The sequence below is a fragment of the Brachybacterium vulturis genome, from assembly GCF_002407185.1.
GTDB lineage: Bacteria > Actinomycetota > Actinomycetes > Actinomycetales > Dermabacteraceae > Brachybacterium > Brachybacterium vulturis.
Genome location: NZ_CP023563.1, coordinates 3,071,185 through 3,128,855, shown reverse-complemented (window position 1 = coordinate 3,128,855; position 57,671 = coordinate 3,071,185). Strand labels below are relative to the sequence as shown.

The following is a 57,671-nucleotide window of genomic DNA, read 5'->3' as shown; positions in this document are numbered from 1 at the left end:
TGATCACCGAGGCCAACGACGAGCACAAGCGGATCGTGGGCGAGGCCGAGGAGAAGTCCCGCCTCACCCTCACCGAGCTCCAGGAGAAGAAGGCCGAGCTCGACAAGACCATCGAGGGCCTGCGCAACTTCGAGCGCGACTACCGCAACCGTCTGCGCAACTACCTGGAGAACCAGCTCCGCGATCTCGACACCAGCGAGACGCAGGACAAGCAGGCGAACTTCGGTCTGTGAACAACGCTGCCACCGAGTCGGCGAGCGCCGGGCCCGAGAGGTCCGGCGCTCGCCGCCGTCTGAGCCGGGGCACGGTCCTGGGGATCATGGCGGCGATCGCCGCGGTGCTCGCGGTGATCGACCAGATCACCAAGAACTGGGCCGTGGCGAACCTGGAGGAGCTGGTGCCCCAGCCCTTCCTGGGTGAGTTCCTGCAGCTGACCCTGCTGTACAACACCGGTGCGGCCTGGGGGCTGGGGTCGGAGATCACACCGGTGGTCACCGGTCTGCAGATCGCCATCGTCATCGGCGTGATCGTCTTCGCGCTGAAGGCCGTCCGCTCCCCGGGATACACCCTCGCGCTCGGCCTCATCCTGGGCGGCGCGCTCGGCAACATCCACGACCGGCTGCTGCGTGATCCCGCGCCCTTCCACGGCGCCGTCGTGGACTTCCTCGAGCTGCCCCACTGGCCGGTCTTCAACATCGCCGACATGGCCGTGGTGGGCGGAGCGATCCTGATCATCGCCCTGGGGCTGTTCGGCGTCGCCGCCGATCCCGCCGCCGATGCTCCGGCACCGGAGTCCCAGGAGAGCCGGGACACGACCCCCGAGGAGCCGCGGTGAGCGCCTCCCGCACCCTGCTGGTCCCCGACGGCCTCGCCGGTGAGCGGGTCGATGTGGGCGTCTCGCGGATGCTGGGCCTGTCCCGCACCCGCGCCGCCGATCTGGTGATGGCCGGGCACGTGCTCGTCGACGGCGAGATGCCGGCCCGCTCCACCCGGCTCGAGCCCGGAGCGGTGGTCCGCGTCGAGCTGCCCGACGAGAAGCCCGCCGCCGAGGTGCGCCCGCAGATCGCCGAGGGCATGAGCCTGATCCATCAGGACGAGGACATCGTGGTGATCGACAAGCCCGTGGGTGTCGCCGCGCATCCCAGCGCCGGCTGGCGGGGCCCCACCGTGCTGGGGCACCTGGCCGCCGCCGGGGTCGAGATCCGCACCACCGGCGACCCGGAGCGGCAGGGCATCGTCAGCCGCCTGGACGTGGGCACCAGCGGGCTGATGGTCGTCGCCCGCACCGAGCGCGCCTACACCACCCTCAAGGACGCCTTCCGCGCCCGGGAGGTCGGGAAGGTCTACCACGCGGTCTGTCAGGGCACCCCGGACCAGCCGCGCGGCACCATCGAGGCGCCCATCGGCCGCTCCCCGCAGCATGACTTCAAGTTCGCGGTGCGCCACGACGGCAAGCACTCGGTCACCCACTACGAGACCCTCGAGGGCCTCCAGGGCGCGACCCTGCTGAAGATCGGCCTGGAGACCGGCCGCACCCACCAGATCCGGGTGCACCTGTCCGCACTGCACCATCCGCTGGTGGGTGATCCGTTCTACGGGGCGGACCCGACGCTCTCCGAGAAGGTGGGGCTGACCCGCCAGTGGTTGCACGCCATGGAGCTGACCTTCCTCCATCCGGTGTCCGGGCAGGAGGTCACCTACCGCTCGCAGTACCCCGCGGACCTGCAGCAGGCGCTGGAGGCGCTGCGCGGCTGAGCCGGGACTGCGCCTCGCGGGAGGCGGCTCGCGAGCGGTAGCGTCCAGGCATGAGCGATGAACAGACGACCGGCGCACTGGTTCCGACCCGCGACGCGGCCCTGGCCCGCCCGGACTTCCCCTTCGCGCGCGTCGCGCGCCGACTGGGCGTGGACCCCGCCGAGGCCGAGGTCGTCCTGCGCGACGACGCCAGGGCACGGGCAGCGATCGCGCGCTCGATCCAGGAGTTCCTCGCGGCCGATGACGATCGGCGCGCCGGGCGCGGCCCGTCCACCGCGCTGGCCCTGGATCCGGACTTCCCGACCGGGGTGGGCATGGCGCTCGTGGGCGCCGCAGTGCTCTTCGACGCCCGGGACCTCGTGCCGCAGGTCGCGCTGCGGGTCGCGAAGGACCATCACCAGGACGGTGCGGACGAGCTCGCCGCGAGCTACCTCGCACTGGTCCAGGAGTCGATCGATCCCGGTCAGGACGGCGCGGACGACGCGATCGCCTGGGCCGCGCAGTCGCTGCTGGTCTCCGTGCTGCAGCGCTCCGGCAGCCCCGCGCAGGCGGACGAGGTCGCCCGCGACCTGGCCGCCCACGCGGTCCCCATCGACCTGTGGCAGGACGATGACCCGACGCTTCCGGACGACTCGATGGCCTGGCACGGCGGGGCCTTCGTGGGCGGTATACCGCCCCGTCGCGACGAGCGTTCGCTGAGCTTCGAGGATGTGCACGACTTCATGAACACCCTGCTGGCAGACATGCGGCGCGAGCAGGACGCGGAAGGGGGCGCGGGCTGAGCAGCCCGGGCCGAGCAGCCCCGGCAGAGACGGGGCGAGCAGCAGCCGGCACCGTGGCGGTGCTACGCTTCCTCAACCGCTTTATGCCCGGTCAGCGGCCGCCTCCGGCGCTCTCCCAACGCTCTTCGAGGAGCTCTCATGCACGACAACCGTCCCACCAGCGAGGATCGGGTCCGCCGGTTCCTCCGCGAAATGCTGCCGGCGCGCCGCCACCTGGCCACCGCGCCGCTGACCATCGAGGCCTGGGAGGTGCCGGACGAGCCGGTCCCCTTCGAGGAGGCCCGGCGCCAGAGGTACACCCCCGTGTCCGTCGGCGACCGCTGGGGTCGCCCCTGGTCGACCCTGTGGCTGCACGTCACGGGCCAGGTGCCGAGCTCCTGGACCGCCGGCGAGGACCGCGACATCGAGCTCCAGCTCGACCTGTCCTTCACGAACATGCCCGGCTTCCAGGCCGAGGCGCTGATCTGGACCCCCGAGGGGGAGACCGTCAAGGCGATCAACCCCTTCAACCAGTACCTCACCCTCGAGGCCGGCCAGGAGGTCGATCTCTACCTCGAGTGCGCCGCGAACCCCAACGTGCCCGGCGACTGGACCTTCGCCACCACCGCGCTGGGGGACAAGACGACCGCCGGCGAGGACCCCATCTACGACCTCACCATGCTGCGCCTGGCCTGGCGCTCGACGGCGGTCTGGGAGCTCGAGCAGGACGTGACCGCGCTGAACGGACTCATGCACACCCTGCCCGAGCAGTCCGCCCGCCGCTTCGACATCCTGCACGCCCTGGGGACGGCCCTGGATGCTGCGGATCCCGATGACCTGCACGGGACGGCACCGGAGGCGCGCGCCCGGCTGCGCGGCGTGCTCGAGGCCCCGGCCAACGCCTCAGCGCTGACCGTCATCGCGACCGGCCACGCCCACATCGACTCCGCCTGGCTGTGGCCGCTGCGGGAGACCAAGCGCAAGTGCGCCCGGACCTTCTCCAACGTCTGCTGGCTGCTCGAGCACTACCCGCAGCTGGTCTTCTCGTGCTCCTCGGCGCAGCAGTTCCAATGGATCCGCGACGAGTACCCCGGTCTGTTCCGCCGCATCGCGCAGCACGTGGCCGCGGGCCGCTTCGTGCCGGTGGGCGGCATGTGGGTCGAGTCCGACACGAACATGCCCGGGTCCGAGGCCATGGCCCGCCAGTTCCTCCACGGCAAGAAGTTCTTCCTCGAGGAGTTCGGGTTCGAGACCAAGGAGACCTGGCTGCCGGACTCCTTCGGCTACTCCGCCGCGCTGCCGCAGATCTGCGCGCTCGCGGGCAACGACTCCTTCCTCACCCAGAAGGTGTCCTGGAACCAGTACTCGACCTTCCCCCACCACAGCTTCCAGTGGGAGGGCATCGACGGGACCACGCAGTTCACCCACTTCCCACCCATCGACGCCTACAACGGCCAGCTCACCGCCGCCGAGCTCGCCTACTTCGAGAAGAACTTCAAGGACAAGGGCGCCAGCCACCTCGGTCTGACCCCGACCGGCTGGGGGGACGGGGGCGGTGGCCCCACCCGCGAGATGCTCGCCTCCCAGGAGCGCTTCGCGGATCTCGAGGGCGCGCCGAAGGTCGAGTGGTCCACGTCGCAGGACTTCTTCACCCGTGCCCGCGAGGAGTATGCGGATGCTCCCGTCTGGAACGGGGAGCTCTACCTCGAGCTGCACCGCGGCACGTACTCCTCGCAGATCCTCGGCAAGCAGGGCAACCGCCGCACCGAGGTGCTGATGCACGACGTCGAGCTCTGGAGCGCCACCGCGGCTCGCCTGGTCGAGGGCTTCGCCTACCCCTACGAGGAGATCGATTCTCTGTGGGACAAGCTGCTGCTGCTGCAGTTCCACGACATCCTGCCGGGCTCGTCGATCGCCTGGGTGCATCGCGAGGCCGAGCAGTCCTACGACTACATCACCGAGCGGGGCGAGGCACTGGTCGCGGCCGCGCTCGACGCGCTCGATGACGGCTCCGACACCCTCGCGACCGCGAACGCGGCGTCCCGACCGCGCCAGGGCGTCGCGCCGCTGGCGATCGCCGCCGCGAGCGGTCCGAGCGCCGCGCCGACGGTGCGCGAGGCGGGCGGCATGCTCACCGTGACCACGCCCGAGCTCCACGTCGAGATCGACGAGCGCGGGCTGCTCACCTCGCTGCGCGCCGGCGCCGACGGCCGGGAGGCGATCGCCCCGGGTGCCTCCGGGGCCCTGCTCCAGCTGCACCGGGACGCACCCAACGCCTGGGACTCCTGGGACATCGACGAGTTCTACCGTCACGTCCACCGCGACCTGGTGGCCGAGGACGCCCCCGAGGTCAGGCACGAGCAGGACGGCACCGTGCGCATCTCCGTCACCCACCGCACCCGCGAGGACGGCGCCGTCGAGCGGCCCCACGAGGGGATGCCGTCGATCGGGACCGGATCACGCATCACGCTGACGTACTCGGTCGCTCCCGGCGCCGACGCCCTCGGCATCGATCTCGACGTCGACTGGCACGAACGCAAGAAGGTGCTCAAGCTGGCCTTCCCGCTGGATGTCCGTGCCGCCGTCATGAGCAGCGAGATCCAGTTCGGCCACATCGACCGGCCCATCCCCGTGAACACCAACGAGGACTTCGGCCGGTTCGAGACCTGCGCTCATCGCTGGGTGCGTGTGGCCGAGTCGGATTACGGCATCGCGCTGGCCAATGACTCCTCCTACGGGCACGACGTGCGGCGTGTGCTGCGGGAGGACGACGGCGGGACCACCACGGTGGTCCGCGCGACGGTGCTGCGGGCGGCGGAGTTCCCGGATCCCCTGGCCGAGGAGGGGCAGTACTCCCTGCGCTACGCGATCCGTCCGGACGCCGACCTCGGGGACGCGGTGGATCTCGGCGAGGAGCTCAACCAGCCCCTGCGCCGGCTCCACCGGGCGGAGGAGCTCGCGCCGGTGGCGCGCCTCGCGGCGTCCGAGGGCGGCCAGGGCAGCGCCCGGATCCAGACCGTCAAGCTCGCCGAGGACCGCTCGGGGGACCTCGTGGTCCGGCTGTACGAGTCCGCGGGGCGCCGCACCGCGGAGACGCTCGAGGTGCCCGGAGCGACGTCGTTGACGGTGGTGGACCTGCTCGAGCGGCCGCTGACCGAGGAGTCCCCGCTGGGGCATCGGGCCGCCGCTGCGGAGGGCTCGTCGATGGCTCTCGCGCTGAAGCCCTTCGAGATCACGAGCGTGCGCGTCCGCTTCTGAGGTGACATGCACGACGGCGCCGGGGATCCTGCGGGAGCCCCGGCGCCGCTCTCTGCGTCCGAAGCCCCGGTGGCCTGGGGCGGAAGGCCGCCCCAGGCTGTCGGTCCGACGCGCCCGGACGGCGCGGGTGTTGACAGGCGGCAGGCGGGGTGCCACGATCACTTTAGCGCTTTAGTTCCAGGCTCTCGGGAGTCTCCTCCCCATCGCGCGGTCCACGCACGCTGTTGAAGAGCTGTGCACCACAGAAGAGGTCCAGTCATGTCAGCTACCCGACGCACATTCCTCGCAGCCGGCTCCGGAGCCGCCGCTGCCACTCTGGCAGGATGCGGGCTCTCCGGCGGCGGCGGGAACAGCGACGACGTCGCCGAGCAGGCCGCGTCGGGGGAGATCACCGGGGAGATCACCTTCCAGTCGTGGTCGCTGAAGAACGAGAAGTTCACGCCCTTCTTCGAGCAGGTCATCCAGGACTTCCAGGACAAGTACCCGGGCACCACCGTGAACTGGATGGACCAGCCCGGGGAGGGCTACCAGGACAAGGTCCTGGCCCAGGCGAACTCCGAGGCGCTCCCCGATGTCATCAACCTCCCGCCGAACCTGGCCTACCCCCTGGCCTCGACCGACTTCCTGCTCGACCTGGCCAAGGCGGTCCCCGAGCTCTCCTCGACCTATGTGCCCGGTGCCGTCGAGGGCTACCAGTTCCCGGAGGTGGAAGGCTCCTTCGGGTTCCCCTGGTACCTGGGGACGGACATGAACTGGTGGAACCTCGGTGAGCTCTCCGGCTTCGGCATCGACGAGGCCTCCCTGCCCACCTCCCTCGACGAGATGTTCGAGCTCGCCCGCCGCGTGCACGACGAGGGCAGCGAGAACCCGGTCATCTCGAACATGCCGGAGTTCGTGATCACCTCCGAGGAGGGTGAGTTCACCTTCAACACCGCGGAGAATGCCGCGCTGCTGCAGAAGTACGTCGACCTCTACGCCGACGGGGCGATGCCCGCGGAGGTCCTGAACAACGACTACACCGGCAACGCCGCGCTGTACAAGCAGGGCAAGGTCCTGTGGACCACCGCCACCTCCTCCTTCGCCGGCGACCTCAAGAAGGAGGCGCCCTCCCTCCTCGAGGCCACCACCGTGAGCCCGCGGTTCGGCAAGCCTCCGCTGTTCGTCCAGGGCATCTGCGTCTCGAAGAAGTCGGCGATCCCGGCGACGGCCCTGGCCTTCGCCGAGTTCCTCACCAACAACGAGAACCAGATCGCGTTCTGCACCCTCGCCCAGGGATTCCTTCCCGGCACCCAGGAGGCCGCCGCCGATCCCTCGACGTTCGCGGAGGCCAGCGATATCGAGCTGCAGAACGAGGCGGTCCAGGTCGCCTCGGAGTCGATGGACACCGCCGTGGACACCACGAACGTGCTGTGGACGGAGGACATGAATACCAACCTCGTCCAGCAGATGGCCAAGGCGATGCTGGGCGAGATCACGGCGCAGGCCGCCCTCGACGCCGCTGTCGAGTACGGCAACCAGAACCTCGCCTGATACCGGAGACCCGGTCCCGCGCCCCGTCGTGGGACCGGTACTCGCTTTCCCCGATGCGACCGAGGGGTCGCATCCCCACCGTGCGGCTCGAACAGGTCGACGCGAAGGAGTGTTCTCGCATGCGCGCGTTCCGCTGGTACATCCCGTGGGTCCTCGTGGCACCGGCCCTGATCTGGGTCATCGTGTTCGCCCTGTGGCCGTTCCTCAACACCATCGTGCTGTCGTTCACCGATGCCCGGCCGCTGACCGGAGGCAGTTTCGTGGGCCTGGAGAACTACCTGGACCTGCTCGGTGACCAGCGCTTCTGGAACGCCATCGTGACGAGCCTCGCCTATGTGGTGCTCAGCGTCCCCTTCCTCACCTTCCTGCCGCTGCTGCTGGCGCTGCTGGTGGAGAAGCAGATCCCGGGCATCTCCGCCTTCCGCACCTCCTTCTACTTCCCGGTCATCGCCTCCGTGGTGGTGGTCGGCCTGATCTGGACCTGGCTGTTCGACTCCCGCGGCATCATCAACGAGACGCTCGAGTTCATCGGCCTGATCCAGGAACCCATCCCGTTCCTCGCGAGCCGCTGGGGGCTGATCCTCACCGCCGTGCTCCTGACCGTGTGGAAGGGCCTGGGCTACTACATGGTGGTCTACCTCGCGGCGCTCGGGAACGTCGGCCGTGAGCTGCACGAGGCCGCCGCGATGGACGGCGCGAACGGTCTGCGCCGACTGTTCTCGGTCACGATCCCCGGCGTGCGCGGGGCCATGTTCCTGGTCAGTGTGCTGATCACGGTCAGTGCTATGCGCGTGTTCACCGAGCTGTACGTGCTGTCCAACGGGTCCGGTGGTCCGGGCGGCGCGGCGGCGAGCGTCGTCATGCTGGTCCAGCAGACCGGTTCGGGCCTGCAGGGTCGGCTCGGATACGCCTCCGCGGTGAGCGTCGCCCTGTTCCTGCTCACCATCGGCCCGCTGCTGCTGGTCGCATACCTGAACCGCGGCGAGAAGCCCGCGAAGGAGGCCTGAGATGAGCGTGACCCCCCAAGACTCCGTGCCCGCACAGAAGCCCCCCATCGCACCCCCTGCCCGCGAACGGCGCCCCGTGCGCACCGACCGCCCCTGGAAGGTCAAGGGCGCCGGCGGCTTCGGCAAGCCGACCCTGGCGGGGCTGATCACCCGGTACGTGCTGCTCCTGATCATGCTGATGGTCGCGATCGGGCCGTTCATCTGGCAGCTGTCCACCTCGCTGAAGGGGCCGCGCGATGACATCTACTCCTTCCCGCCGGAGCTGATCCCCGGGGACCTCACCCTGGACAACTATGCGCGCGTGGCGGGCACGATCCCGATCATCGACTACGCCTGGCACTCCCTGATCGTCGCGGTGACCCTCGCGGTCGCCAACGTGGTCTTCGGCACCCTCGCCGGTTACGCCCTGGGCTGCCTGCGCTTCCGCGGGAAGCGGCTCGCCATGGTGATCCTGCTGTCCACGCTGCTGCTGCCCGGCGAGGTCACGCTGATGAGCCAGTTCCTCACGATCAAGACCCTCGGTCTGGCCAACACCCTCGGCGGCGTGATCCTGCCCGGCCTGGTGGGAGCGATCAACGTGCTGCTGATGACCGCTGCGTGCCGGTCGATACCCAAGGAGCTGATCGAGGCTGCCGTCATCGACGGCGCCAGCACCTGGCAGATCCTGCGGAACATCGTCTGGCCGAGTGTGCGCGGCATGGCCAGCGTGGTCGCGATCTTCGCGTTCATCGGGGGATGGGACGACTTCCTGTGGCCGCTGATCGTGCTCACCGATCCGGCGAAGTACACCCTCACCGTCGGCATGGAGTACCTGAACTCGAACTTCGGATCGGATCCGCGCGTGGTCGCCGCCGGCACCATGATCGCGCTGATCCCGATCATCGTCTTCTTCGCGTTCTTCCAGAAGTTCTTCTTCCGCGGCGTCGAGGACGGCGCGATCAAGGGCTGATCCCGCCGCGTACGCTGACACCATGACCGAGACCAAGGGCGCCCAGCTGGTGGGCAGTGTGAACTTCGACGATGCCGAGACCACGATGCGCACCGTCGCCGAGATCCTCGGCGCGCACGTGCGCCGCCTCCCCGACGGCGAGGTGGGGAAGCGATTCCACTGGATCATGTTCCAACCCGACGTGCTCGGCGAGGCCGAGGGCGTCGAGCGGGTGGGGGAGGAGCCGATCCCCTTCGGCGCCGGACTCGACATCCGCCCGCTGCGCCTGGCGAGCGGTGCGGAGCCCGCGCGCATCGACCTGCCTCCGCTGGGGTATGCGAGCGCCGCAGCGGAGTCCTACGCCCTGTTCACCCGACTGCGCGCCGAGGGGACGATCCCTGCCGGGCTCAGGTTCCAGGTCTCCCTGCCCACCCCCGTCGCGGTGATCTCCAGCTTCTTCCGCGGTGAGGACCGTGCCGCCTTCGAGCCCGTCTACGCCGACGCGATCCTCGGCGAGCTCGCGCAGATCCTCGAGGACATCCCGCCCTCCGATCTCGCGATCCAGTGGGACGTGGCCAGCGAGATGGGCATCCTCGAGGGGGCCTCCGGCTACGGTGCGGTGATGGAGCACTGGTGGGCCGGGGACGTGCTCGACGGGATCGTCGTGCGCCTGGCCGCGCTGGTGGACTCCGTCCCGCCCGAGGTCGAGGTGGGGATGCACCTGTGCTACGGCGACGCCGGGGAGAAGCACTTCGTGGAACCGACCGACACCGCGAACCTGGTGCGGGTCGCGAACGCCGTCATCGACGCGGCCGGCCGCGAGCTGTCCTGGCTGCACCTGCCGGTGCCGATCGACCGTGACGACGAGGCGTACTTCGTCCCGCTCGCCGAGCTCACGGAGGTCGCGGAGCTCTATCTCGGACTCATCCACCGCGAGGACGGGGCCGAGGGCGCGCGCCGCCGCCTCGCCGCGGCGAGCTCCTGCGTCCGTCAGGACGTCGGCGTGGCCACCGAATGCGGCATCGGCCGCGCCCCCGCCGGCACCACGGAGGGGATCCTGCGCACCCATGCGGAGGTCGCCGCGACGCGGTGAGACCCGGGCCGGCGACGGCCCCCGACGGCGACACGCCGGGCGCGCTGAGGTGACCTCTCCGACCCCTCCCTGAGCATCTCGGATCTCGCGGGCAGGGCTACCCTGGAGCGCATGGCTCCCGCGGATTCCGATGACTTCGTACACCTCCACGTCCACACCGATTACTCCCTGCTGGACGGGGCCGCGAAGATCGACAAGCTGGTCGAGGAGACGGTGCGACAGGGCCAGCAGGCCGTCGCGATCACCGACCACGGCTACCTCTTCGGCGCCTATGAGTTCTACAAGGCGGCCACGGGCGCGGGCATCAAGCCGATCATCGGCATCGAGGCCTACGTGACCCCGGGGACCAGCCGCCACGACCGCACCCGCCAGCAGTGGGGCACCCGGGAGCAGCAGCTCGCCGGGGACGACGTCTCGGCCCGCGGCGCCTACACGCACCTGACGCTGCTCTCCCGCACCACCGCCGGCATGCACAACCTGTTCCGCCTGGGCTCCTACGCCTCGCTCGAGGGGCAGATGGGCAAATGGCCGCGCATGGACCGGGAGATCCTCTCCCAGTACTCCGACGGGCTGATCGCCACCTCCGGCTGCCCCTCCGGCGAGGTCCAGACCCGCCTGCGCCTGGGCCAGTTCGATGAGGCGGTCAAGGCCGCCGGCGAGTACCAGGACATGTTCGGCCGCGAGCACTACTTCATCGAGCTGATGGACCACGGGCTCGACATCGAGAAGCGGGTGACCAAGGACCTGCTCGAGGTCGCCAAGGCCGTGGGCGCCCCGCTGGTGGCCACCAACGACCTCCACTACGTCACCGAGCAGGACGCCCAGATCCAGGACGTCCTGCTGTGCATCAACTCCGGCTCCCGCCTGAACGACCCCGACCGCTTCAAGTTCGGCGGCTCCGGCTACTTCCTGAAGTCCGCGCGCCAGATGCGTGAGCTGTTCCGCGAGTTCCCCGAGGCCTGCGACAACACCCTGCGCATCGCCGAGATGAGCGAGGTCGAGTTCCGCACCACCGACGAGGGCGCGAACTACATGCCGAACTTCCCCACCCCGGCGGGGGAGGACGAGGAGTCCTGGTTCGTCAAGGAGGTCCAGCGCGGGCTCGAGTACCGCTATCCGAGCGGCATCCCCGAGGACGTGCAGAAGCGCGCCGACTACGAGGTCTCCGTCATCCTGCAGATGGGCTTCCCCGGCTACTTCCTGGTGGTCTCGGACTACATCAAGTGGGCCAAGGAGCAGGACATCCGGGTCGGCCCCGGCCGCGGCTCCGGTGCGGGGTCGATGGTCGCCTACGCCATGCGGATCACCGACCTCGACCCGCTCGAGCACGGCCTGCTGTTCGAGCGGTTCCTGAACCCCGATCGTGTCTCCATGCCGGACTTCGACGTCGACTTCGATGATCGTCGCCGCGGCGAGGTCATCGAGTACGTCGAGCGCAAGTACGGCGATGACCGCATCGCCCAGGTGATCACCTACGGCGTGATGAAGACGAAGAACTCCCTGAAGGACGCCGCGCGCGTGCTGGACTACCCCTATGCGATGGGCGACCGGCTGTCCAAGGCGCTCCCGCCCACGGTGATGGGCAAGGACATCTCGGTCAAGGGCATCTTCGATCCCGAGGACAAGCGCTACGCCGAGGCGGGGGAGTTCCGGCGGATCCACGACGAGGACCCCGACGTCCAGAAGGTCGTCGAGATCGCCCAGGGCGTCGAGGGCCTGACCCGCGGCTGGGGCGTGCACGCCTGCGCCGTGATCATGTCCAGCCATCCGCTGATCGACATCGTCCCGATGATGCGCCGCCCCTCCGACGGCCAGATCATCACCCAGTTCGAGTACCCCACCCTGGAGGCTCTCGGGCTGCTGAAGATGGACTTCCTGGGGCTGCGGAACCTCACCGTGCTCTCCGACGCGATCGCGAACATGGAGCGCAACGGCAAGACCCCGCCGGACCTGGAGCTGCTCCCCTTCGACGATGCGAAGACCTACGAGCTGCTGCAGAAGGGGGACACGCTGGGCGTGTTCCAGCTGGACGGCTCCGGCATGCGCACCCTGCTGCGGCAGATGAAACCGGACCAGTTCGGGGACATCACCGCCGTCTCGGCGCTGTACCGGCCGGGCCCGATGGGCATGAACTCCCACACCAACTACGCGCTGCGCAAGAACGGCCTGCAGGAGATCACGCCGATCCATCCCGAGCTCGAGGAGCCGCTCGCGGAGATCCTCGGCGAGACCTACGGCGTGCTCGTCTACCAGGAGCAGGTCATGCAGACCGCGCAGAAGGTCGCCGGGTACAGCCTGGGACAGGCGGACATCCTGCGCCGCGCCATGGGCAAGAAGAAGAAGGCGGAGCTGGACAAGCAGTTCGCCTCCTTCGAGGCCGGGATGCAGGAGAACGGGTACTCCGCCGCCGCGGTGACGGCGCTGTGGGAGACCCTGATGCCCTTCGCCGACTACGCCTTCAACAAGTCGCACTCGGCCGCCTACGGCGTGGTCTCCTACTGGACCGGCTACCTCAAGGCGAACCACCCCACCGAGTACATGGCCGCGCTGCTGACCTCCACCCAGGAGAACCGCGACCGCCTGGGCCTGTACCTCGGCGACTGCCGGCACCGCGGGATCACGGTGCTGCCGCCGGACGTCAACCAGTCCGATCTGTACTTCTCCGCCGTCGGGGACGACATCCGCTTCGGCCTCTCGGCGATCCGCAACGTCGGCGCGAACGTGGTCGAGGAGATCATCAGGACCCGCCAGGAGAAGGGGGCCTTCACCTCCTTCACCGATTTCCTGGACAAGGTGCCGCTGAGCGTGTGCAACAAGCGCACGATCGAGTCCCTCATCAAGGGCGGTGCCTTCGACGAGCTCGGTGCGAACCGCCGTTCCCTGGTGCTGATCCACGAGGACGCCGTCGATTCCGTGGTCGATGTGAAGCGCAAGGAGGCCCAGGGCCAGTACGACCTGTTCGCCGACGTCTTCGGCGGCGCCGGTGGCGGGGGCGAGGGGGAGATGGCCTCCGGCTCCGCCGCGACGATCACGGTCCCTGATCTGCCCGAATGGGACCGCAAGGAGAAGCTCGCCTTCGAGCGGAACATGCTGGGCCTGTACGTCTCGGACCACCCCCTGTACGGGCTCGAGCACGTCATCGCCCAGAACTCCTCCACCGCCATCAGCGCGCTCGCCGATGACGGCGCGGTGGAGGACGGGGCGATGGTCACGATCGCGGGGCTGATCACCTCCCTGCAGCGCAAGACCACCAAGAAGGGCGACATGTGGGCGATCGCCACCGTCGAGGACCTCGAGGGCTCGATCGACTGCCTGATGTTCCCCTCCACCTACCAGACCGTCGCCACCGAGCTCGCCGAGGACCTGATCGTCTCGATGAAGGGACGGGTGGACACCTCCAAGGGCATGCCCGAGCTGAAGGTCATGGAGATGTCCATCCCGGAGACCGGGGGAGGGGCCGACGGCCCCGTGGTCATCGCCCTGCCCGCGATGCGCGCCAGCGAGCGCGTGGTCTCGGACCTGCGTGGCGTGCTTGAGGACAACCCCGGTGGCAGCGAGGTGCGCCTGCGCCTGCAGGAGCCCGGCCGCACCACGTTGATGCAGCTGGACAAGCGGCTCTCGGTGACGCCGTCGGCCGCCCTGTACGCCTCGCTGAAGACACTGCTGGGACCGAGCTGCCTGCAATGAGGTGCTGAGCCGGCGGGGCGTCTCCTCATGATCGGAGGGCGATTCCGGGGCGGCGCGTCGCTGACATCGGGCGGGAGGGTCCCCACGCGGGAAGGAGCGTGAACATCATGAGGCATCTGGTGCACGGGATCGTCGCCGCGGTGGGTGCCGTGCTCGCGGTCCTTCTCAGCTCGGCGCTGACATCCGCTTTCTGGGGCGGCATGAGTCGCGTCGGACCGGAGGAGATCCTCACCATCGTGGTTTGTACAGTCGTCTTCTGGAGTGTGCTGGAGGTCGAGGACCTCCTGACGCGCCGCGGCTTGCGGGCATCGCGCCGGGAGGCCCCGCGCCGCGCCGGCCGCTCGCCCGGATGAGATGCCGCACCCCGCTGACGACGTGGCGGGTCGCGACCTTCAACATCCGCCACGGTCAGGGACCCGATTCTCGGGTGGATCTCGCGCGCACGGCCCGCGAGATCCGGCAGCTCGACGCCGACGTGATCGGCTTGCAGGAGGTCGACCAGGGGTTCGGGCCCCGCTCCGCTCACGAGGACCAGCCCGCACGGCTCGCTGCGATGCTGGGTATGCGGGTCTGCTTCGGCGCCGCGCTCGACCTCCCGCCGCCGCTGGCCGGTGCCCCGCGGCGGCGTTACGGGCTCGCCCTGCTGACCCGGCACACGATCCTCGCGCACACCCTGCATCTGCTGCCGGTCCCTCCGGACGATGCGCCGCCGCCGGAGCCGCGCGGGATGCTGCACGCGCGGGTCCGCTGCGCCGGGGGCCAGGAGCTCGACGTGCTGGTGACGCACCTCGACAATGCCAGCACTATGCATCGCACCGCCCAGGTGCAGGGCATCCTCCGCCGCACCCGGGACCTCGAGGGCCCGGCGGTGCTGATGGGGGACATGAATGCCGGTCCCACCGCGCCGGAGCTGGCAGCGCTGGCCACCGCCGGGTGGCGGGACACCGCATGCAACGCCTCGCGTGACGGCGGCGACCCATTGCGCCCGAGTCTTTCTCAACGGATCGGTGCCGCCATGGCGTGGCTGCGCACCCGCGGAGGAGCCACCCATCCGGCCCGGTTCCCGCTGCGACGGATCGACTCGCTCTGGATAAGCGGCGACATCGAGAACGGTCCCCCGGTGGTGGCTCCCCGAGGTGCCTCGGACCACCGCCCGGTGAGCGTGACCCTGTGCACCCCCCCCACTGACACGCCGGGAGACCGCAGCGGGAACCGCGCAGACCGCCGCCCCCAGCGGGACGGCCTGGACTAGCGTTGCCTCATGAGCCCCACCGCCGAGGACCTGCTGCCCGACTCCCTGCTGGAGACCTTCCGCGAGCGCGCGGCGGTCCACGACCGGGAGAACACCTTCCCCCGGGACGATCTCGCCGATCTCCGCGAGCGCGGCTACCTGCGTCTGCTGGTGCCCACCGAGCTCGGCGGGCTCGGCGCCTCGCTGCTGGAGGCCACGCGGATCCAGCGCCGCCTCGCCCAGGCCGCTCCCGCCACAGCGCTGTCGATGAACATGCACCTGGTGGTGACCGGGGCGGCGCTGCACGCCCACCGGCTCGGCGTCGGCGAGGTGCGCACGATCCTCGAGGACGCCGCCGCGGAGCAGCTGTTCGCCTTCGGGATCTCCGAGCCCGGCAACGACGCGATGCTCTTCGACTCCTCCACCCGGGCCGAGGAGCAGGATGACGGCGGATTCGCGCTCACCGGGACCAAGATCTTCACCTCGCTCGCCCCGGTCTGGGACCGGCTGGTGGTGCACGGTCGCGTCGCCGAGGCCTCCGAGGCGGAGCCGCGGCTCGTCTTCGGGGTCATCGAGCGCACCGACGAGGTCGAGACCCTCGATGACTGGGACACCCACGGGATGCGTCCCTCCCAGTCATGCACCACCCGCCTGCACGGCGCCCCGATCCTCGGCGATCAGGTGCTCACCCGCACCCCCGTCGGCCCGAACCCCGACCCGTTCGTGATGGGCATCTTCGGCGCCTTCGAGCTGCTGATCGCGTCCGTCTACACCGGCATCGCCGAGCGCGCGATCACGGTCGGCACCCGGATCGCGACCACTCGTCGCAACGCCACCAAGGACATCGTCCACGCCGACGACCCCGACATCCGCTGGCGTCTGGCCGATGCGGCGATCGCGGTGGACGGCTCGATCCTGCAGATCGAGAAGATCATGGCAGATCTCGATGCCCTCGGCGCGGGGGAGCAGGGCAGGGGCCTGAGCGATCACGGCCCGCGCTGGTTCCTGCACTTCTCCGGCGTGAAGTCCCGGGCGACCGAGACGGCGATCGCTGCGCTGGACCAGGTGCTGCGCGCCAGCGGCGGCGCCCAGTACTTCCGGCGCAGCGAGCTGGAGCGGCTCTCCCGGGATGTGCGCGCCGGCATGTACCACCCCTCCGACCAGGAGTCCGTGCACGCCTCCTACGCCAAGGCCCTGCTCGGCGAGATCGGTGCGTCCCGTCCGGCGCTGCCGCAGTGAGCGACGCGCTGCGGATCGTCATCGCGGGAGGCTCCGGCACCCTCGGCCGCGCGCTGAGCACCCAGCTGGTGAGGCGCGGGCACGAGGTCGTGGTCCTCACCCGGGCGCCGCGGTCTCCGTCCCGGTACCCGGGCGTGCGCGAGGTGCACTGGGACGGCCGCACCCTCGGGCCCTGGACGCAGGAGCTCGCAGCACCGGGGACCGCCCTGGTCAACCTCGCCGGCCGGCTCGTCGACGCCCGGCCCACGCCGGAGAACATCGCCGACCTCGCCCGCTCCCGCGTCGAGGCGACCGCCGCGCTGGTCGAGGCCTCCCGCCGCCGGGAGGAGCCGCTGACGCACTGGGTGCAGGCCTCGACCACCGCGATCTGGTCCGACGCCGGGGACCGGCTGCTGGAGGAGACGAGCCCCGTGCCCGTGGGGCTGCCGCAGATGACCGGGGTCGCCGAGCGCTGGGAGCGCGCGGCCGAGGGAGCGCACTGCGACCATCAGGTGGTGCTGCGCACCGGCATCGTGCTGGAGGCCGGGACCCCGGCGCTCGAGAGGCTCGCGCTGCTGGCTCGCTGGGGTCTGGGCGGACCGGTGGGCACCGGCCGGCAATGGGTGAGCTGGATCCACGTCGAGGACTGGGTGCGGATCGTGCTCTCGGCGCTCGGCCTCGAGGAGCCGCAGCTGCCCGAGGGGATCGTGGTCGCCTCCGCCCCGCACCCGGTGCGGAATGCCGAGATGATGCGCCTCCTGCGACGGGGCGTCGGCCGGAGCCGCGGCCTCCCCACCCCCGCGCCGCTGCTCCGACTCGGGGCCGTGCTGCTGCGCACGGACCCGGCGCTGGGGCTCACGGGCCGCCATGCCACCTCGCGCGTGCTGGACGAGGCGGGATTCCGATTCCGGTATCCGCAGCTCGACGGCGCCCTCGCGGACCTGCTGCCCGGCTGATCCCGCTCGCACGCCCGCGGAACGCCGATCAGCCGAACAGCACCGCGGCCTCGCGCCAGCGGGACTCCGGCACCCGCTTGACGCTGTCGATCGCCTCGGTGAGCGGGACGTCCACGATCTCGGTGCCGCGCAGCGCGACCATCCGGCCGAAACGGTTCTGGTGGACCAGATCCACCGCCGCGGTTCCGAGCCGGGTGGCGAGCACCCGGTCGTAGCCGGTCGGCTCCCCGCCGCGCTGGATGTGTCCCAGCACCGTGGCCCGGGACTCGATGCCCAGCCGCTCCTCGATCAGCGGGGCCAGCACCTCGGCCACCCCGCCGAAGCGGGGCCGTCCGAACTCGTCCGGCTCGTAGTCGATGAAGCCCTCCGGGGCGTCCCGGGGCACGAACCCCTCGGCGACCACGACCAGCGGTGCCCGGCCCCGGGCGAAGGCCGACTCCACCTGGGTGCAGATCTCGTCGATGCTCAGCGGGAACTCCGGCAGTCAGATCACATGTGCGCCCGCGGCCATCCCCGAGTGCAGCGCGATCCAGCCGACGCTGCGGCCCATCACCTCGGCGACCATGCAGCGGTGATGTGAATCTCCGGTGATCCGCAGCCGGTCCAGGGATTCGGTGGCGATCTCCACCGCGGTGTTGAACCCGAAGGTGTAATCGGTGGCATCGAGATCGTTGTCGACCGTCTTGGGCACCCCGACCACCGGGATGCCCGCCTCGGAGAGCCGGTTGGCGGTGAACAGGGTGCCGTCGCCGCCGATCGCGATGAGCGCGTCCATGTCGTTCTCGTCGAGGTGACGGCGCACGACGTCCGCCCCGTCCTCGCCCTCGGCGAAAGGATCGGACCGGGAGGTGCCCAGGATCGTCCCGCCGAGGCGACCGATGCCGCGCACGCGCCGACGCGGCAGCGTCATCCAGTCGTTCTCGATCACGCCGCGCCAGCCGTCCCGGAACCCGATGAACTCGTCCTCGAAGTGCTGGTCTCCCTTGATCACCGCCCCCCGGATCACGGCGTTCAGGCCGGGGCAGTCGCCGCCGGAGGTCAGGATTCCGATCTTCATGAGGCAGGATTCCTTCTCTCGTCGAGCGCCGGCGGGGCAGGGGTGCGTCCGCTGCCCACACTACGGCCGCGCGCCGGATTCCCCCGGGACCACCGGTCAGCGCTGCGCGCGCTGCTCGCGGTAGTAGCGGATCAGCCCCGCCGTCGAGGGGTCCTCGGCCGCGATGGCCGTCTCGTCGCCGGCGACCGCGCCGGCGAGATCCTTGGCGAGCTGCTTGCCCAGCTCCACGCCCCACTGGTCGAAGGAATTGATGCCCCACACCACGCCCTGCACGAAGGTGATGTGCTCGTACAGCGCGATCAGCTGTCCCAGCACCGCCGGGGTGAGCTGCGGGGCCATGATCGAGGTGGTGGGCCGGTCGCCGGAGAACTCCCGGGCCGCGACCAGCGCGCCCTCGGTGCCCTCCGCCCGGACCTCCTCGGCGGTCTTGCCGAAGGCCAGCGCCTTGGTCTGGGCGAAGAAGTTCGCCAGGAACAGCTCGTGGACGTCCTGGTCCCCGTCCTTCAGCGGATGGTTCGGGGTCGCGAAGGCGATGAAGTCCGCGGGGATCACCCGGGTGCCCTGGTGGATCAGCTGGTAGAAGGCGTGCTGACCGTTCGTGCCGGGCTCGCCCCAGAACACCTCGCCGGTCTCGGTGGTGGCGAGCGAGCCGTCCCAGCGCACCGCCTTGCCGTTGGACTCCATCGTGAGCTGCTGGAGATAGGCGGGGAAGCGGTGGAGGTACTGCGAGTAGGGGAGCACCGCGTGGGTCTCCGCTTCCAGGAAGTTCACGTTCCACACGTTCAGCAGCCCCATCAGCAGCGGCACGTTCTGCTCCGCCGGGGCGGTGGCGAAGTGCTCGTCCATCGCGTGGAAGCCGGCCAGCAGCTCCTCGAAGGCGTCCGGTCCGAGCACGGTGGCGAGCACGGTGCCGATCGCGGAGTCCACCGAGTAGCGGCCGCCCACCCAGTCCCAGAAGCCGAAGGCGTTGTCGGGATCGATGCCGAAGTCCGCGACCTTGTCCAGCGCGGTGGAGACGGCCACGAAGTGCTGGGCGATGGCCTCCGGCTCCTGCTCGGCGGTCAGGGCCGCGTTCTCCCGCAGGCCGGTCAGCAGCCACTGCCGCACCAGGCGCGCATTGGTGAGGGTCTCCTGGGTGGTGAAGGTCTTCGACGCCACGATCACCAGGGTGGTCTCGGGGTCGAGGCCCTGCGTGGTGGCGAAGGCGTCGGTGGGGTCGATGTTCGAGATGAACCGGGCCTCGAGACCGTCCTGCGCGAGCGGCTGCAGCGCCTCGTAGACCATCACCGGGCCGAGGTCGCTGCCGCCGATGCCGATGTTCACGACCGTCTCGATGCGCTTGCCGGTCACGCCCGTCCACTCTCCCGAGCGCACCGCATCCGCGAAGTCGTAGACGCGCTGCAGGGTCCGCTGGACGTCCTCGTCGATGTTCTGGCCGTCCACCTCGAGCGCGGGGGAGGAGCCGGCCGGTCGGCGCAGCGCGGTATGCAGCACCGCGCGGTCCTCGGTGGTGTTGATGTGGGCGCCGGCGAACATGGCGTCGCGACGCTCGGTGACCCCGACCTCGCGGGCCAGCTGCAGCAGCAGCTCCACGGTCCTCGGGGTGACGAGGTTCTTGGAGAGGTCGACGTGCAGGTCGGCGGCGTCGTGCGTGAAGCGTTCGGCGCGCTGGGGGTCGGCGGCGAACCACTCGCGCAGCGAGCCGTCGATCTCGAGGTGGTGCGCCTCGAGCTCGGCCCAGGCGTCGGTGGTGGTGGGGTCGATCGGGGCGGCGGGTGAGGTGGGAGCAGTCATACGGCCATTGAACACCGCGGGCGTCGAACGTGCAGGGTCGGCCCGGGTGTTCCCGGCGCGGGTGTCAGGGGACGGACAGCGTCCTGAGACCGAAGTGTTACCACCAGATGGGATGCTGTTGACAGGGAAGGGTGCACACTTGTCGGTGATGCTGCACACGGTCGTGCGGTTCACGACCCCAAGACACCACAGGAGTTTTCATGACCATCTCGCGCCGTTCGATGATGATGGGCACCGCCGCCGGCGGCGCCGCGGCCCTGACGCTCGCCGCCTGCGGCGGCGACGAGGGCGGGTCCGGGGACGCCGGTGGCGGCGAGGGCGGCGGCGGCGGTGGCGGGGGCATGATCCTGGCCAACGGCACCGAACCGCAGAACCCGCTGATCCCGACCAACACCAATGAGGTCGGCGGCGGCCGCATCGTCCAGAACATCTTCGCGGGCCTGGTCTCCTACGACGCCGAGGGCACCCCGCAGAACGAGGTGGCCGAGTCCATCGAGACCGAGGACAGCCAGCACTACACGATCACCCTCGCCGAGGGGTGGACCTTCACCAACGGCGATCCGGTCACGGCCCAGAGCTTCGTGGACGCCTGGAACTTCGGCGCCAATGCCTCCAACGCCCAGCTCTCGGGCTACTTCTTCGAGCCGATCGAGGGCTTCGCGGACCTCCAGGGCGAGGACGTGGCCGCCGATGCCACCCTCACCGGTCTCGCCGTCGAGGACGAGCAGACGTTCACCGTCACCCTCGTCTCCCCGCAGTCCGACTTCCCGATCCGCCTGGGCTACACCGCGTTCGCGCCCCTGCCCCAGGCGTTCTTCGATGACCCGGAGGGCTTCGGGGAGAAGCCGATCGGCAACGGCCCCTACACGCTCAAGTCCTGGGAGCACGAGGTCTCCGCCGAGCTCGAGGTGAACCCGGACTACAAGGGCCCCCGCGCCCCGAAGAACGACGGCGTGCGCTTCACCTTCTACCAGGACATCGAGACCGGCTACAACGACCTGCTCTCGGGCGGCCTCGACGTCATCGACAACATCCCCGCCAGCCGCCTGACCTCCTTCGAGCAGGATCTCGGGGAGCGTGCGGTCAATCAGCCGGCCGCGATCTTCCAGTCCTTCACCATCCACATGGAGGATCCGAACTTCAGCGGCGAGGCCGGGTCCCTGCGTCGCCAGGCCCTGTCCAAGTCGATCAACCGTCAGGAGATCTGCGACACGATCTTCCAGGGCACCTCGTCCCCGGCCACGGACTACTCCTCTCCCGTGGTCAACGGCTACTCGGACTCGATCCCCGGCAGCGAGGTCCTGGACTTCGACGCCGAGGGCGCCAAGAAGCTGTGGGAGGAGGCCGAGGGCATGCAGCCCTTCGAGGGCCCCTTCACCCTCGCCTACAACGCCGACGGCGACCACGCCACCTGGGTCGAGGCGGTCACCAACCAGATGCTGAACAACCTCGGCATCGAGGCCACCGGCAAGTCGTACCCGACCTTCGCCGCACTGCGCGACGAGGTCGGCAACCGCACGATCACCGGCGGCTTCCGCAGCGGCTGGCAGGCGGACTACCCCTCCGTGTTCAACTTCCTCGGCCCGCTGTACAGCTCGGCCGCGGCGGAGGGTCGCGGGTCCAATGACGCCGACTACATGAACGAGGAGTTCGACCAGCTGCTGGCCGACGGCCTCTCGGCCACCGATGACGAGACCGCGTTCGCCAAGGCCCAGGCCGCGGAGGAGCTGCTCTTCCGCGACCTCCCGGCCATTCCGCTGTGGAACGACAACGTCACCGGCGGCTCCGCGGAGACCGTGGAGAACGTCGTCTTCGGCTGGGACAGCCAGCCGCAGTACCACGAGATCACCAAGACGGCCTGATCCTCAGGCCCTGACCCGACGGGGCGGGGACGCGGCTCGGCAGCCGCCCCCGCCCCGCATCGGGTCCGCACGACGCCGCCCGGCGCCGATGCGTGCCGCAGCCCCGCAAGTGGCTATGGTGTTCCAGATTCCCCCGCGCCCCGCCCGGCCTGATCGGTCCGGGGCGCCCTCCCTCCCCTAAGGTGCAACGCATGGCCTGGTACGTCCTCCGGCGCGTGCTGCAGATGATCCCGGTCTTCTTCGGCGCGACGTTCCTGGTGTACTTCCTGGTGTTCTCGATGCCCGGTGACCCGATCGCGGCCCTCGGCGGCAACAAGCCGCTCTCGCCCGCCGTCCAGGATCGTCTGCGCGCGGAGTACAACCTCGACGAACCCTTCATCGTCCAATATCTGCTCTACCTGCAGGGCCTGGCCCAGGGTGACTTCGGCACGACCTTCGCCGGGCGTCCGGTGATCGAGGACATCCGCAGCGCCTTCCCCGTCACCGCGCGCCTGGCGCTGGTCGCGATCGCCTTCGAGGCCATCCTCGGCATCGTCGGCGGCGTCATCTCCGGTCTGCGCAAGGGCACCTGGATCGACTCCACGCTGCTGGTCACCTCCATCCTGGTGATCGCGGTGCCGACCTTCGTGATCGGCTTCGTGGCCCAGTTCATCTTCGGCGTGAAGCTGGGGTGGGTGACGATCAACGTCGGTGCGAACGTGACCTGGCAGAACCTGCTGCTGCCGGGCATGGTGCTGGGTGCGGTGAGCTTCGCCTACGTGCTGCGCCTGACCCGCACCCAGATCACCGAGACGATGACCGCCGATCACGTCCGCACCGCGACCGCCAAGGGGCTCTCCCGCCCGCGCGTGATCACCGTGCACATCCTGCGCAACTCGCTGATCCCGGTGGTCACCTTCCTCGGCGTGGACCTCGGTCAGCTGATGGGCGGGGCGATCGTCACCGAGGGGATCTTCAACATCCCGGGACTCGGCTTCCATCTCTTCGACGCCATCCAGCGCGGTGAGAGCACGAAGATGGTCTCGATGGTGACGCTGCTGGTCATCATCTTCATCATCTCGAACCTCCTCATCGATCTGCTGTACGCACTTCTCGACCCCAGGATCAGGTATGACGCACGCAAGTGAGACCGGCGGCGCCACGACGCGCCGCGGCCAGGAGCACTTCGTCGCTCCGGTCGACGAGACCCCGCTGCAGGCGGTCGATGCCCTGAACACCGACGTCAAGCCGCGATCGCTGTGGTCGCAGGCCTGGCGCGATCTGCGACGCAATCCGATGTTCATCGTCTCCGCGGTGCTCATCGCGGTGGTGGTCACCGTCGCCGCGTTCCCGCAGCTGTTCAGCAGCCTCGACCCGTACGCGCAGGGCGCCTGCCGCCTGACCAACAGCTACGGGGACCCGATCCCCGGGCACCCCTTCGGCTTCGACCAGCAGGGCTGCGACGTGTACTCCCGGGTCATCTACGGGGCCCGCCCCTCGGTGATCGTCGGTGTGGTGACCACGCTGGGCGTCTTCCTGCTGGGCGGCGTGATCGGTGCGCTGGCGGGCTGGTTCGGCGGCTGGATCGACGCGATCCTGTCCCGTCTGACGGACGTCTTCTTCGCGATCCCGCTGATCCTCGCCGCGATCGTGGTCGGCCAGCTCTTCGAGCTCAACGCGCTCACCCTGGCGATGATCCTGATCCTGTTCGGCTGGACCGCCATCGCGCGCATCGCCCGCGGCAGCGTCATGAGCGTGATGAACTCGGAGTTCATCACCGCCTCCAAGGCGCTCGGCGCCTCCTCCTCCCAGAACCTGTTCCGGCACGTGGTGCCCAACGCGGTCGCCCCGGTGATCGTCACGGCGATGGTCAACCTGGGCATGTACATCGTCCTGGAGGCCACCCTGTCCTTCCTGGGAGTGGGACTTCCCGAGTCCACGATCTCCTGGGGCGCGGACATCTCCAATGCGCAGACAGGGCTGTACACGCGCCCCGAGCTGCTGTTCTATCCCTCCGGCGCCCTCGCCATCACGATCCTCAGCTTCATCATGCTGGGCGATGCCGTGCGCGACGCACTCGATCCGAAGACGAAGAAGCGATGAGCTACGACCCGAACTTCCCGCACACCTCCAGCGAGCGCGCCGAGGAGCCCACCACCGAGCCCGTCGGTCCTCGGGACGACGGGGCCGCGGACGCGGCGGAGGCCGATCTCACGCAGGTCCATGCGACTGCGGGCGGCACCTCCGGCGCCGTCCACGAATGGGATCCGGACCGCCCGCTGCTCGAGGTGAAGGACCTCGACATCACCTTCACCACCTCCAGCGGCGAGGTGCCGGCCGTGCGCGGGGCGAACCTCACCGTCTATCCCGGCCAGACCGTCGCGATCGTGGGCGAGTCCGGCTCGGGCAAGACCACCACCGCCATGTCGGTCGCCGGCCTCCTCGCCTCCAACGGTCGGGTCTCCGGCGGCAGCATCCTCTTCCAGGACGAGGACGTCTCCAAGGCCTCCGGCAAGCGCGTCCGCCAGCTGCGGGGCGATGAGATCGGCATGGTCCCGCAGGACCCGATGTCGAACCTCAACCCCCTGTGGAAGATCGGCTTCCAGATCAAGGAGTCGCTGACCGCGAACAAGGTCGCCACGGGCAGGGCGGCGGACAAGCGCGTCGTCGAGCTGCTCGAGGAGGCGGGGCTGCCGGATGCGGCCCGTCGCGCGAAGCAGTACCCCCACGAGTTCTCCGGGGGCATGCGCCAGCGCGCGCTGATCGCCATGGGCCTCGCGGCCCGGCCGTCCCTGCTCATCGCCGACGAGCCCACCAGTGCGCTGGACGTCACCGTCCAGCGGCAGATCCTCGACCACCTCGACGTCCTCACCGGGCAGCTCGGGATCGCGGTCCTGCTGATCACCCATGACCTCGGTCTGGCCGCGGAGCGCGCTCAGCACCTGGTGGTGATGTACCGCGGGCAGGTGGTGGAGTCCGGTCCGGCGCTGGAGATCCTCCAGAACCCGCAGCACCCCTACACGCAGCGGCTGATCGCGGCCGCCCCGTCGCTGTCCAGCCAGCGGATGGTCTCCTCCTACAGCAGCCGCGGCGAGGAGCCCGCCGGCGCAGAGCAGTCCGCTGCGACCCAGGCGCGGACCGACGACGTCATCGTCGCCGAGAACCTCACGCGGGTCTTCGACATCCGCGGTGGTGCGCCGTGGGTGAAGGCCGCACCGTTCACGGCGGTCGACGATGTCTCCTTCACCCTCAAGCGCGGCACCACCCTCGGGATCGTGGGGGAGTCCGGCTCCGGGAAGTCGACGGTCGCGCAGATGGTGCTGGGCCTGCTCCCCCCGACCTCCGGGACGATCCTCTTCGAGGGCCAGGACATCGGGGCGAAGTCCACCAAGGAGATGTTCGCGCTCCGCCGACGCATGCAGCCGGTGTTCCAGAACCCGTACGGGTCGATCGACCCCACCTACTCGATCTTCCGCACCATCGAGGAGCCGCTGCGCCTGCACGGCACGGCCACGCGCGGTGAGCGTGAAGCGCGGGTCCGCGAGCTCCTGGACCAGGTGTCGCTCCCGGCCGCGACCATGCAGCGCTACCCCAATGAGCTCTCCGGCGGGCAGCGTCAGCGCATCGCGGTGGCCCGGGCGCTCGCGCTGCGACCCGAGGTGCTGGTGCTCGACGAGGCCGTCTCTGCCCTCGACGTGCTGGTCCAGGACCAGGTGCTCGCCCTGCTCAACGACCTCCAGGCCGAGCTGCACCTCTCCTACGTGTTCATCACCCACGACCTCGCCGTCGTCCGGCAGATCGCCGACCGGACCATGGTCATGGAGACGGGTCGAGTGGTCGAGCAGGGTGCCACCGAGGACGTCTTCCGCGACCCGCAGCAGGAGTACACCCGCCGTCTGCTGGACGCCATCCCCGGTGGTTCCATCCCGCTGGCGGGCTCCGGCCGCTGAGCCCGGAGCCACCGAGCCCGTCCGCCTCCGGACCGTTCTGGTCCGATCCGTTCCCCGAGCAGCGCGTCGAAGGTCTCACCGCGCCCCCTGTGGCGGGGGGCGGTGGGCGGATAGACTCGCCGGGGCCCTGGAGCGGGCCGCACGTCTCGTGCGGCCGGGCGCTGCTCGGTCCATGACCCGCCGCGCAACCTGAAACGAGCATCTGCGTATGACCACCCAGCACCGCACCGATCTGCGTAACGTCGCCATCGTCGCCCACGTGGACCACGGCAAGACCACCCTGGTCGACGCCATGCTCACCCAGGGCGGAGCCTTCGGCGATCGCGACAAGCACGACGATCGGGCGATGGACTCGGGCGAGCTGGAGCGCGAGAAGGGCATCACGATCCTCGCCAAGAACACGGCGATCCGATACACCGGACCGTCGGCCGCGGCGATCGGTGAGCCCGACGGCATCACCATCAACGTCATCGACACCCCCGGTCACGCCGACTTCGGCGGCGAGGTCGAACGAGGCCTGTCGATGGTCGACGGCGTGGTGCTGCTGGTGGACTCCTCCGAGGGACCGCTCCCGCAGACCCGCTTCGTGCTGCGCAAGGCGCTGGCGGCGAAGCTGCCGGTGATCCTCGTGGTCAACAAGGTCGACCGTCCCGACGCCCGTATCGAAGCGGTCGTCGGCGAGGCCACCGACCTGCTGCTGGGCCTGGCCTCGGACCTCTCCGAGGAGATGGACGACATCGATCTGGACGCCGTGCTCGATGTGCCCGTCGTCTACGCCTCCGGCAAGGCCGGCCGCGCCACCACCACCCAGCCCGCCGACGGCACCCTCCCCGAGGAGGAGAACGTCGAGGCGCTGTTCAAGACCATCCTCGAGCAGATCCCCGCGCCGGAGTACGACGACGAGGTGCCGCTGCAGGCGCACGTCACCAACCTCGACGCCTCCCCGTTCCTGGGCCGCCTCGCGCTGCTGCGGATCAAGAACGGCGAGCTCAGCAAGGGTCAGCAGGTCGCCTGGTGCACCCAGGACGGCACCACCAAGCAGGTCAAGATCACCGAGCTGCTGGAGACCAAGGGGCTCTCCCGCGTGCCGATGACCCGGGTCGCCCTGCCCGGTGACATCGTCGCCGTCGCCGGCATCCCCGAGATCATGATCGGCGAGACCCTCGCTGACCTCTCCGATCCGCGCCCGCTGCCGCTGATCGCGATCGACGACCCCGCGATCTCGATGACGATCGGCATCAACACCTCCCCGCTGGCCGGCAAGAACGGCAAGGGCCACAAGCTCACCGCCCGCCAGGTCAAGGATCGCCTCGATGCCGAGCTGGTCGGCAACGTGTCGTTGAAGGTGCTGCCCACCGAGCGCCCCGACGCCTGGGAGGTCCAGGGCCGCGGCGAGCTCGCGCTGTCGATCCTGGTCGAGCAGATGCGCCGCGAGGGCTTCGAGCTGACCGTCGGCAAGCCGAAGGTCCTCACCCGGGAGGTCGACGGGAAGGTCCACGAGCCCGTCGAGCGGATGACGATCGACGTGCCCGAGGAGTACCTGGGCACCGTCACCCAGCTGATGGCCTCCCGCAAGGGCCGCATGGAGACCATGAGCAACCACGGCTCCGGCTGGGTGCGCATGGAGTTCGTCGTCCCCGCCCGCGGCCTGATCGGCTTCCGCACCCGGTTCATGACCGAGACCCGCGGCAACGGCATCGCCTCCTCCTACGCCGACGGCTTCGAGCCGTGGCTGGGCGAGATCGAGTTCCGTTCCACCGGCTCCCTGGTCGCCGACCGCGCGGGCACGGTCACCCCCTTCGCGATGATCAACCTCCAGGAGCGCGGCTCCTTCTTCGTCGAGCCCACCTCCGAGGTGTACGCCGGTCAGATCGTGGGGGAGAACTCCCGCAACGAGGACATGGACGTCAACATCACCAAGGAGAAGAAGCTGACGAACATGCGCGCCGCGTCCTCGGACTCCTTCGAGAACCTGGTGCCGCCGCGCCGACTGACCCTCGAGGAGTCCCTCGAGTTCTCCGCCGAGGACGAGTGCGTCGAGGTCACCCCCGAGATCGTCCGCATCCGCAAGGTCATCCTCGATGCGAACGAGCGTCGTCGTGCGCACTCCAAGGCCAAGTCGGGGAAGTGACGCAGTGACCCCCGCGCCGTCGCCGTCGGGGTCGACCCGCAGGGTCGACACCGACTCCCTCGCGGCCCGCGGCGCGCAGGCCGCGATGGCGATCGTGCTCGCGATCATCTCGGTGCTCCTGATGCTCACCACGCATCGGCTGGAGCTCGGGCTGTTCGGCTTCGATGTCCCGGTGGGGATGCTCTTCGGGGCGGCGTTCCAGGTGGTCACCTGCGTGTTCCTGTGGTCGGCGACCGGCTCGCGGTTCCCGCTGCTGGTGCTGGGCTGCCTGTGGGGGATGCTGGCCACCCCGTTCCTGGGCAGGAGCGTCGGCGGCGGGGTGCTGCTGCCGGCGATGATCGGCGACGTCCCGCAGCTGTCGGGATGGATCGTCCAGGGTCTCGGCATCGCGATCCCCTTCCTCGCGGCGGCCGTGATCACGGTTCTCGGGAAGCTCGTCCCTCGGGCACGCTGAGCACATGAGCGCCTCCCCCCGTCCCGACTGGGCGACCGTCCCGAACCTCATCACCCTGCTGCGGTTCGTGCTGCTGTCGCCGGTGTGCCTGCTGCTGCTGGACGGTCCCGACACCCTCGCGGTGGTGCTGCTGCTGGTGTGGGCGTGCACCGACTGGGTGGACGGGATGCTCGCCAGGGCGCTGGACCAGAGCAGCCGCGTCGGGGCGATCATCGATCCGATCGCGGACCGCATCGGGCTGGCGGCGATCGTGCTGTCCCTGGCCGTGGCGGGCCTGCTGCCCTGGGCGGCGCTCGTGCTCATCGTGGTCCTGGACGTGGCGATGGTGGTGCTCGCGACCGGGGCGGCGCTCGGCGGGCGGATCGCGGTGTCCTGGCTCGGCAAGGTCCGCACCTTCGTCCTGATGACCTCGGTGTTCCTGCTGGTCGCCGCCGCCGCCTGGTGGCCGGACCTGATCCCGGCCGCGCAGGCGCTGATCTGGCTCGGCGTGGTGCTCCACACGGTCTCGGGGATCGACTACATCCTCAGGGCGCGGCGGGCCCCCGCCGCCGGACCGGCGGTGGAGGCACCTCCTTCGCCGCGATGACCAGTGCCCGCGGCACCCGGATCTGCCCGCGGCGGGTCATCACCTGCACGGCGGCCTGGTCGCTGCTCACGATGGTGCCCAGCGCGTCCGTCATCGACTCCCCGTGCGGCGAGCGCTCCGCGTCGATCGCATAGCGCAGCACCACCCGGCGCCCCTCCCGCAGGAAGGGCGCCCAGCCGGCGCGGGGCCGGGGCTCATCGGGCGACGTCATCCTCCGAGGCTATCCCCGATCCCCGGCCCCGGGCCCGGCTGTGCAACCTGTCACCTCCGCGGGCCGCCTCCTCGTCGCGCCCTCCGGTCAGCGGCCGGGATGAGATGATGGGTGCCGTCTCCGACCGAAGGAAGCCGCCCATGACCTACGTCATCGCCCTGCCCTGCGTCGACGTGAAGGACCGCGCCTGCGTCGACGAGTGCCCGGTGGACTGCATCTACGAGGGCAATCGGATGCTGTACATCCAGCCCGACGAATGCGTGGACTGCGGTGCCTGCGAACCCGTCTGCCCGGTCGAGGCGATCTTCTACGAGGACGACACCCCGGATCAGTGGGCCGAGTACTACAAGGCCAACGTCGAGTTCTTCGACGATCTCGGGGCCCCCGGCGGCGCGGCGAAGATGGGCGTGATCGACAAGGACCACCCGATCATCGAGGCCCTTCCGCTGCAGCCGAACCCTCTGGCCTGAGCCATGGCGGTGACCTCCGGCCCCCGCTCGGCCGCGCCGCGCCGGGCGACCGCCCGCACGGGGCTCGCCCAGCGACTGCCCGCCTTCCCCTGGGATTCCCTGCTCCCGGCCAAGCAGCGCGCCGCGGCGCATCCGGACGGCATCGTGGACCTCTCCGTCGGCACCCCGGTGGATCCGACGCCCGCCCTGGTGCAGGCGGCCCTCGCCGGCGCGGCCGACAGCCCCGGCTACCCGACCACGCTCGGCACCCCGGCCCTGCGCGAGGCGCTCGCGCGCTTCGTCCGTCGCCACCGCGGCGCGCCGGAGTCGCTCGGCGTCGAGGGCGTGCTGCCCACCATCGGCTCCAAGGAGCTCGTCGCGCACCTCCCGTTCCAGCTCGGCCTCGGCCCCGGGGACGTCGTCGCGTTCCCCCACATCGCCTATCCCACCTACGACATCGGTGCGCGCCTCATCGGCGCCGAGCCGCTGCCGGTGGACATGGCTCAGCTAGCGGCCCATGGCGATGCGGCCCTGCCCGACCCGGCGGTCGCACCGCGGATCCGGCTGCTGTGGCTGAACTCCCCGTCGAACCCCACCGGCGAGGTGCTCGACGTCACGCAGCTGGCCGCCGTGGTGCGCTGGGCCCGTGAGCGGGGGATCGTCGTCGCCTCCGACGAGTGCTACGCACTGCTGCCATGGACCGTGGACGAGGTCCCCTCGGTGCTGGACCCGCGCGTGAGCGGTGGTGCGCTCGAGGGGCTGCTGTGCGTGTACTCGCTGTCCAAGCAGTCCAACCTCGCCGGCTACCGGGCGGCCTTCGTCGCCGGGGATCCCGCTCTGGTGGGCGAGCTGGTGGCGGTGCGCAAGCAGGCCGGGATGATGCTGCCCGGACCGCTCCAGACCGCGATGACCGCAGCTCTCGACGATGACGAGGCCCCGGCCGCCCAGCGTGAGATCTATCGCGCCCGGCGCACGCTGCTCGGGTCCGCGCTGCGGGCCGCCGGTGGATCGATCCAGGGCTCCCAGGCGGGGCTGTACCTGTGGACCACCTTCGGCGAGGACGCGATGACCAGTGTCGAACGCCTCGCAGCCAGCGGCATCCTGGTGGCACCCGGGATGTTCTATGGTGGCGGTGGTGGAGATTTCGTCCGGGTTGCCCTCACCGCGACCGATGAGCGGATCGCTGCCGCCGCCCGGCGCCTCGAGCGCCAGTAGAATCTTCGGCGCCCGCGGGCGCCGCACCGAGCCGACCACGCACAACGGAGAGCCCATGGATCACGCGACGACGTCTGCTCAGCTCAGCCTGGGGGAGACGACACTCGACCTCCCCACCGTTCCCGCCGTGGAGGGCAACGCCGGCATCTCGATCGGTCCGCTGCGCAAGCAGACCGGTCACGTCACCTACGACCCCGGCTTCATGAACACCGCGAACGCGAAGTCGTCGATCACGTACATCGACGGCGACGAGGGCATCCTGCGCTACCGCGGCTACCCCATCGAGCAGCTCGCCGAGAAGTCGAGCTACCTCGAGGTGGCGTACCTGCTGATCAACGGCGAGCTGCCCACCAAGGGCCAGCTCGACAACTTCGAGGCCAAGGTCGAGCACCGCACCCTGCTCGACGAGCGCTTCAAGCGCATGTTCGACAACTTCCCGCGGGATGCGCACCCGATGGCCGTGCTCCAGGCCGGGACCTCGGCGCTGTCGACCTTCTACCAGGACACCCTGGACCCCTTCGACGAGGAGCAGGTGCGGATCTCCGCCGTGCGGCTGCTCGCGAAGCTGCCCACGATGGCGGCCTACGCGCACCGCATCGCCCAGGGCCACGCCCTGCTCTACCCGGACAACCGGCTCTCGCTGATCGAGAACTTCCTGCGCCTGACCTTCGGCTTCCCGGTCGAGGACTACATCGCCGACCCGGTCGTGGTGCGCGCGATGGAGCAGCTGCTGATCCTGCACGCCGACCATGAGCAGAACTGCTCCACCTCCGCTGTGCGCCTGGTCGGCTCCGCCCAGGCGAACCTGTTCACCTCGATCTCCGCCGGCATCGGCGCGCTCTCGGGCCCCGCCCACGGCGGCGCCAACGCCGCGGTGATGGACATGCTCGACCAGATCCAGGCCGAGGGCATCGATCCGCGCGACTTCATGGAGAAGGTCAAGAACAAGGAGGACGGGATCCGCCTGATGGGCTTCGGCCACCGGGTGTACAAGAACTACGATCCGCGCGCCCGCCTCGTCAAGAAGATCGCCGACGATGTGCTCGAACGCCTCGGCGTCCACGACGAGCGGCTCGAGCTGGCCATGAAGCTCGAGGAGATCGCGCTGGAGGACGACTACTTCGTCGAGCGCAAGCTCTACCCGAACGTCGACTTCTACACGGGCCTGATCTACAAGGCCATCGGCTTCCCCACCGAGATGTTCACGGTGCTGTTCTCCATCGGCCGCCTGCCGGGCTGGATCGCCCAGTGGGAGGAGATGGTCCACGACCCGGAGACCAAGATCGGCCGGCCCCGCCAGATCTACACCGGGCACGCGGAGCGCACCTACCAGGAGATGGGCGAGCGCACCGGCACCAGCGAGCTGCGCCTGGCGGCCCTGCAGTCCGACATCGCGAACCGGGGCTGAGCCCGCGCGGGCTCAGCGCCCGCTGACCAGCACCACCACACGCTCCGCGCTGCCGCCCTCGGCGGTGCCCCAGCTCCCGGCCTCCTCGCCGCGCACGGAGCGGTCCCAGACCCGTCCCTGGTAGGACACCTGGACCACCCCGTCGTCCGCGGCGCGGGCAACCGCCCAGTTCGCGACCGCCCAGCCCAGCGCGTCGTCCCCGCCCGGATCGATCACGAGCGCCATCGCGCCCGCATGCTCGGGCAGTTGCGGGGCCGTGCTCGAGGCGGCGTCGAGGCCCGCGCTCAACCGGCCGGACTCGACAGAACGCGGGAACTGGCGCTCCAGCTCGGCCCGGACCTGCTCCGGGGAGACGGTCGCGCCGACCGCACCGAGGGTGCACACCAGGTTCGGCCCGCTCTGCCCGGTCAGGGCCGAGGCATAGAGCCGGCCCTCGGTCTCGTGGTCCCGGTAGGCCTCCGGATGGCCGGAGCGCTGGACCTGCTGGGCCACGTCGTTGATGTCCGCGTTCCGGTAGCCGGGGATCGTCACCAGCGCGTCGTAGAAGGCGTTGGTGGAGAAGACCGGGTCCTGGATCTGCTCCTCGGTGCCCCAGCCCTGGGAGGGCCGCTGCTGGAACAGGCCCAGGGAGTCGCGGTCCCCGTAGTCGATGTTCTGCAGCTGGGACTCCTGGTAGGCGGTCGCCAGCGCGATGGAGGCCGCCCGCGGCGGCAGCTCCCGGTCCACGGCGACCGCGCTGATCAGCGCCGCGTTGGAGACCCGGTCGGTGGAGTAGCGATGACTGGTGCCCAGGCCCGTCGCCACGCAGGTGCCCTCATGCGCGGGGGAGCCGTAGCGCTGCAGCGCCACATAGCTGCCCCCGGCGATGCCGGCGAACAGCAGCACCATCACCAGCGGGACCGCGAGGTGCCGAGCGACCGAACGCTCCCGCCTCCGGGTGCGCCGACGCGCGCGTGCGGCCATCTCGCCTCCCCCAGGCCCGGTGTCAGTTCGCGTGCAGCGCGGCGTTGAGCTCGACGGTCTGCCCCGCGCGGGCCACCGCCTGCACCGCACCGGTCAGCGAGTGGCGACGGAACAGCAGGTTCGCCACGCCGGAGAGGTCCCGCGCCGCGACCACCTGCGGCTGGTCGGATCCGGCACCGGCCTCGCCGACGAGCTCCACCTTGGTGCCGGCGGTGACGTACAGCCCCGCCTCGACCACGCAGTCGTCGCCGAGCGCGATGCCCACGCCCGCCTCGGCGCCCACCAGCGAGCGGCGGCCGATGCTCACCCGCTCGGTCCCGCCACCGGAGAGGGTGCCCATCGTCGAGGCGCCGCCACCGATGTCCGAGCCGTCGCCCACGACGACGCCCTGGGAGATGCGGCCCTCGATCATCGAGGCGCCCAGGGTCCCGGCGTTGAAGTTCACGAAGCCCTCGTGCATGACGGTGGTGCCCTCGGCCAGATGCGCGCCCAGGCGGACCCGGTCCGCGTCACCGATGCGCACCCCGGCGGGCAGCACGTAATCGACCATGCGCGGGAACTTGTCGAGGCTGAACACGGTGGGAGTGCGTCCCGCCGCGATCAGGCGCAGGCGGGTCTCCTCGAAGCCGGCCACGGCGCAGGGCCCCTCGGAGGTCCACACCACGTTGGTGAGCGTCCCGAACAGCCCCTCGAGGTTCTGCGCGTTGGGCTGGACCAGCCGATGGGAGAGCAGGTGCAGGCGCAGGTAGGCGTCGACCGCGTCGGCAGGGGCCTCGGCCAGCGAGATCGTGCGGACCACGACCTCCTGCGTGGTGCCCCGCACCTCGTCGGCCCGGGCGGCGGCGGTCAGCTGGGCATGCAGCGGATGGCTCCGGATCTGCGAAGGAGCCTCCCCGAGCCGGGGCGAGGGATACCATGCATCCAGGACGGAGCCGTCGGCACCAAGGGTGGTGAGTGCGATGCCCCAGGCCTTCGAGGCGGGGGAGTCCGAAGTCGTCGTGGTCATCTCCGGAGTCTACGAACTTCCGGGGTGCCAGGTCATGCGTGACGCCCCGCCCGGGGCGAACCGCACATCGGTGCCCGGCGGCCGGCGCTGATGGCGGCGGAGCAGGTCCCGACCCCGCTGCGCCGCAACCCCGAGTACCTGCGGTGGCTGATCGGCGACCTGTTGCTGGATATCGGCACCGGGATCGGAGCCTTCGCCTTTCCCCTGGTGACCTTCATGGTCACCGAGGATCTCGGCATCACGGGGCTGGTCGCACTGGTCCAGGGACTCGGCGCGCTGGTCGGTCTGATCCCGGGCGGACTGCTCGCGGACCGCGCCGAACGGCGGCGCCTGCGGCTGCTGGCCGGGGTGCTCGGTGCCGCCGTCCAGGCGGTGCTGGTCATCGTGCTGCTGACCGGGGTGGCCGGGGCCGTGGTGCTGGCCGCCCTGGCGTTCGCCGACAGGTTCCGCGAGACGCTGCTGGGCAGCGCCTCCAACGCCATGCTCAAACAGCTCGTGCCCACCACGCAGCTGCCCCGGGCGGTCTCTGTGAACCAGGGCCGTCAGGCCGCGGTGGAGATGGCCGCGGGCCCCGCCGGCGGTGCGCTGCTCGGCCTGTCGATCGTGTTCCCGCCGCTGGCCCAGCTGCTGGGCAACCTCGGCTCGGTCATCGCGACCCTCAGCATGCGGCGCCGGTACCACCCGCGGGTCGCCGGCACGGAGCGCACGAAGGTGGGGGAGGACCTGCGCGAGGCGCTCGGCTGGATGATCTCCCAGCCCCTGCGCCTGCAGATCCTCGCGATCGCGTCCTCGGTGAACCTCGGGGCCAACGGCCTGATCTTCGCGGTGCTGCTGAGTCTCGCCTCCGACGGGGTCTCGGCCACCCGGATCGGCCTGCTGAACACGGTGCTGGCCGCGGCGATCCTGCTCGGCGCGGTCCTCGCACCGCGCCTGGTGGACACGGTCCCGACGGGGATGCTCGCGATCGCTCCCGTCGTGCTGATGGCGCTGGTCGGGGTGTTCCTCGCCGTCGACCCCGGCATGATCTGGATCGGCGTGGCCTACGCCGTGCTGGGGGTCGGGATACCGGCCATCAATGCCTCCAGCCAGGGCTTCTTCACCCACATCACGCCCGTGGCGATGCAGGGGCGGGTCAGCTCGCTGATGCGGGTGGTCTCCTCGGCGCTGATGCCGCTGGCCCCGGCAGTCGCCGGCTGGGGGCTGGACCTCCTGGGCGTCATGCCCACGATGCTCGTCTTCGCCTCCGTGCTGGCGCTCGGAGCCCTGGTGGGGATGCTCGGGCCGGATCTGCGCCGGATCCCCACCGCCCCGCGGTGGGAGGTCTACGCCCGTCAGGAGGGGCTCGCGGTCGAGGAGGACGAGGAGTCCTCCTCCGAGCGCTGAGCCGCGGCGGAGAAGAGATCGGGCCGTTCACACCGCGGGCGGCTCCTCCACCTGCGGCGTCGGCCCGATCCATTCCGCGGCCCGGGACCGGCGCACGATCCTGCGGAGGCGTCGGGAGCGCAGGTAGATCAGGAGCACCGCCGCCACCAGGGCGGCGGCCCCGCCGCCGAGCAGCCACGGCGCCCAGTGCGAGACCCCACCCACGTCACCGAGCATCGGAGAGATCAGCAGCAGCGCCGCCCCCGCCACGATCGCGAGCACCCCGGCGCCCACCAGCAGCGCCGGCCCGAGGGAGCGTGCGACGGCGGGCCCCGCCGACTCTCCCTGCAGCGGGCGGCGCAGCGGCAGACCCCGGCCGAGCTGCCCGGGCCGGGAGACCGCCCAGCCCAGCAGGAGATGGTCCCGTCGCCGGGTCGCCACCGCGCCCACCAGTGCCGCGAGCAGCCCGGCCACGACAGCGACCGCCAGCAGAATCGGTCCCTGCTCCGGGACGCGCTCGGCGATCCCGGCTGCCTCGGAGCGGATGCTCTGGATGATCGTGACTGCGAGGAGCGTGAACGCCACCAGCAGCAGTCCGGCCTCCACCAGTCGCAGCGGGAGCTGCCGTGCCTGCCGCTCCGCGTGCGCCGCGGAGTCCAGCTCGTCGGGGACCTGATCGGCCCCCTCCTCGAGCACCACCCGGCGCTCGTCCGCCAGGCGCTGGGCGAACTCCTCGGTGCTCGGGCCCGAGCGGAGGGACGGGGCGTACCGGGCACGCTGCGCCGCAGTGAGCCAGGCCGTCATCACCAGCGCATCTGCCGAGGCACGCTCCTCGGGCAGCAGATCGGCGCTCACGGCCGCGCGCAGCTTCGCCGCCTGGCGCCCGCCGAACAGTCCCGGGGGCGTCGAGGGACCGCTGGGCGGGAGATGTCTGGGCGACGAGGCGGGAGTCGACATGGCGTCATCGTCCCAGATCGGTGGGGGCGGTGCGGGCGCGGCGGCGCGATCAAGGGCGGCCGCAGGCGACCGGCGCGCCATACTGGAGCGATGATCGCAGCCGCCGACCCCCTCCGCACCGTCGCCGTCGTCGGGGCAGGGCCGCGGGGCACGGCGATCATCGAACGCCTGGTGGCCGCCTCGAACGGCCCGCACTGGCGGGGCGGCCTCACCGTGCACCTGATCGACCCCCTGGTGGGCCGGGGAGGTGCCGTCTGGCGGCACGACCAGTCCGAGGTGCTGCTGATGAACACCACCACCTGCCAGACCACGATGTACCCCGACGAGACCTGCCATGCGCTGCTGCCCGCGCCGCGAACGGACACCCTCGCCGATCATCTGGCAGGGGAGGGTCTCGCCCCCACGGACTTCGCCTCCCGCGCCGCGCACGGCCGCTACCTGGCCCACGTGCTGGAGACGGCACGGAGGGACGCCGACCCGGCCCGGCTGCGGATCGTCGAGCACGCCGCCGAGGCGGTCGACGTCACCGGCGGGGCCGATGGTCCGCAGCGGGTGCGGCTGAGCGACGGACGGGTGCTGCGCGCCGAGGCGGTCGCGCTCGCGCTCGGGCACCTGCCCACCGCGCTCGGCCCCCGCTCGCAGCAGCTCGCCGACGCCGCCGAACGCCATGGCCTGGTCCACCTCGGGCCCGCGAACCCGCTCGAGGTGGACTATGCCTCGCTGCTGGGACGGGAGGCCGTCGCGGTCCAGGGCATGGGGCTGAACTTCTACGACGCGATCGGCATGCTCACCGAGGCGGCCGGTGGGCGCTTCGAGACCGACGCCTCCGCCCCCTCCGGCCTGCGCTACCTGCCCGGTGGCGGGGAGCCGCGCCTGGTGGTCGGCTCCCGCTCCGGCATGGTCTACCGGCCCAAACCCGACCTCGGCGACCGGATGCCGCAGCCGTACCTCCCGGCGGTGCTCACAGGGGAGCGGGTGCTCGAGCTCGCGGTCCGCGCCGCGGGGGTGGACCACGAGCGCGACGTGATGCCGCTGATGTTCGCCGAGCTGCGCCGGGCGCTGCGGGACGGCGGATTCCCCGAGCTCGCGGACGACCAGATCCTGCTCCCGCTGCTGTTCCCCTTCGGCCGTCGCGGCGGGGAGAGCCCGGTGCCGCCGCGGAGCACCCGTGACGTGCTGCGCGAGGCGCTGCGGGCCGCCTCCGAGCCCGATCCGGCCTGGGTGCTGATCTACCGGGTGCTGATCGCCCTGCGGATCCAGGTGAACCGGCTCACCGACCTCGGCGCCTACACCACCGATTCCGTGCGCCGCGACATCGACGGCCACCTGCGCAACGCCTTCGCCTCCTGGGCCTCGGGCCCGCCGGTGCTGCGCGCCCGCCAGGTGCTCGCCCTCGGGGAGGCGGGGCTGCTGGAGTTCACCGGCCCGCGGATGCATCTGGAGATCGATGACGAGGCCGGCCGGTACGTGGTGCGCGGCGGCGAAGGACCGGCCACCCTGTGCGACGGGGTGCTCGAGGCGCATCTGCCGCCGGTGGACCTGCCCGCCTATCGCAGCGCCCTGCTGGGTGCCTGGCGCGAGCGCGGCGAGGTGCAGAAGGACTCCTGGGCCTCCCGCGGCACCAGGCGGCGGATGCTCACCGGCTCCATCGCGGTGGACGGCCTGTACGCACCGGTCGGGGCCGACGGCACCGTCTTCGAGCGACGGCTGCTGGTCGGCGTGCCGGTGAGCACGGCGCAGCCGGGCTCCTCGATCTCCGCGGAGCCCGGCACCGGGGCGCAGCTGCTGCGGCACGCCGAGGCGGTCGCGCTGCGGCTGGCCCGTGCCGGAGGGGCGCTGTCCGGTCCGTGAGCCCTCGCTGAGCGGGTCCGCGTCGGTCCTGCCGCGCCCGGACGTGGCACGATGACGGCCATGAGCAACCAGACGGCCCCGGTCCTCGATCCCCGCGTCGATATCGCCCGTCTCACCGCGGCGATCGTCGACATCGACTCCGTCTCCGGGAACGAGCAGGCGCTCGCCGACGCGGTCGAGCAGGCGCTGCGCGAGCACGCCGGCCACCTCGAGGTGCTCCGTGACGGGGACACCGTCATCGCGCGCACCGACCGCGGGCTTCCCCAGCGGGTGCTGCTGGCCGGGCACCTGGACACCGTCCCGCTCGCGGACAACCTGCCCTCGACCCGCCGCGTGCGCGAGGGCCGGGAGGAGCTGGTGGGCCGCGGCAGCTGCGACATGAAGGGCGGGCTCGCGGTGTTCCTCAAGCTCGCCGTCGAGGCCGCCGCCGCACCCGTGGACCTCACCTGGATCTTCTACGACCACGAGGAGGTCGCCGCGGCGGACAACGCCCTCACCCGGATCGCCGCCGAGCACCCCGAGCATCTCGAGGCGGATTTCGCGATCCTCGGCGAGCCCACCTCCGCCGGCGTCGAGGGTGGCTGCAAGGGCACCATGAAGCTCGAGGTCACCGCTCGGGGTATCGCCGCGCATTCGGCCCGCGACTGGGTGGGGGACAACGCGATCCACCGCCTCGCCCCGGTGCTGGAGCGCCTCGCCGCCTACGAGGCCCGTCGCGCCGTGATCGACGGGCTCGAGTACCGCGAATGCCTCAACGTGGTCACGATCGCCGGAGGCATCGCCGGCAACGTCATCCCCGACCGGGCCACCGCGCTGCTGAACTACCGCTTCGCGCCCGACACCTCCGTCGCCGCGGCCGAGGCGCACGTGCGCGAGGTCCTGGCGGGGCTCGACCTGGAGATCGAGGTGGTCGACGCCGCCGGCGGCGCCCTGCCCGGACTGGACGACGCCGCGGCCCGCGGCTTCCTCTCCGCTCTGGGCGAGGGCGTCACCGTGGCCGCGAAGCAGGGCTGGACCGATGTGGCCCGTTTCTCGGCGCTGGGCACCCCGGCGGTGAACTTCGGCCCGGGGGATCCGCTGCTCGCCCACACCGACGACGAGCACGTCCCGCTGCAGGATCTCGAGATCGCGCTCGCGGGGCTGCGTCGGTTCCTGGCCCCCTGAGCGTTACGCTCGGTCCATGACGCCTGAGGAACGAGACCGCCACCGCAAGGGCCCGATCACGCTGCGCGGCTCCCAGCGACCCGACCGCACCACCGACCAGCGCCTGCTGGAGGAGGACGGCGAGACGGACTGGGTCCACGCGGACCCGTGGCGGGTGCTGCGCATCCAGTCCGAGTTCATCGAGGGCTTCGGTGCGCTCGCCGAGCTCGGGTCCGCGATCTCGATCTTCGGCTCGGCCCGGCTGTCCGAGGACAGCCCCTTCTACGACTGCGCGGTGGAGATCGCCAAGGGCGTCGTGGACCTGGGCTACGCGGTCATCACCGGCGGTGGGCCCGGGATCATGGAGGCCGGCAATCGCGGCGCCCAGGAGGCCGGCGGGATCTCCGTCGGCCTCGGCATCGAGCTGCCGCATGAGCAGGGTCTGAACGACTACGTCGACCTGGGGGTCGACTTCCGGTACTTCTTCGTCCGCAAGACGATGTTCGTGAAGTACTCCAGCGGCTTCGTGGTGATGCCCGGCGGCTTCGGCACGCTCGATGAGCTGTTCGAGGCGCTGTGCCTGATGCAGACCCACCGGATCGACATGTTCCCGGTGGTGCTGGTGGGCCGCGACTACTGGCAGGGACTGCTGGGCTGGCTGCGCACCGCGGTCGTCGACGGCGGGATGGTGAACCCTGTGGACATCGACCTGATCAGAGTGGTCGACACCCCGCAGGAGGCGCTCGACGTGCTGCGGGAGCACGCCCGCAAGGCCCCGCTCGCGATGGGGACGTCGATCGAATCATGAGCGCCGTGGGACCGGTCGTGATCCTCCTGCTGCTGGTCGCGCTGCTGGTCGGAGCGCTGATGGTGGGGGTGGCGACCGGGTGGATCGGGGGCGGGATCGACCTCCCGGACAGGCCGCGCAGAGCTCGACGTGCGCGCCGGTCGCGAGACCTGAGATAATAGCCACCGTACGCGCATTGTCCGAGGCCCCGTCCGGGGGTGCCACGCAAGGGCAGTGACACATCAAGGAGGCACGATGGCTGCTATGAAGCCGCGCACCGGTGACGGTCCGCTCGAGGTCGTGGAGGAGGGTCGCAGCATCATCATGCGGGTCCCGCTCGAAGGGGGCGGCCGTCTGGTCGTCGAGATCGCCGCATCGGAAGCCGTGGAGCTGCGCGACGCCCTCGAGGGTGTCATCAAGTAGCAGATACCAGCCCAGATGCCAGCCCCGCACCCTCCGGTGCGGGGCTGTCTTCATCTCAGCAGTGCGCCGCAGGGCCGGTCATGGGCCCGGTGTGCGGCGCGGTCAGCGGCGCCCTGGTCAGGGACGCAGCACGGCGGCGAGCACGCCGTCACCGCTGCCGGTGAGCACCGAGACCAGGTCCTCGGACTCCGTGACGGCCTTCAGCAATGCGCGCACGGCCTGCGTGGTGGCATCCCGTGCGGTGGGATCCGCGACCCGGTCGTGGAACAGGGCGTGGGGGATGATCAGCACCCCGCCGGGCCGCAGCAGGCGCCGCGCATGCTCGAGCAGATCCAGGGCATGCGGGGTGTGGGCGGGAAAGCTCACCAGGTCGTAGGCGTGATCGGTGAGGCGGCCGACGACGTCGCGGGGACGGCCGGCGATGGTGCGCACCCGCGGGGACCGGATCGCGGCCTCGGCGAAGGCCTCACGGGCGGCGCGCTGATTCTCGACCTCGAGGTCGATGGTGGTCAGCACCCCGTCCGGGTGCATGCCCGAGAGCAGGTAGAGGGAGCCGACTCCGCTGCCGGTCCCGATCTCGACGGCGGAGCGCGCCTGCACCGAGGCCGCCAGCACCCGCATCAGCGCACCGGCCCCCGGCAGCACCGGGGTGGCGCCGAGCTCGTTGCCGCGGTCCCTGGCGCGGGCCAGCACCCCGTCGTCGGAGAAGAGCGTCGTCTCGTCGACGAATTCCTCACCGTGGGCCCAGCTGGCCACTTTTCCCGACGACATCAGCGCATCCTCTCCGTTCACAGTGCGATCTGGCCGATCCTACGACAGCCGCCGCCCCTGTGAGCCCCCTCGGGCCCGCGATGCAATAATGGCGACGCATCAGCAGACCTCGAGACATGCAAGGTGGACAATGGGCGGCACCGGATTCATGGGCCTCGGCGGCTGGGAGATCGTGATCCTGCTCGTCGTGTTCCTGGTGATCGTGGGGCCGCAACGGCTCCCCGACCTCACCCGGCAGCTGGTGCAGTGGGTGCGGCAGGCGCGCCGCTGGGTCGACGACTCCCGCTCCACGGTCGAGGACGAGATGGGCATCGCCATCGAGGACCTCCGCAAGTACGACCCGCGCCAGTACGACCCGCGGCGCATCATCCGCGAGGCCTGGGGCGACACCGACCTCGAGGAGCTGATCCCCAGCAAGGACTCGATGAACATCGCCACCGGTGGGGCTGCGGCCGGGGCCGCCGCCGCGGGAGCGAAGTCCGGCAAGAAGTCCGCGAAGGCCAAGGGCCCGAAGCGCGCGCCCTTCGACGACGAGGCCACCTGAGCCGAGTCCTGGCGCCTCGCGCCCCTCAGGACCGCGCGACGGTCAGCGGCAGCTTCATCCCTCCGAGCCCGCGCGGCTTGTGCACCAGCGCGCGGGCGACGCCCGTGAGGGCCATCGAGGTGGGGGAGTCGGGGTCCGAGACCACCAGCGGGACTCCCTGATCCGAGCCCTCGCGCAGTGCGGGGTCCAGCCCGATCCGGCCCAGCACCGGCACGTCGTGGCCGACGGCCCGTGCCAGCGTCTGCGCCACCCGGTCCCCGCCGCCGGTGCCGAAGACGTCCATGACGGTGCCGTCCGGCAGGGTCAGCCCGGCCATGTTCTCGACCACGCCGGCGATCTCCTGCTCGGTCGAGGTGGACAGCGAGCCGACCCGCTCGGCCACCCCGGAGGCGGACTGCTGCGGCGTGGTGACCACGACCATCTGCGCGCTCGGCAGCAGCTGGGCCACCGAGATCGCGACATCGCCGGTGCCGGGCGGCAGATCCAGCAGCAGCACGTCCAGATCGCCCCAGAACACGTCCGAGGCGAACTGCTCGATGGCGCGATGCATCTTGGGCCCGCGCCACACCACCGCCTGCCCCTCGGGGACGAACATGCCGATGCTCATCACGGCCACGCCGTGCGCCGCCGGGGGCATCAGCAGGTCCGAGACCTTGGTGGGCTGGTCGGTGATCCCGAACATGCCCGGCATCGAGAACCCGTGGATGTCCGCGTCGATCACGCCCACGCGCAGCCCGTCGGCCGCCATCGCCGCGGCGAGGTTCGCGGTCACAGTGGACTTGCCGACCCCGCCCTTGCCGGAGGAGATCGCGAAGATGCGCGTCAGCGAGCCGGGCTGGTTGAAGGGGATCTGACGGCGGCCCTGACGCAGGCGGTTCGTGAGCTCGCGGCGCTGCTCCTCGGTCATCGCGCTGGTGGACACCTCGACCCGGGACAGGCCGGGGACGGTCGCGGTCGCCTCCGCGGTCTCGCGCTCGATGCGGTCGCGCATGGGGCAGCCCTCGATGGTCAGGAGCACCGTGACATGGGCGGTGTCCTCGGCATCGACCGTCACCGAGCCGACCATGCCGAGCTCGGTGATGGGGCGGTGGATCTCGGGGTCGATCACCCCGCTCAGCGCCTCGTGGATCTGGGCGACGCGCTCGTCGTCGGCGGTCGGTCCGGGCGTGCTCTGCCCGGTCTCGGCCGGCACGGACTCGGCCGGCGCTGACTCGTTCCGCCCGGATGTGCTCGGCTCGGGGACGGACTGCGTGTTCACTGGCTGTTCTGCTCCTTCGATGACGTGGTGGTGGCCTCGGCCGTGCGGCGATCCAGCGCCGCCTCGACCTCCTCGCGCAGGAGGGTGCGCAGGTCCTCGGCATCCTGGGTCGGCGGCTCCTCGAGCTCCTCGACCAGGTCGCGCAGCTCGCTGCGCACGAAGTCACGGGTGGCGACGTCGTTCAGGGCCAGGCGCAGGGAGGCGATCTCCCGGGTGATGAAGTCGGTGGTGGCGTGGTTGCGCTCGTTGGACTGGCGATCCTGCTCGACCTGCACGCGGTCGCGGTCGTCCTGACGGTTCTGCGCCAGCAGCAGCAGGGGCGCGGCGTAGGAGGCCTGCAGGGAGAGGATCAGCGTGAGCAGGGTGAAGTTCAGCGCGCGCGGATCGAACTGCGCGGACTCCGGGGCCAGCGAGTTCCAGGTCAGCCAGACCGCGCAGAACAGGGTCATCCCGACCAGGAAGGCCGGGGTGCCCATCATCCGCGCGAAACCCTCGGCGGCGCGTCCGAAGGCGTCGCCGCGGAAGGGGTTGCGCAGCAGCGGGCCTCTGCCCGGCGCGGGGTCGTCGAGCGGGCTGTGACTGTGCTCTGCCATGCTCATCCCCTCGTTCCACCGGGCGGGGCGGGGTCCTCGGCATCCCGGGCCGTGGCCCGGGCGATCTCGGACAGATCGATCTGGCCGGTCGCCGGCGGCGGCTCGTCCTGCTCGCGCCAGTCATCGGGCAGCACGTGGTCCAGCACGTCGTCGACGGTCACCGCACCCAGCAGGCGACCGTCCCCGTCGATCACGGGGATCGAGACCAGGTTGTAGGTGGCCATCTCCCGGGTGACGGTGGACAGCGGCACGGTCGGCGCGACCGCGGCCGTGTCCGCATCGAGGATCTCGCCGACGGGCCGGTCGGGACGCTCCCGCAGCAGCTGCTGGAAGTGGATGATGCCCAGCAGCTTCCCGGTCGGGGTCTCGAGCGGGGAACGGCACACGTGCACCGTCGAGGCGAGGGCGGCATGGATGGCCTCGCGGCTGATCAGCGCCAGGCAGTGCGCCACCGGCGTCTCGGGTGCGACGATCAGCGGCTCGGTGGTCATCATGCCGCCGGCGGTGTACTCGTCGTAGGCGAGCAGGCGGCGCACGTCCTCCGCCTCCTCGGGCTCCATCAGGCTGAGCAGATGGGCGGCGACGGACTCCGGGAGCTCCTGGACCAGGTCGGCGGCGTCATCGGGGTCCATCGCGTCGAGGATGTCGGCGGCGCGGGTGGCCTCCAGTCCGGTGACCACCTCGACCCGGATGTCCTCGGGCAGCTCCTCGAGCACATCGGCGAGGCGTTCGTCGGCGAGCTCGCCGGCGAGCTCGATGCGGCGCTTGGGCTCCAGCTCCTGGATGATCTCCGCGAGATCCGCCGGATTCAGGTCCTGGTAGGAGGCCGCCAGCAGATGCGCGGACTGCTCGGCCTGCGTGCCGTACAGCCCGGAGACCTCGGTCAGCTCGACGGTGAGGGTCTCCCCGCGGGAGACCAGGCGGCTCAGCGACCCGCCCCGGCGCTGCCGGCGCAGATACAGCCGGGAGACGTTCCAGTCCCGATGGCGGTCCTGGTCCAGGGCGATGTCCAGCACGGTCGCCTCGCCGGTGCCGTCCTCGAGCGTCACGGCGCGGTCCAGCAGGTCGCCGATCACCAGCAGCTCGCCGGGACGCTTCTCGAAGCGGCGCACGTTCAGCACCCCGGTGGAGATCACCTGTCCCGGGGAGATCGAGGTGACCCGGGTGATGGGGAGGAACACTCGACGCTTCCCACCGACCTCCACCACCAGGCCGACGGCCCGGGCGCTGGTGCGGGTCTGCGGCACGACCACCACGTCACGGACCGTCGCCACCGCGTCTCCGATCGGGTCGAAGACGGCGGTGCCGGCCAGCCGTGCCGCAAAGAAGCGCGGCCGCGCTCTGGTGCTCACCGCTGCAGCTCGGAGATCCAGCGCTCGACGTCCTCCGCCCGGCGCGGTGCGGCGGCCGAGAGGTTCTCGACACCGTCGGCCGTCACCAGCACGTCGTCCTCGATGCGCACGCCGATGCCGCGCAGCTCGCTCGGCACCAGCAGATCGTTCTCCTTGAAGTACAGCCCGGGCTCGATGGTGAAGACCATCCCCGGCTCGAGCTCCGCGTCGAGGTACATCTCGCGGCGGGCCTGGGCGCAGTCGTGGACGTCCAGGCCCAGGTGGTGGCTGGTGCCGTGGGGCATCCAGCGGCGATGCCACTGGCCCTCGGCGGCCAGGGACTCCTCGGCCGTGCCGGGCAGCAGGTCCCACTCCGCCAAACGGTGGGCGAGCACGTCCATCGCGGCGGCGTGCAGCTCACGGAAGCGCAGTCCGGGCCGGGCGACCGCGAAGGCGGCGTCGGACGCCTCGAGCACCGCGTCGTAGATCTTCCGCTGGGCGGGGGAGAAGGTGCCGGACACCGGCAGGGTGCGGGTGACGTCGGCGGTGTACAGCGAGTCCACCTCGACGCCGGCGTCGATCAGCACCAGCTCGTCCGCCGTGACCACGCCGTCGTTGCGGGTCCAGTGCAGGGTGCAGGCATGGTCGCCGGCGGCTGCGATGGTGTCGTAGCCGACGCCGTTGCCGTCGGCCCGCGCGGTCGCCGCGAAGACGCCCTCGATGACCCGCTCGCCGCGAGGATGGCCGACGGCGCTGGGCAGGTGCCGGATGACGTCCTCGAAGCCGCGCAGGGTCGCGTCCACGGCCTTGCGCAGCTCGCGGATCTCGTACGCATCCTTGACCAGACGCTGCTCGCTCGCGGCCTCCTTCAGGGCGGCGCTCTCCGCTGCGGCCTCGTCCCCGCCGGGCAGGCCGTTCTGGGAGCGGATCTCCTCGACCATCGCCTCGACGGAGGCGTCCACGCTCGGCATCACGGTCAGCGACAGCTGGGCGCCGACGTCCTTGGCGAGGTGGTCGCGCAGCTCGTCGATGTGACGCACCTCGATGCCCAGTCGCCGGGCGGCCTCGGGGACGGTGGGCCGGCGCCCCACCCACATCTCGCCGTAGCGGGCGTCGGCATAGAACTCGCTGGTGTCGAAGCCGGCGCGGGGGCGGAAGAAGTACGTCGCCTCGGAGACCGTGGGGTCCTCGGTCGAGGGCTCGACGACGAGCACGCTGTCGGGCTCCTCGTCGGTGCCCAGCCCTGAGTAGTAGGCGAAGGCGGAATCCGGGCGGAAGGGGTAGTCGGTGTCGTTGGAGCGGACCTTCAGCACGCCCGCCGGCAGCACCAGCCGAGACCCGGTCACGCGGCGCACCAGCGCATCGCGACGCTCCGGGGTGAAGTCCGCGGACTCGCGGCGCGCGGCATCGGGGACGGTCTCGTCCCAGCCGGAGGAGATGAACTCGCGGAAGGCGTCGTTGCTGGGGCGCTGCGAGCGGGAGTCGCCGCGGGAGGCGAGATCCTTCATCCGTTCGCTGCCCCCGGTGCTTCCGGTGGTGGTGCTGTGCTCGGTGCTGGTGTTCTCGGTGCTCACCCCTCGATGGTCTCATGACGCGGTCTACCCTGGGCCTATGAGTGAGAGGACTGACGCCGGCGCCGCACAGCGGATCGACCTGCATGCGCACAGCTCGTGGTCCGATGGGACCACCGGCGTCCAGGAGCTGTTCGCCCAGGCCGCCGCGGCCGGCCTCGACGTGCTGGCGCTGACCGACCACGACACCGTCTCGGGCTGGGCGGAGCTCGCCGCGGCGGTCGCCGCGAGCGGGGTCGCAGCCGTGCCCGGCATCGAGGTCTCGAGCGAGGACGACCACCGCAGCGTGCACCTGCTCGCACTGCTGGTGGATCCCTCCCCGGACACGGCGCTGGCCGCCGAGATGGCCAGCGCCCGCAGTTCGCGGGTGGAGCGTGCCCGGCACATGGTGGAGCTGATCTCGACCGACCACCCGGTCCGCTGGGAGGACGTGGAGGCGCAGGTCGCGGGGGAGAGCACCGTCATCGGTCGTCCGCACATCGCGGACGCCCTGGTCGATGCGGGCGTGGTCCCGGACCGCTCGGCGGCCTTCACCGAGATCCTGCGCCCCTCGGGTCCGTACTACGTCCCCTACTACGCCCCCTCGCCGCTGTCCGCGGTGCGGGCCATCCGGGAGGCCGGGGGCGTCTCGGTCCTCGCCCATCCCGGCTCGGTCACCCGCGACGACGATCTGCCGCTGACCCTGCTGGAGTCCCTGGTCGCGGCGGGGCTCGACGGCATCGAGGTCGATCATCGCGAGCACGGGGAGGTCGAGCGGACCCGGCTGCGGGAGTTCGCGCACGGCCACGACCTGCTGATCACCGGCGGCAGCGACTTCCACGGCAGCGGCAAGGAGAACCGGCTGGCGGAGAACCTCACCGCCCCGGAGGTGCTGGAGGAGATCGCCGCCCGGGCCACCAGCGGCACCCGGATCCTCCGACCCTGAGCGGGTGCGCCGTGCCTGACCGGATGTTCCATCCGGTCCCAGCGCAGCACGATGCCATCCACGGGCGCACTCTCAGCATGCGACCCCGTATACAGGTGCGGATGCTGGCTGAGCGCCACTGGATGCAAAGCACTGGCGGCCCGTGCCCCGGAGACCGGGACACGAGCCGCTGAACTGTGCCGTGGGACGGGCTGCGCCGCGGCGCAGGACCTCGGTCAGCCCTCCTGCGGGGAAGAGCCCTGGCCGGCCGCTCCACCGGAGCGGCCGCGGCCTCCGCGGGAGCGGCGCCGACGGGGGCGGTCCTCGCTCGAGGTGTCCGTGCCCTGCGGCTCGCCCGGCGAGGTGCTCCGGGATGCGCTCTGCGTCTCGCTCTGCGGAGCGTCGGTGACCTCACCGTTGACCCGGCGGGTGCGGGAGCGGGACCGGCTGCGGCGGGGACGCTCGCCCGAGCTCTCCTCGGCGCCGGTGCGATCGGCGGGAGCGGAGCTCGTGGCGCCGTCCTGACGACCGCCGTCGCGACCGCTGGGGGAGTCGTCGCGCGACCGCCCACGACCGCCGCTGCCACGACCGCCGCCGTCACGACCGCCGCTGTCACGACCGCTGCGGTCGCTGCCGCCACGGCCATCGCGCTCGCCGCCGCGGCTCCGGCCGCTGCGCTCACCACGGCCGCCGCGCTCACCGCGCCCGCCGTCACGGCCGCTGCGGCCGGACTCCCGGCCGCCGCGGGCACCCTCCGGACCGCCCAGATCCTCGAGCTCCTCGGCCTCCAGGCCCTCACGGGTGCGGGCGCTGCGGGGGAGCGTGCCCTTCGCGCCTGCGGGGATGTCGAGGTCGGCGAACAGGTGCTCGGAGGTCGAGTAGGTCTCCTGGGCCTCGGTGGACTCCAGTCCCAGCTGGCGGGCGATGAGCGCCCAGCGCGCCAGGTCCTCCCAGTCCACGAACGTGACCGCTGTGCCCTTCTTGCCCGCGCGGCCGGTGCGGCCGGTGCGGTGCAGGTACGTCTTGTCGTCGTCGGGACAGTTCCAGTTCACGACATGGGTGACGTCGGTGACGTCGATGCCGCGGGCCGCGACGTCGGTCGCCACCAGCACGTCGATCTTCCCGTTGCGGAAGGCTCGCAGCGCCTGCTCACGGGCGCCCTGGCCGAGGTCGCCGTGCAGCGGAGCCGCGGCGAAGCCGCGATCGGCCAGATCACCGGCGACGCGGTCCGCCTGCCGCTTGGTGCGCATGAAGATGATCGACAGGCCACGGCCGTGAGCCTGCAGGATGCGGGCCATCACCTCGATCTTGTCGAGCTGGTGGGCGCGGTAGACGACCTGCTTGATATCCGCCTTGGTGCGTGCGCCGTCGTTCGGGTCGTGGGCCCGGATGTGCGTGGGCTGCTTCATGAAGCGGCGGGCCAGCGCCATGATCGGACCGGGCATGGTGGCGGAGAACAGCATCGTCTGCCGGTCCTCCGGCACCGCCTGCAGCAGCTTCTCGATGTCCTCGAGGAAGCCCAGATCGAGCATCTCGTCGGCCTCGTCGAGCACGGCGGTGCGCACCTGGGACAGATCGAGGTACTTCTGGCGCATCAGGTCGATGAGCCGGCCCGGGGTGCCGACCACCACCTCGACGCCCTTCTCGAGCGCCTCGATCTGCGGCTCGTAGGCGCGGCCGCCGTAGACGGTGAGGATGCGGATCGGTCGCTTCGCCGATGCGGTCTCCAGATCGTGTGCGACCTGGACGGCGAGCTCACGGGTGGGCAGCACCACCAGGGCCTGCGGCTTGCCGATCGGGCGGTCCTTCGGGTTCGGCTCGCCCGGGGCGACGGAGTTCTGCAGCAGCGGGATGCCGAAGCCGAGCGTCTTGCCGGTGCCGGTCTTGGCCTGGCCGATGATGTCGCGGCCGCGCAGCGCGATCGGCAGGGTCATCGACTGGATCGGGAAGGGGGTGGTGATGCCCTTGGCGGCCAGAGCGTCGACGATGTCCGTGCGGACATCGAAATCGGCGAAGGTCTGGACCTGTTCGGGCTGTGCGGAGGTGCCGGAGCTCTGCTCGACGGCGGGGGAGGCCGACACGGCCTCGTCGGTGTGCGGGGTGGATTCAGGCACCGTTCAACTCTCTGGTCATGGATAAGCACAGCCATCGTAGCCCCCGCGCCCCTCCCGGGACCGCCGGAGGGTGCAGAAGGTGACATCGGTCCGGCCGGTCCGGTGCCGGACGGTGAGGGGTCGGAGGCTCAGCCGACGCCGCCGTCGCTGCCGGCGGGGACCGGCTCGCGGGTCTCCGGCGGCGGGCTGACGGGGTCGGTGGGGGTGACGCGGTCCTCGTCCGGGAGTCCTTCGCCCGGCTCGACCTCCTGCTCCGGCGGGATCGTGCCCTCCGGGGTCTCGGCCTCCTCGGGGACCTCGAGCTCCGGGACCTCCTCGGGCATCTGCGTGCGCTCGATCGAGACCGACACCAGGCCGAGACCGCCCATGACGATGTCGTCGTAGGCGACCAGGCGGCGGGTGTCCTCGTCGAAGTAGAGCATCCGCGCCGTGAGGTCCAGCGGGTCCTCGCCCTTCAGCACCGGGGCGATCCCGCCCGAGGCGAGCGCCCCGCCCGTCGAGCCGACGATCATCCAGTCCGTGCCGGAGCCCTCGCGATCGAGCTCGACCTCCGAGGTGTGCATGTGTCCGGACAGCACCAGCGGGGTCCGCCCGAGCAGCCCCTCGGGCTGGGTCGGATCGTGGATCATGGCGAAGTCGACCGGCTTCTCGGGATGGGCTGCGTCGTACGCCTCGATGGTGTCGCCCAGCTGGAAGGCGCTGGCGCTGACGGCCGCGTCGCCCTCGCGCCAGCCGCCCGCGTCCGAGTCGTCGTCGGCCGCGAAGCGCGGGTCGCCGATGCCGGCGATCCGCAGCCCCGCCACCTCGACCACTTCGTTGTCGACCACGGTGGCGTTGGGCTGCGCCTCGATCATGGCCGCGGCGGAGGCCCCGTCATGGTTGCCGCTGACGTAGACGTAGGGCACGTCGAGCGTGCCGATGCGACGCAGCAGCTCGGTCTCCAGCGGCGTGCCCCAGGAGACGATGTCGCCGGTGTCGACGACCGCATCGATCGCGAACTGCGTGTGCAGCTGGTCGATGACGTCGTAGGCCTGCGGGTTGTCGTGGATGTCCGAGACGTGCAGGACGGTGATGACGTTCTCCTGGTCCAGCCCCACCGGCAGCGAGTCCGCGGCGATGTACAGCGCCGAGACCTGACCCACGAACTCGGCGAGCGTGTCGCGGTAGCCCTGGTAGTCGATCACCGTGCCGTGGCCGAGGTCCGCGATGTACGCGGCCTGGGAGAGCAGCCCCTCGAACTTCGGCTGCTCCAGGGAGGCGGGGGAGAAGGTCACCGAGGTGGCGGCGACCGAAGCACCCACCACGGCGACCGCGCTGCCGCCGGCGAGCAGCGCGCGCCGCACCCGTCGGAACGTCAGGCCGACGGCGAGCCCGGCACCGGCGGCGGCGAACAGGGCGTTCAGCGCGGCGTTCTTCGCCGCGGCGGTCGCCAGGGTCTCGGGCGCGGTCCGCTGCAGCTCGGCGAAGCCGGAGTCCGCGTAGAACAGCGCCTCCGCCTTCTCGACGTCGACGCTCTTGACCCTGGCCTCGATGCGCACCGGCGCGGTGTGCGAGTCGAAGGCGACCTGGCCCACCGGCGGGAGCAGCAGCACGGTCTGGGAGGACAGGGAGGGGCGCAGGTGGACGCTCGCGGTCAGCGGCCCCACCTCGACCGTCGTGGCGGGGACCAGCAGCAGGCCGACGATCGCCCCCAGCACCGCCACCACGGTCGTGGTGGTCAGGTGCAGCAATCGCTGGCGACGCTGCCGGAGCCGCCGCCGGAGCTGTCGATGCCGGGTGGGGGAGTCCTGAGCCGTCGCATCGTCGCTCTCCGCCGCGTCGCCCTCCGGCGGATCGGTGGCGTCCTGCGGCGGGTGGCCCTCGTGCCGGGTCACCGGGGTCTCAGCCGAGGAAGCCGACGCGACGTGGCTCCTCGGTGGAGACCTCGACGTAGGCGACCTTCGCGCCGGGGACCAGCACGGTGCGGCCCTTGTCATCGACCAGGGCGACCGGGGAGCCGTCGGCCATCGCGCCGCTCAGCCGTTCGATCAGCGCATCGGACTTCTCCTCGGACTCGATCACGATCTCGCGAGGGGAGTGCTGGATGCCGATACGGATCTCCATGACCTGACCTTTCCTCCGCCCCGGGGGCGGGGACGTTCGTTGCAGTGCTCCGCCGAGTCTACGCGTTCGCGTCCGGGGCGGAGGCGTCGTCCGCCGCCAGCACAACACCGGAGATCCGGGCGTTCTCCCGCGGTGCGAAGCCGGTCAGGCCATGCACGACGGTGGTGGTCATGGTGTCGAGGATCGACTCGCGCTCCGCCTCGTCCGCGGCGCCCTGCAGCAGCTGCGCGGTGGTCTGGGTGACGGCGATGACCCCTCGCCCGAGGACCCGGGACTCCTCGGCGCTGATGTGCCGCGAGGCGGTCAGCACCCCGGCCAGCTCGATCGCCATCCGGTCCAGGACCGTCACCACCTTCTGCTGCACGACCTCGGAGATCTGCTCGTGACCGGTGAACAGCCGCAGCGAGTTGTCCAGCGCCACGAACTCGTAGAAGCGGTGGAGACCGGCACGCACCCGGGACATCGTGTCCCCCGCGCCCTCGCCGATCGTGCGGACCTCGTCGATCATCGAGGTCGCGATGACGTCGAGCACCTCGACGTAGAGCTTCTCCTTGGAGTCGAAATGCTGGTAGAGCACGGGCTTGGTGACACCGGCGGCGGCGGCGATGTCGTCCATCGACGTGGACTGGAAGCCCTTCTCGGTGAACACCCGGATGGCGAGCTCGAGCAGCTGCGCCCGGCGCTGTGCACGCGGCATTCTGGCCGTGGATGGGGTGGACATGGCGTCAGCCTCCGAATCCGATCGCAGCGTGAGGAAGGCACTGCGGGGCAGATGTCAGGATCCTCGTGATCCCGGCCACTCTACCGCCGCGACCCGCCGGAGCCGAGGGGAGCAGATGTCGGTGCGGTGGGGTGGAATAGGGGGATGCGAGGGACAGGCACGATCACGGGCGAGGGGATCCGTCTGCTCGGACCCGATCTCGCGGCGCTGCCCGCGCTGCAGCGCGGGGAGGACCTCGATGACGCTCAGCGCGCTGCCCTGGACCGTTTCCTGGCCGGCAGCGATGTCATCGTCCACGGCGGCCCCGGCAGCGGCCGCACCGCGCTCGCCCTGACCGCGGCCGAGGCGTCCGGGGAGGGCACGCTGCTGCTGGCTCCGCGGCGCGCCGCGGCCGGCCGTCTGCGCGACGCCCTCGCCGTGCACGGCACGGGGGAGGTGCGCGCCATGACCCCGCCGGCTCTCGGGCACGCGATCGCGCGCGCTGACGCGCTGCGCCGCGGCCTGGGTGAGCCGACCCTGGTCACCGGTGCCGAGCAGGACGCGCTGCTCGCCGAGCTGATCGCGCAGCGCGAGCGCTGGCACCTGGAGATCGACCCCGGTGCCCGTTCGCTGCCGAGCTTCCGCACCGAGCTGCGGGACCTGATCACGCGGGCGGCGGAGCTCGGACTCGGCCCCACCGAGCTCGCAGCGCTCGGGCATGAGCACGGCAGGCCCGCCTGGCTCGACGCCGCCGCCCTGCTGCGGGACTACCTCGGGGTGCTCGACCTCGAGGCCTCCGCCGCCCTGGATGCCGGACCGCGTCTGGACTCCGGCGCCCTCGTGCGCCGCGCCGCGGATCTGCTCGCCGACCCTGCGACGCCCCCGCCCTTCCGCGCCGTCGTGGTCGACGACGCCCAGGACCTCACCGCCGCCGGCATCGACCTGGTCGTCGCGCTCGCCGCCGCCGGGGCACGGGTGCTGGTGTGCAGCTGCCCCGACGCCGCGGTGGACACCTTCCGCGGTGCTCTGCCCGACGCCGCCGACCGTCTGCGCGAGGCCCTCCCGCGCCCTGTCGGCAGCATCGTGCTGACCGGAGCGCATGCGCAGGTCGAGGGCCTCACCGCCGCGGTCGATGCGCTGCGGGGACGGCTGCCCCTGGCGGGCGCCCCCGCGCAGGTGCGCCGCCCCCGGGCCGCACGCCCTGGCGCGCTGGTGGCGCTGCGGGCCCAGGACCCGCTGGACGAGGCCCGGCTGATCGGCTCCGCCCTGCGCGACCTCCACCACCGCGAGGAGGTCGACTACGACCAGATGGCGGTGGTGTGCCGCTCCGGTGCCGCGGTCGCCGATCTCGCCGACCTGCTCGCCCGCACCGGCCTGCCGGTGCGCATCCCGCACCGACCGCAACCGCTGCGCGAGGTCCCCGCGATCGCCGATCTGCTGACGATCCTCGAGATCGGGCTGGCCCCACCGACCGCGCCGCTCGATGCCCGTGCCGCCGCCGAGCTGCTCCGCGGTCCCTTCGGCGATGCCGACACCCTCCGCCTGCGCCGCATCCGCCGCCTCCTGCTGAGCGCCCACCGCACCGCCGAGCCCGACAGCGGGACCACCAGCGAGCAGCTGCTCGCCCGGGCGCTGGTCGATCAGGAGGTGCCGGGGCTGCCCGCGGCCGACGCCCGGGACCGTGCCGCCGCACCCGTGCACCGGGTGCGGGAGATGATCGCCGCGGTGCGCGAGCACCGGGAGGCCGATGCACAGCTGGTGCTCTGGCAGGCCTGGGACGCCTCGGGGCTGGCAGCGGGCTGGCGACGCGCCGCCCTGGGGGTCGCCGGGGATGTGGACGGCGCCCGCTCGCGCCTGGCCGCGTCCCGGCTCGACGCGCTGCTGGAGCTGTTCGCCGCCGCGGAACGGCTGACGGACCGGCGGCCCGGGGCCGGCGCCCTGGACCTCGTCGAGCAGGTCCGCTCCCAGGCGGTGGTCGAGGACACGCTCGCACCGGCCGCCGCCGCCCGCGGCCGCATCGCCGTGCTCACCCCCGCGCAGCTCGCCGGAGACCACCGTGACACCGTGGTCCTCGCCCGCCTCCAGGAGGGTGCCTGGCCGGATCTGCGCCTGCGCTCGACGCTGTTCGGCGCCGCGGAGCTGTCCCTGCGGGCCGGGGCACGGCGCGGTGCGGAGCTCCCGCCCGAGCCGGATGCCCTGCGCGCCCTCCAGCGCGAGCAGGTGATCGCCGACGAGCTGCGCCTGGCCGTCAGCGCTCTCGCCCGGGCCCGGCACCGCGTGCTGGTCACGGCGGTCCAGGACGAGCAGAGCGAGCCCTCCGCCCTCTTCGACGCATTCGCCGAGCTGGCCGCCCTCGCCGACTCCGAGGACCCTGCCGCCGAGCCCTGGATCACTCTGGAGACCCTGCGCCGGGACCCCGGGCCCGCCCCGGACGCCCGCCGCCTGGTCGCGGCGCTGCGCCGGCGGCTGCGCGAGGAGGATCCCCCCGGTGCCCGGGACGCCGCCCTGGCCCTGGAGGCGCTCGCCCGGGCCGGTGCCCCCGGCACGGATCCTGCCCGCTGGTACCACCAGGAGCCCAGCTCCAGCGCGCCCCTGCACGAGGACGACACCCCGATCCGGCTCTCCCCCTCGGCGCTGGAGCGGGCCGTGGACTGCCCCCAGTCCTGGCTGATGGAGCGCGCCGGCGGCACCCGCAGCGGCGGGCCCGCCCAGCTCATCGGCACCGCCCTGCACCACCTCGCCCAGGTCCATCCGAGCGGCCCGGCAGGCGGCGAACAGGACCTGCTGGACGAGCTGCACGCGCTGCTGCGCACCGTGCCCGGCACCGAGACCTGGTCCGGCCGGCGCCGCGTGCGCCGCGCCGAGGACGCCGCCCGTCTGCTCGCCGAGCATCTGCGCCGCGCCGGGGAGCCGCTCGCCGTCGAAGCCCCCTTCGAGGTGACGCTGGGGAGGGTGCAGCTGCGCGGCAGCATCGACCGCATCGAGGGCGATGCCACCGGGCTGCGCGTGGTGGACCTCAAATCCGGCCGCGCCGCCAAGTCCGCCGCGAAGGCCGAGGAGGACCTGCAGCTGGCCGCCTACCAGGCCGCGGTGCGCGAGGGCGCCCTCACCGAGCAGCTGGGAGCGGATGCCCCCGACCGGCTGAACGGCGCCGAGCTGGTCTATATCGGCACCGGCGGGAAGAAGGCCGCGGTGCGCACCCAGGGAGCCCTCACCCGTGCGGAGGATCCGGCCTGGTTCGACGACCTCGTCCAGCAGGTCTCCCGCGAGGTCTCCGGTGATCAGGTCACCGCCCGCGTCAACGCCCACTGCACGCACTGCTCCGTGCGCAGCAGCTGCCCCCTGCAGCCCGAAGGAGACCAGCTGTGACCACCCCCCGCCCCACCTCGCCGGGCCCCGCCGCGGCCCGTCCCGAGCACTCCGCCGCCCGCCTGGCCGCCCTGCTCGAGCAGCCCCCGCCCACCGCGGAGCAGGTGGCCGTCATCGAGGCGCCGCTGGCCCCGATGCTGGTGGTCGCCGGGGCCGGCTCCGGCAAGACCGAGACCATGGCCTCCCGCGTGGTGTGGCTGATCGCCAACGGGATCGTCGAACCCCGCCAGGTGCTGGGCCTGACCTTCACCCGCAAGGCCGCCCACGAGCTCGGCGAACGGATCGGCGCGCGCCTGGGCACGCTCGCCACCGCGCTGCGGGCCGAGGGGCTCACCCTGCCGCGCGGCCTCGAGCGCGGGGGCGATGACCTGGTGGGGCAGCGGCCCCTGGTCCACACCTACAACGGCTTCGCCCTGGACCTGGTGCGGGAGCACGCGCTCGCCGTCGGCATCGACCCCGAGCTGACGATGATGTCCACCTCCGCCTCCTGGCAGCTCGCCCACGAGATCGTCGAGGGCTGGGACGACTCCCTGGACCTGGAGGCCTCCCCGGCGACGCTCACCGCCGCCCTGCTCTCGCTCTCCTCGTCGCTGGCCGACCACCTCGTCACGCCGGACCGGCTGGCCGCGCACCTGCGCGAGATCCGCGACCATCTCTCCCAGCTCCCGCTGCAGGTCGAGGGACGGCGCCGCACCACCCCCAAGGAGGTCGCGAAGGTGCTCGGAGCGCTCGAGTCGCGGCTCGCGCTGATCCCGCTGCTGGAGCGGTTCGCCGAGATCCGCACCGAGTCCTCCGCCCTGGACTTCGCCGACCAGGTCTCCCTCGCCGCCCGGGTGGCGCGCGAGGTGCCCGCCGCGGGCGCCCTGGCCCGGCGCATGCACCGGGTGGTGCTGCTGGACGAGTTCCAGGACACCTCCGTCGCCCAGCTGCAGATGCTCACCGACCTGTTCGGCCCCGGCCACGCCGCCTGCGCCGTCGGCGACCCGCAGCAGGCGATCTACGGCTGGCGCGGGGCCTCTGCCGCCTCTCTCGCCGGCTTCGCAGGCGCCTTCGCCACCACCGAGCAGAGCGTCCTGCAGCGCACGCTGTCCACCTCCTGGCGCAACGACCAGGCGGTCCTCGCCGTCGCGAACCGGCTCGCCGGCCCGCTGCGCAGCGCCGACTCCGGGGTGACCATCCCCGAGCTGCAGCCCCGCCCCGGGGCGGGGGAGGGCGCCTGCGAGATCGTCGAGGCCGCCGACGAGCGCGCCGAGGCCCTCGCGATCGGCCGCTGGATCCTCGCCCGCCGCGCCGAGCAGGAACAGGATGACCCACCGGCCTCGGCCGCCGTGCTGGTGCGGGCCCGCCGTCAGATCCCCGCGCTGGTCGAGGGGCTCGAGGCGAGCGGTCTCACGGTCGCGG

At 71.3% G+C, this 57,671-nt stretch carries 47 protein-coding genes and 1 pseudogene (2 of these 48 only partly in view); 33 read left to right on the top strand and 15 right to left on the bottom strand.

Annotated elements, in window-relative coordinates; translation table 11 throughout:
- From CFK38_RS14040 to CFK38_RS13975, 14 genes are all read left to right on the top strand, one after another.
- Positions 1–233 carry the final stretch of a DivIVA domain-containing protein gene (locus CFK38_RS14040; protein WP_096803624.1) on the top strand. It extends 511 nt beyond the left edge of the window, so only the last 233 of its 744 coding nucleotides appear in the window; its start codon lies off the left edge, out of view; the stop codon is at positions 231–233.
- The gene (lspA, locus tag CFK38_RS14035; protein WP_172895802.1) at positions 230–835 is read left to right on the top strand and encodes a signal peptidase II; all 606 of its coding nucleotides are present in this window, start codon (positions 230–232) and stop codon (positions 833–835) included. Before CFK38_RS14040 ends, lspA begins: the two co-directional genes overlap by 4 nt.
- Complete coding sequence (locus CFK38_RS14030; RefSeq protein ID WP_096803623.1) at positions 832–1,755, top strand: RluA family pseudouridine synthase; 924 nt, start codon at positions 832–834, stop codon at positions 1,753–1,755. The genes lspA and CFK38_RS14030 overlap by 4 nt, the downstream gene beginning before the upstream one ends.
- A 50-nt stretch (positions 1,756–1,805) precedes the next feature.
- Positions 1,806–2,537 (top strand): hypothetical protein, encoded by a 732-nt coding sequence (locus CFK38_RS14025; protein ID WP_096803622.1) that lies wholly within the window; start codon positions 1,806–1,808, stop codon positions 2,535–2,537.
- 138 nt (positions 2,538–2,675) lie between these two features.
- A complete protein-coding gene (locus CFK38_RS14020) occupies positions 2,676–5,774 on the top strand; it encodes an alpha-mannosidase (protein WP_096803621.1) in 3,099 nt (1,032 codons plus the stop codon).
- A gap of 258 nt (positions 5,775–6,032) precedes the next feature.
- The gene (locus CFK38_RS14015) at positions 6,033–7,304 is read left to right on the top strand and encodes an ABC transporter substrate-binding protein (protein ID WP_096803620.1); all 1,272 of its coding nucleotides are present in this window, start codon (positions 6,033–6,035) and stop codon (positions 7,302–7,304) included.
- 119 nt (positions 7,305–7,423) lie between these two features.
- Positions 7,424–8,311 carry a carbohydrate ABC transporter permease gene (locus CFK38_RS14010; protein WP_096803619.1) on the top strand — a complete coding sequence of 296 codons (888 nt, stop codon included), beginning with the start codon at positions 7,424–7,426 and terminating at the stop codon, positions 8,309–8,311.
- A gap of 1 nt (position 8,312) precedes the next feature.
- Positions 8,313–9,260, top strand: a complete 948-nt coding sequence (locus CFK38_RS14005) for a carbohydrate ABC transporter permease (protein WP_096803618.1) — start codon at positions 8,313–8,315, stop codon at positions 9,258–9,260.
- A 22-nt stretch (positions 9,261–9,282) separates the two neighbouring features.
- Positions 9,283–10,332 (top strand): hypothetical protein, encoded by a 1,050-nt coding sequence (locus CFK38_RS14000; protein WP_096803617.1) that lies wholly within the window; start codon positions 9,283–9,285, stop codon positions 10,330–10,332.
- Between the two features lie 111 nt (positions 10,333–10,443).
- A complete protein-coding gene (gene dnaE, locus CFK38_RS13995; protein WP_096803616.1) occupies positions 10,444–14,019 on the top strand; it encodes a DNA polymerase III subunit alpha in 3,576 nt (1,191 codons plus the stop codon).
- Between the two features lie 98 nt (positions 14,020–14,117).
- The gene (locus CFK38_RS13990; protein ID WP_157773497.1) at positions 14,118–14,372 is read left to right on the top strand and encodes a hypothetical protein; all 255 of its coding nucleotides are present in this window, start codon (positions 14,118–14,120) and stop codon (positions 14,370–14,372) included.
- On the top strand, positions 14,369–15,271 hold the full coding sequence (locus CFK38_RS13985; RefSeq protein WP_245851081.1) for an endonuclease/exonuclease/phosphatase family protein: 903 nt from the start codon (positions 14,369–14,371) through the stop codon (positions 15,269–15,271). Before CFK38_RS13990 ends, CFK38_RS13985 begins: the two co-directional genes overlap by 4 nt.
- A 9-nt stretch (positions 15,272–15,280) precedes the next feature.
- Positions 15,281–16,489, top strand: a complete 1,209-nt coding sequence (locus tag CFK38_RS13980) for an acyl-CoA dehydrogenase family protein (RefSeq protein ID WP_096803614.1) — start codon at positions 15,281–15,283, stop codon at positions 16,487–16,489.
- The gene (locus CFK38_RS13975; protein WP_245851080.1) at positions 16,486–17,424 is read left to right on the top strand and encodes an epimerase; all 939 of its coding nucleotides are present in this window, start codon (positions 16,486–16,488) and stop codon (positions 17,422–17,424) included. Before CFK38_RS13980 ends, CFK38_RS13975 begins: the two co-directional genes overlap by 4 nt.
- A gap of 28 nt (positions 17,425–17,452) precedes the next feature.
- On the opposite strand, the pseudogene CFK38_RS13970 reads toward CFK38_RS13975, so the two are convergent.
- Positions 17,453–18,481: pseudogene (locus CFK38_RS13970) on the bottom strand (6-phosphofructokinase).
- Between the two features lie 96 nt (positions 18,482–18,577).
- Positions 18,578–20,275: a glucose-6-phosphate isomerase gene (gene pgi, locus CFK38_RS13965; RefSeq protein WP_096803613.1), complete on the bottom strand. Its 1,698-nt coding sequence runs from the start codon at positions 20,273–20,275 to the stop codon at positions 18,578–18,580.
- Between the two features lie 200 nt (positions 20,276–20,475).
- Between pgi and CFK38_RS13960 the strand changes: the two genes are divergently transcribed.
- The 7 genes from CFK38_RS13960 (at position 20,476) to CFK38_RS13930 (ending at position 29,237) form a co-directional block, all read left to right on the top strand.
- Positions 20,476–22,137: a peptide ABC transporter substrate-binding protein gene (locus CFK38_RS13960; protein ID WP_096803612.1), complete on the top strand. Its 1,662-nt coding sequence runs from the start codon at positions 20,476–20,478 to the stop codon at positions 22,135–22,137.
- A gap of 191 nt (positions 22,138–22,328) precedes the next feature.
- A complete protein-coding gene (locus CFK38_RS13955; RefSeq protein WP_096803611.1) occupies positions 22,329–23,264 on the top strand; it encodes an ABC transporter permease in 936 nt (311 codons plus the stop codon).
- The gene (locus CFK38_RS13950) at positions 23,248–24,219 is read left to right on the top strand and encodes an ABC transporter permease (protein WP_096803610.1); all 972 of its coding nucleotides are present in this window, start codon (positions 23,248–23,250) and stop codon (positions 24,217–24,219) included. The genes CFK38_RS13955 and CFK38_RS13950 overlap by 17 nt, the downstream gene beginning before the upstream one ends.
- On the top strand, positions 24,216–26,066 hold the full coding sequence (locus tag CFK38_RS13945; protein ID WP_096803609.1) for an ABC transporter ATP-binding protein: 1,851 nt from the start codon (positions 24,216–24,218) through the stop codon (positions 26,064–26,066). The genes CFK38_RS13950 and CFK38_RS13945 overlap by 4 nt, the downstream gene beginning before the upstream one ends.
- 208 nt (positions 26,067–26,274) lie before the next feature.
- Positions 26,275–28,197 carry a translational GTPase TypA gene (gene typA / locus CFK38_RS13940; protein WP_096803608.1) on the top strand — a complete coding sequence of 641 codons (1,923 nt, stop codon included), beginning with the start codon at positions 26,275–26,277 and terminating at the stop codon, positions 28,195–28,197.
- A 4-nt stretch (positions 28,198–28,201) separates the two neighbouring features.
- Positions 28,202–28,651 carry a hypothetical protein gene (locus CFK38_RS13935; RefSeq protein WP_096803607.1) on the top strand — a complete coding sequence of 150 codons (450 nt, stop codon included), beginning with the start codon at positions 28,202–28,204 and terminating at the stop codon, positions 28,649–28,651.
- Positions 28,652–28,655: 4 nt separating this feature from the next.
- Positions 28,656–29,237, top strand: a complete 582-nt coding sequence (locus tag CFK38_RS13930; RefSeq protein WP_096803606.1) for a CDP-alcohol phosphatidyltransferase family protein — start codon at positions 28,656–28,658, stop codon at positions 29,235–29,237.
- On the opposite strand, the gene CFK38_RS13925 is transcribed toward CFK38_RS13930, so the two are convergent.
- A complete protein-coding gene (locus CFK38_RS13925; protein ID WP_096803605.1) occupies positions 29,176–29,448 on the bottom strand; it encodes a putative acetyltransferase in 273 nt (90 codons plus the stop codon). The two genes, CFK38_RS13930 and CFK38_RS13925, sit on opposite strands and share 62 nt — an antisense overlap.
- 140 nt (positions 29,449–29,588) lie before the next feature.
- Here CFK38_RS13925 and fdxA point away from each other — a divergent pair, with 140 nt between their 5' ends.
- Genes fdxA through CFK38_RS13910 form a run of 3 tightly spaced genes read left to right on the top strand, consistent with a single transcriptional unit; the run spans position 29,589 to position 32,520 of the window.
- On the top strand, positions 29,589–29,918 hold the full coding sequence (gene fdxA / locus CFK38_RS13920; RefSeq protein ID WP_096803604.1) for a ferredoxin: 330 nt from the start codon (positions 29,589–29,591) through the stop codon (positions 29,916–29,918).
- Between the two features lie 3 nt (positions 29,919–29,921).
- The gene (dapC, locus tag CFK38_RS13915) at positions 29,922–31,112 is read left to right on the top strand and encodes a succinyldiaminopimelate transaminase (protein WP_096803603.1); all 1,191 of its coding nucleotides are present in this window, start codon (positions 29,922–29,924) and stop codon (positions 31,110–31,112) included.
- Between the two features lie 55 nt (positions 31,113–31,167).
- Positions 31,168–32,520, top strand: coding sequence for a citrate synthase (locus CFK38_RS13910; RefSeq protein WP_096803602.1), 1,353 nt, complete (start codon positions 31,168–31,170; stop codon positions 32,518–32,520).
- 12 nt (positions 32,521–32,532) lie between these two features.
- Here CFK38_RS13910 and CFK38_RS13905 read toward each other — a convergent pair whose 3' ends face one another.
- Entirely contained in the window at positions 32,533–33,483 is a 951-nt protein-coding gene (locus tag CFK38_RS13905; RefSeq protein WP_096803601.1) for a hypothetical protein, read from the bottom strand.
- A gap of 22 nt (positions 33,484–33,505) precedes the next feature.
- Complete coding sequence (gene dapD / locus CFK38_RS13900) at positions 33,506–34,489, bottom strand: 2,3,4,5-tetrahydropyridine-2,6-dicarboxylate N-succinyltransferase (protein ID WP_096803600.1); 984 nt, start codon at positions 34,487–34,489, stop codon at positions 33,506–33,508.
- Between the two features lie 90 nt (positions 34,490–34,579).
- Here dapD and CFK38_RS13895 point away from each other — a divergent pair, with 90 nt between their 5' ends.
- Positions 34,580–35,872, top strand: a complete 1,293-nt coding sequence (locus CFK38_RS13895) for an MFS transporter (RefSeq protein WP_096803599.1) — start codon at positions 34,580–34,582, stop codon at positions 35,870–35,872.
- 27 nt (positions 35,873–35,899) lie between these two features.
- Here the strand turns inward: CFK38_RS13895 and CFK38_RS13890 are convergent, their stop codons facing one another.
- On the bottom strand, positions 35,900–36,808 hold the full coding sequence (locus CFK38_RS13890; RefSeq protein WP_096803598.1) for a hypothetical protein: 909 nt from the start codon (positions 36,806–36,808) through the stop codon (positions 35,900–35,902).
- Between the two features lie 90 nt (positions 36,809–36,898).
- Between CFK38_RS13890 and CFK38_RS13885 the strand changes: the two genes are divergently transcribed.
- From CFK38_RS13885 to CFK38_RS13865, 4 genes are all read left to right on the top strand, one after another.
- Positions 36,899–38,659, top strand: coding sequence for an FAD/NAD(P)-binding protein (locus CFK38_RS13885; RefSeq protein WP_096803597.1), 1,761 nt, complete (start codon positions 36,899–36,901; stop codon positions 38,657–38,659).
- A gap of 60 nt (positions 38,660–38,719) precedes the next feature.
- Positions 38,720–39,823, top strand: a complete 1,104-nt coding sequence (gene dapE / locus CFK38_RS13880) for a succinyl-diaminopimelate desuccinylase (protein ID WP_157773496.1) — start codon at positions 38,720–38,722, stop codon at positions 39,821–39,823.
- Between the two features lie 16 nt (positions 39,824–39,839).
- The gene (locus CFK38_RS13875; protein ID WP_096803595.1) at positions 39,840–40,610 is read left to right on the top strand and encodes an LOG family protein; all 771 of its coding nucleotides are present in this window, start codon (positions 39,840–39,842) and stop codon (positions 40,608–40,610) included.
- Between the two features lie 234 nt (positions 40,611–40,844).
- Positions 40,845–41,012, top strand: a complete 168-nt coding sequence (locus CFK38_RS13865) for a DUF3117 domain-containing protein (RefSeq protein ID WP_010551467.1) — start codon at positions 40,845–40,847, stop codon at positions 41,010–41,012.
- A gap of 117 nt (positions 41,013–41,129) precedes the next feature.
- On the opposite strand, the gene CFK38_RS13860 is transcribed toward CFK38_RS13865, so the two are convergent.
- Positions 41,130–41,783, bottom strand: coding sequence for an O-methyltransferase (locus CFK38_RS13860; protein WP_096803593.1), 654 nt, complete (start codon positions 41,781–41,783; stop codon positions 41,130–41,132).
- 130 nt (positions 41,784–41,913) lie between these two features.
- On the opposite strand from CFK38_RS13860, the gene CFK38_RS13855 reads away from it, so the two are divergent.
- A complete protein-coding gene (locus CFK38_RS13855; protein ID WP_096803592.1) occupies positions 41,914–42,327 on the top strand; it encodes a twin-arginine translocase TatA/TatE family subunit in 414 nt (137 codons plus the stop codon).
- Between the two features lie 25 nt (positions 42,328–42,352).
- Here the strand turns inward: CFK38_RS13855 and CFK38_RS13850 are convergent, their stop codons facing one another.
- The 4 genes from CFK38_RS13850 to CFK38_RS13835 all read right to left on the bottom strand — a co-directional run bounded on the left by CFK38_RS13850 (position 42,353) and on the right by CFK38_RS13835 (position 47,083).
- On the bottom strand, positions 42,353–43,519 hold the full coding sequence (locus CFK38_RS13850) for a P-loop NTPase (protein ID WP_096804378.1): 1,167 nt from the start codon (positions 43,517–43,519) through the stop codon (positions 42,353–42,355).
- A gap of 62 nt (positions 43,520–43,581) precedes the next feature.
- Positions 43,582–44,178, bottom strand: coding sequence for a DUF1003 domain-containing protein (locus CFK38_RS13845; protein ID WP_096804377.1), 597 nt, complete (start codon positions 44,176–44,178; stop codon positions 43,582–43,584).
- A 2-nt stretch (positions 44,179–44,180) separates the two neighbouring features.
- The gene (locus CFK38_RS13840) at positions 44,181–45,530 is read right to left on the bottom strand and encodes a magnesium transporter MgtE N-terminal domain-containing protein (protein ID WP_245851079.1); all 1,350 of its coding nucleotides are present in this window, start codon (positions 45,528–45,530) and stop codon (positions 44,181–44,183) included.
- Positions 45,527–47,083, bottom strand: coding sequence for an aminopeptidase P family protein (locus tag CFK38_RS13835; RefSeq protein WP_096803591.1), 1,557 nt, complete (start codon positions 47,081–47,083; stop codon positions 45,527–45,529). Before CFK38_RS13835 ends, CFK38_RS13840 begins: the two co-directional genes overlap by 4 nt.
- Positions 47,084–47,120: 37 nt before the next feature.
- Here CFK38_RS13835 and CFK38_RS13830 point away from each other — a divergent pair, with 37 nt between their 5' ends.
- The gene (locus tag CFK38_RS13830; protein WP_096803590.1) at positions 47,121–48,005 is read left to right on the top strand and encodes a PHP domain-containing protein; all 885 of its coding nucleotides are present in this window, start codon (positions 47,121–47,123) and stop codon (positions 48,003–48,005) included.
- 215 nt (positions 48,006–48,220) lie between these two features.
- On the opposite strand, the gene CFK38_RS13825 is transcribed toward CFK38_RS13830, so the two are convergent.
- The 4 genes from CFK38_RS13825 to CFK38_RS13810 all read right to left on the bottom strand — a co-directional run bounded on the left by CFK38_RS13825 (position 48,221) and on the right by CFK38_RS13810 (position 52,922).
- Positions 48,221–50,098, bottom strand: coding sequence for a DEAD/DEAH box helicase (locus CFK38_RS13825; RefSeq protein WP_096803589.1), 1,878 nt, complete (start codon positions 50,096–50,098; stop codon positions 48,221–48,223).
- Between the two features lie 128 nt (positions 50,099–50,226).
- Complete coding sequence (locus CFK38_RS13820; RefSeq protein WP_245851078.1) at positions 50,227–51,972, bottom strand: metallophosphoesterase family protein; 1,746 nt, start codon at positions 51,970–51,972, stop codon at positions 50,227–50,229.
- 7 nt (positions 51,973–51,979) lie between these two features.
- Complete coding sequence (locus tag CFK38_RS13815; protein WP_096803588.1) at positions 51,980–52,201, bottom strand: DUF3107 domain-containing protein; 222 nt, start codon at positions 52,199–52,201, stop codon at positions 51,980–51,982.
- A gap of 58 nt (positions 52,202–52,259) precedes the next feature.
- Positions 52,260–52,922 (bottom strand): TetR/AcrR family transcriptional regulator, encoded by a 663-nt coding sequence (locus CFK38_RS13810; protein WP_096803587.1) that lies wholly within the window; start codon positions 52,920–52,922, stop codon positions 52,260–52,262.
- A gap of 144 nt (positions 52,923–53,066) precedes the next feature.
- On the opposite strand from CFK38_RS13810, the gene CFK38_RS13805 reads away from it, so the two are divergent.
- Positions 53,067–56,270: a UrvD/REP family ATP-dependent DNA helicase gene (locus tag CFK38_RS13805; RefSeq protein WP_096803586.1), complete on the top strand. Its 3,204-nt coding sequence runs from the start codon at positions 53,067–53,069 to the stop codon at positions 56,268–56,270.
- Positions 56,267–57,671 carry the 5' portion of an ATP-dependent DNA helicase gene (locus tag CFK38_RS13800; protein ID WP_096803585.1) on the top strand. The gene runs 1,901 nt beyond the window's last position, so the window shows 1,405 of its 3,306 coding nt (coding positions 1–1,405); the start codon lies at positions 56,267–56,269; the stop codon falls past the right edge of the window. The genes CFK38_RS13805 and CFK38_RS13800 overlap by 4 nt, the downstream gene beginning before the upstream one ends.

Bases quoted from the DNA above. Each gene is read 5' to 3' on its own strand.
- CFK38_RS14025 (WP_096803622.1), top strand. From the start codon at position 1,806: ATGAGCGATGAACAGACGACCGGCGCACTGGTTCCGACCCGCGACGCG.
- CFK38_RS14020 (WP_096803621.1), top strand. From the start codon at position 2,676: ATGCACGACAACCGTCCCACCAGCGAGGATCGGGTCCGCCGGTTCCTC.
- CFK38_RS14015 (WP_096803620.1), top strand. From the start codon at position 6,033: ATGTCAGCTACCCGACGCACATTCCTCGCAGCCGGCTCCGGAGCCGCC.
- CFK38_RS14010 (WP_096803619.1), top strand. From the start codon at position 7,424: ATGCGCGCGTTCCGCTGGTACATCCCGTGGGTCCTCGTGGCACCGGCC.
- CFK38_RS14005 (WP_096803618.1), top strand. From the start codon at position 8,313: ATGAGCGTGACCCCCCAAGACTCCGTGCCCGCACAGAAGCCCCCCATC.
- CFK38_RS14000 (WP_096803617.1), top strand. From the start codon at position 9,283: ATGACCGAGACCAAGGGCGCCCAGCTGGTGGGCAGTGTGAACTTCGAC.
- dnaE (WP_096803616.1), top strand. From the start codon at position 10,444: ATGGCTCCCGCGGATTCCGATGACTTCGTACACCTCCACGTCCACACC.
- CFK38_RS13985 (WP_245851081.1), top strand. From the start codon at position 14,369: ATGAGATGCCGCACCCCGCTGACGACGTGGCGGGTCGCGACCTTCAAC.
- CFK38_RS13980 (WP_096803614.1), top strand. From the start codon at position 15,281: ATGAGCCCCACCGCCGAGGACCTGCTGCCCGACTCCCTGCTGGAGACC.
- pgi (WP_096803613.1), bottom strand. From the start codon at position 20,275: ATGACTGCTCCCACCTCACCCGCCGCCCCGATCGACCCCACCACCACC.
- CFK38_RS13960 (WP_096803612.1), top strand. From the start codon at position 20,476: ATGACCATCTCGCGCCGTTCGATGATGATGGGCACCGCCGCCGGCGGC.
- CFK38_RS13955 (WP_096803611.1), top strand. From the start codon at position 22,329: ATGGCCTGGTACGTCCTCCGGCGCGTGCTGCAGATGATCCCGGTCTTC.
- CFK38_RS13950 (WP_096803610.1), top strand. From the start codon at position 23,248: ATGACGCACGCAAGTGAGACCGGCGGCGCCACGACGCGCCGCGGCCAG.
- CFK38_RS13945 (WP_096803609.1), top strand. From the start codon at position 24,216: ATGAGCTACGACCCGAACTTCCCGCACACCTCCAGCGAGCGCGCCGAG.
- typA (WP_096803608.1), top strand. From the start codon at position 26,275: ATGACCACCCAGCACCGCACCGATCTGCGTAACGTCGCCATCGTCGCC.
- CFK38_RS13930 (WP_096803606.1), top strand. From the start codon at position 28,656: ATGAGCGCCTCCCCCCGTCCCGACTGGGCGACCGTCCCGAACCTCATC.
- CFK38_RS13925 (WP_096803605.1), bottom strand. From the start codon at position 29,448: ATGACGTCGCCCGATGAGCCCCGGCCCCGCGCCGGCTGGGCGCCCTTC.
- fdxA (WP_096803604.1), top strand. From the start codon at position 29,589: ATGACCTACGTCATCGCCCTGCCCTGCGTCGACGTGAAGGACCGCGCC.
- dapC (WP_096803603.1), top strand. From the start codon at position 29,922: ATGGCGGTGACCTCCGGCCCCCGCTCGGCCGCGCCGCGCCGGGCGACC.
- CFK38_RS13910 (WP_096803602.1), top strand. From the start codon at position 31,168: ATGGATCACGCGACGACGTCTGCTCAGCTCAGCCTGGGGGAGACGACA.
- CFK38_RS13905 (WP_096803601.1), bottom strand. From the start codon at position 33,483: ATGGCCGCACGCGCGCGTCGGCGCACCCGGAGGCGGGAGCGTTCGGTC.
- dapD (WP_096803600.1), bottom strand. From the start codon at position 34,489: ATGACCACGACGACTTCGGACTCCCCCGCCTCGAAGGCCTGGGGCATC.
- CFK38_RS13895 (WP_096803599.1), top strand. From the start codon at position 34,580: ATGGCGGCGGAGCAGGTCCCGACCCCGCTGCGCCGCAACCCCGAGTAC.
- CFK38_RS13890 (WP_096803598.1), bottom strand. From the start codon at position 36,808: ATGTCGACTCCCGCCTCGTCGCCCAGACATCTCCCGCCCAGCGGTCCC.
- CFK38_RS13885 (WP_096803597.1), top strand. From the start codon at position 36,899: ATGATCGCAGCCGCCGACCCCCTCCGCACCGTCGCCGTCGTCGGGGCA.
- dapE (WP_157773496.1), top strand. From the start codon at position 38,720: ATGAGCAACCAGACGGCCCCGGTCCTCGATCCCCGCGTCGATATCGCC.
- CFK38_RS13875 (WP_096803595.1), top strand. From the start codon at position 39,840: ATGACGCCTGAGGAACGAGACCGCCACCGCAAGGGCCCGATCACGCTG.
- CFK38_RS13865 (WP_010551467.1), top strand. From the start codon at position 40,845: ATGGCTGCTATGAAGCCGCGCACCGGTGACGGTCCGCTCGAGGTCGTG.
- CFK38_RS13860 (WP_096803593.1), bottom strand. From the start codon at position 41,783: ATGTCGTCGGGAAAAGTGGCCAGCTGGGCCCACGGTGAGGAATTCGTC.
- CFK38_RS13855 (WP_096803592.1), top strand. From the start codon at position 41,914: ATGGGCGGCACCGGATTCATGGGCCTCGGCGGCTGGGAGATCGTGATC.
- CFK38_RS13845 (WP_096804377.1), bottom strand. From the start codon at position 44,178: ATGGCAGAGCACAGTCACAGCCCGCTCGACGACCCCGCGCCGGGCAGA.
- CFK38_RS13830 (WP_096803590.1), top strand. From the start codon at position 47,121: ATGAGTGAGAGGACTGACGCCGGCGCCGCACAGCGGATCGACCTGCAT.
- CFK38_RS13815 (WP_096803588.1), bottom strand. From the start codon at position 52,201: ATGGAGATCCGTATCGGCATCCAGCACTCCCCTCGCGAGATCGTGATC.
- CFK38_RS13810 (WP_096803587.1), bottom strand. From the start codon at position 52,922: ATGTCCACCCCATCCACGGCCAGAATGCCGCGTGCACAGCGCCGGGCG.
- CFK38_RS13805 (WP_096803586.1), top strand. From the start codon at position 53,067: ATGCGAGGGACAGGCACGATCACGGGCGAGGGGATCCGTCTGCTCGGA.